This is a genomic window from Rhodococcus gordoniae (assembly GCF_001646655.1).
GTDB lineage: Bacteria > Actinomycetota > Actinomycetes > Mycobacteriales > Mycobacteriaceae > Rhodococcus > Rhodococcus gordoniae.
This window is the reverse complement of sequence record NZ_LPZN01000019.1, coordinates 55931-106386: the sequence shown is the minus strand read 5'-3', so window position 1 is coordinate 106386 and position 50456 is coordinate 55931. Positions and strand designations below refer to the sequence as shown.

Sequence of the window (50456 nt, the reverse complement as noted above, 5' to 3'; positions counted from 1 at the left end):
ACTGTCCGACGCCGCGGCCCGCGCGGTGCCGCAGGACGCCCTGCTGGCGTGGGTGAGCACCGTCGTCGACGGCGGTGTCGCGGTCACGGCACTTCTGGCCGCGTCGTTGTGGGCCGCGGGATGGGGGGCGGCACGGCTGGTCGCGGTGGTGCTGCCCACGAGTGGCACCGGTGCCCGGCTCGTGGCGGCGACGGTGGCGATCTGGAATCCGTACGTCGCCGAGCGGTTGTTGCAGGGGCACTGGAGTCTGCTCGCCGGGTATGCCGCGCTGCCGTGGACGATCTGTGCGGCCGTCGCGATCCGGCGGCGCCGACGCGGCGGGTGGGCATCGACGGCAGTCTGCCTGGCTTCCGCAGGCCTGACCCCGACCGGCGCGCTGCTGGCGATCGTGACGGCATGCGCTGTCCTCGCCGCCCCCGGTGGACGGACGCGGGTGCTGCCGCGGGTGGGCACCGCGCTCGCCCTGGGTGTCACGGTGTCGCTGCCGTGGCTGGTGGCGACGGCGCTCGCCGGGGGCGGCACCGAAGCAGATCCCGCCGGTGTGCGTGCGTTCGCCGCGCGGGCCGAACCCCTTCTCGGCACGATCGGTTCGGTGGCGGGGCTCGGTGGGATCTGGAACGCCGATGCCGTCCCCGCCTCGCGCACGACGGGATGGGCGCCGGTGGGCACCCTGCTGCTGCTCGCAGTGGTGGCGTGCGGTGTGCCGGCACTGTGGCGCCGGCGCGGCAATCCCGTGATCGTCGCGCTCGTCGCGCCGGCCGTCCTCGCGGTGCTCGTCGTCGCGCTCGCCGCGACCGGCCCGGGACTCGCCCTCGGCGAATGGGCGATGGTGCACGTTCCCGGCGCCGGACTGCTGCGCGACACCCAGAAGTGGGTCGCGTGGGCGATGCCCGCCTACGCGCTCGCCGCGGCCGCCGGCACGACGGCCCTCGCGCGGCGCTTCGCGGCGCCCGAACCGGTGTGGGCGGCGGCCGCGATCGTCACCGTGCTGGTCGCGCTCCCCGACCTGGTGTGGGGTGTCGGCGGGCAATTACGCCCCGTGCGGTATCCGGCGGGCTGGGAGCGGGTGTCGCAGCTCGTGACGGCCGGCGACGGCGATGTGGCCGTTCTGCCCGCGGGCATGTTCCGGGTCTTCGACTTCTCCGGCCCGGTGCCGGTTCTCGATCCGTCCCCGCGGATGCTGCGCGCCGACGTCCTGCAGACCGGAACTCTCGTCGTCGCCGACGGCAGCGTCGACGGTGAGGGTCGCCGCGCGGCGGACGTCGAGGCCCTGTTGTTGTCCGGTGCGGACCCGGGTGCGCTCGCTGCCCGCGGGGTGGGCTGGGTGCTCGTCGAGCACGGCACGCCGGGCGAACTCGGCGACGCGCAGAGCACGCTCGGAGCTCTCGGCGACGCGCAGAGCACGCTCGGAGCTCTCGGCACTGCCTACCGCGACGAGGATCTGAGCCTGTACCGGGTGGAAGGGGTCACCTCGCCGCCGTCACCCCACCGGGCGCCGGCGGTCGGGGCGCACGTGGTGTGGCTACTGGTACTGGCCGGCGGCGCTGGATGTGCGCTCGGGCAGCGGGTCGGTGAGAGACGACGGCTCGTCGGCGCGCGGGAACAATCCTGAGACGGTGTGCCCGAAGGTCGTGACGGACAGGACCTCGTGGACACCCTCACCCGTGGCCTCCCACGAGAATTCGCCGGCACGGATGCGGGCCTTGTTGCCGAGCTGACGACGACGGTCCGCGTCGGCGAGCAGATCGGCGACGGCGGCGGTCAGTTCGGCGGGCGAGTCGACGAGCAGACCGGTGACGCCGTCGATGATCGAGTCGGTGAGTCCTCTGGAGCTGCGGTAGCCGATGGTGGGCACGCCGTGCTGGGCGGCTTCGACCACCGCGAGTCCCCACCCTTCCTTACGCGAGGGCATCACGTGAACCCATGAGCGCGAGAGCAATTCGTGTTTCCGCTCTTCGTCGACGTGGCCGTGGAAGGTGACGGCGTCGCCGATACCGAGTTCGGCGGCCGCATCGCGGAGGTTCTGTTCCCACCAGCCGCCGCCGATGACGTCGAGGTGCAGGCCCGGAACGGTGCCGCGCAGCGCCGCGACCGCGGCGAGGGCATCCTCGATCTGCTTGTGCGGCACCAGCCGCGAGAGTACGCACATGCTGGGATGGGCCGTTCGCGTGTCGTCGCCACCCGCCGCGACACCGGCGGGGACGGCGTCGACGCCGTTGCGGACCACCGCGATCCGCTCCCGGTCGACACCGAGAGCGCGCAGCTCGTCGGCGGACGGGAGCGAGACGGTGAGGTACTGGTTGCGGCGGTGCACGCGCGGCGACAGCGACGACTCGATCCACCAGCCGAGCGTGGCCATCAGTCTGCCCGCGACCGGCCACTGCTCACGATGGCAGTGGTGCACGAGCACCGTGACCGGCGCGCCGGCGACGAGCCGCGCGAAGAAGGGGATGCCGTTCTGGGTGTCGATCACGGCGTCGGGGCGGACACCGGCGAGGGGACCGACACCGCACCTGCCTGCGAGGATCGCGGCGAGTGCGCGCGGATAGACGGTGAGCCGTCCTCCGCCGCGGCTGACGGTGATGCCGTCGATGCGGTCGCGCTTCGCGGCGCCGGGGTATGCGGCGGTTCGCAGGACGACCCGGACGCCGCGCGCCGCGAGCTGCGCTCCGACCTGTTCGAGATACCGCTCGCTGCCGCCCCCCTGCGGATGCCCGCTGTCGCGCCAGCAGAGCAGCAGAACCTCCCGCACGCGGCGACCCCCTGTAGTGACTCGACCAGCCTGCCGGTGTCGACTCGACCACCCGGCCGGGCAGATGTGACTCGGACGATGACAGGGACACAGTAGCGGGTGCCCGTCGGCGACAGGTGAGGGACGAGTACAAGCGCAGCACTAAGGTGACTGGACGTGCCTTCGACGACACCACCCCGCACCGACGTGACCCGGCTGTTCGCCCGCCGCGCCACACTGCGCCGTTCCGCGGGGTTGCTCGGCAGCTTCCGGTTCGAGCAGACGGCACCGGAGAAGTTCTACGGCGGTCTCGCCCGCGACACCGTCGATCTGATCGGCGACCTCTACACGGGTCTGACCGGCACGGATCTGACGGGAACCACGGTCGTCGACGTCGGTGGTGGTCCCGGATACTTCGCCGACGCATTCACCGAAGTGGGATCCCGGTACGTTCCGATCGAGCCCGACCCGTCGGAGATGCACGCCGCCGGTCTGCAGGTGGGCGGCGCGATCCGCGGCTCCGGGCTGGCGTTGCCGCTGCGGACCGGAGCGGTCGACGTGTGCTTCTCGTCGAACGTCGCCGAACACGTCGCGACGCCGTGGGCGATGGCCGACGAGATGCTGCGCGTCACGCGCCCCGGCGGGCTGATGGTGCTGTCGTACACCCTGTGGTGGGGTCCGTTCGGTGGGCACGAGACCGGTCCGTGGCACGCCTTCGGAGGCGAGTACGCGGCCAGGCGTTACGCCCGCAAGCACGGCCGGGAACCGAAGAACCGGTACGGGGTGTCGCTGTTCGACGTCGGCGCCGACGACGGCCTGCGCTGGGCACGCTCGACACCGGACGGCGAACTGCTCGCGGCGTTTCCCCGCTACCACCCGAGGTGGGCGTGGTGGCTCGTGCACGTGCCCGGCGTCCGGGAGTTCCTCGTCAGCAACCTGGTACTGGTCCTGCGGCGTCGCTGACCGGTCGCTTAATGTCGTGGCCATGACCGCATTGGCCCTGGACGTCGGCGGCACCAAGCTCGCCGCGGCCGTCGCCGCCGACGACGGCACCCCGCTCGAAGCCCGGTCCGTGCCGGTCCCCTCGAACGACGTGTGGGGCGCGTGCGCGGGACTGCTACGGCAGGTCGAAGAGATCGGCGCCGGGCCGGTGACCGCCGTGGGAATTGCCGCGGCAGGGCCGGTAGACACGACGACCGGCACGATCGGCCCGATCAACATCTCCGAGTGGAGTTCCGGCTTCGCACTCGTCGACGCCGTGCGCGGCCTGTTCCCCGGCGCCCGGGTGGACCTGGTGATGGACGGCGCCGCAGCGACCCTGGCCGAGCAGCGCTTCGGGGCCGGACGCGACGTCGCCGACCTGCTCGGCGTCGTGCTGGGCACCGGTATCGGTGGAGGTCTGGTACTCGGTGGCCGGATCGTGCGTGGCCGCACCGGCAATGCCGGCCATATCGGGCACGTGGTCTCGCCCTACGGTACGACGGTGTGCGCGTGCGGGGGCGTCGGCTGCATCGAGACGGTGGCGAGCGGCCCGTCGGCGGTGCGCTGGGCCCGTGCCCACGGCTGGCAAGGGCCCGACGGCGTTGCGCTCGCTGCGGACGCCGAGGCCGGAGTCGGCGTCGCCGCAGCGGCACTCGAACGAGCCGGGACGGCGCTGGGCCAGGCCATCGCGTCGGCGGCCGCACTGGTGGACGTGGGACGAGTGGTCGTCGGCGGGGGCTTCGCGCAGTCGGGCGGTCACCTGTGGCGGCCCATGCTCGCGTCGGCAGCCCGGCACGCCCGCTTGAGGTTCGTGCAGGACCTGCGGATCGTCCCCGCCGAACTCGGCGCCCTGGGCACTCTCACCGGCGCCGCGATCGTCGCTGCAGGTCACGACTGGATAACCTGACCGGGCACGCCGTGCTTTCCGGCCTACTCTGAGGACCACATCGGAGTCCCGGCGGAAACTGTGGCGGTCCGCCGGGATGCTCTGCGAGCGGATCGGCGGTACCGGATGCGGATTGCTGACATTTTGCGGAACAAGGGCTCGGCGGTGCACACGGTCGCGCCCGGCACCACGGTGTGCGAACTCATCGGCGATTTCGCGCGGTTCAACATCGGCGCGATGGTGGTGTGCGAGGGTAAGACCGTCGCCGGCATCGTCACCGAACGCGACGTCGTACGCGCCCTGCACGAACGCGGCCCGTCGATCCTTGCGGCACCGGCACACGAACTGATGTCCCGGACGGTGACGACCTGCCTGCCCAGCGATTCGGTCGACAGTCTCGCCGAGACCATGACCGAACAACGGATCCGGCACCTGCCGGTCGTGGTCGACGCTCGGCTGGTCGGGATCGTCAGTATCGGCGACGTGGTCAAGAGCCGCATCGACGAGCTACAGACCGAGCGCGACCAGCTCGCCTCGTACATCCACGACGGTGGGTGAACCTCCGGGTCAGTTCTCGCCGGTCGCGTCGTCGCCGGGAGCAGCGTCCTCGGTGGCACCGTCCTGGCCGGCCCCGTCCTCGGTGACGCTCGGGCGGTCGAGGATGCTCACGCTCATCCCGTAGGGCAGGAACCGCACCGAGCGTCGCGGATCGGTGTTGCCCTTGAGTGTGCGCAGCGCGTCCAGTTCGGTGCGATGAACCTGGTCGACGCGGGCGACGCCGTCGTCGTCGGTGGTGTAGACGACCCAGACCCCGTCGCCCTTCTCACCGGTGGTCTCGGGCCGTGGCTGCGTGCGCGTCGGCGCCGCAGGTGGCTCGAGGAACGAGAAGATGCGGTCCTTCAGCTCCCGCAGTTCCTCTCCGGCCTCCCGCACCACGCGGTCGAGATCTTCGGGGTCGAATCCGAACGGATTGTTCTCCGCCATGTCGTGTCTCCTGACCGTTGGGCACCCTCCAGTGTGGTGACGGTCGCCGATTCGCGCCACCCGGCTCCTTCCCCCCGCCGAACTCGGTGCCGCCGCCGGCTTCGCTCTACTGTGCAGCCGAGGGAGGAAGGAGACATCCATGGTGAACGACACGGATCTGCAGTATCTGCGGCGGTGCGTCGAGCTCGCGGAGGAGGCGGTCTCGACCGGTGACGAGCCGTTCGGGTCGGTGCTGGTCGACGCGGACGGCGAGGTCCTGGCCGAGGACCGCAACCGCGTCGCAGGCGGCGACAGCACCCGGCACCCCGAGTTCGAGCTCGCGCGGTGGGCGGCCGAACATCTCGAGCCCGACCGGCGCGCCATCGCCACCGTCTACACCTCCGGTGAGCACTGCCCGATGTGCGCGGCCGCGCACGGCTGGGTCGGCCTGGGGCGGATCGTCTACGCGGCGTCCTCCGAGCAACTCGTCCGGTGGCTCGACGAGATGGGCGTGGCTCCGGCCCCGGTCCGTCCGCTGCCGATCCGTGAGGTCGTGCCGGATGCCGTCGTCGACGGGCCCGCTCCCGAACTCGAACAGGAGATCCGCCTGCTGCACCGGCGCTGCCACCTCGGGGAGTGAGGCCGTCCGGTCCCATCGGATCTGGTGACCCCCTGGCCTCAGGCTGTAACGTGTTCTAGTGTTCGGGGTCACAGCACCGCGGCGCGCCCGACGGCCGCGAGATCCGAGACGTGAGCACACAGCAACGGATGAGGAAGACATGACCGACTACGACAAGTTGTTCATCGGCGGCGAATGGGTGGCACCGTCGACCGACGAGAGACTCGAGGTGTTCTCCCCCGCCACCGAGGAGCGGGTCGGCTCCGTGCCGGTCGCAGGACCGAAGGATGTCGACGCCGCGGTCGCCGCCGCCCGGCGCGCCTTCGACGACGGACCGTGGCCGCGCACGTCGCCGGCCGAACGCGCGCAGGTACTCGCCAAGGCCGTCGCGCTCATCGAGGAACGCAACGACGAGATCGCCGCCGTCCTCGGTTCCGAACTCGGCCAGCCGGGCCCCTCCGTCCAGATGGTGCAGATGACACCGGCCCTGGGGACGCTGAATTTCTATGCCGGACTGGCTGATTCGTTCAACTGGGTCGAGGAACGGGTCGGCTCGTTCGGCCGCACCCGCGTCACCCGCGAACCGGTCGGCGTCGTCGCCGCCGTCATCGCGTGGAACGTGCCGCTGTTCCTGTGCGCGAACAAGATCGCACCCGCACTGCTCGCCGGATGCTCCGTGGTGCTCAAGCCTGCCCCCGAGGCCCCGCTGGCCGTGAACCTCGTCGCCGAGATCTTCACCGAGGCCGGTCTTCCCGAGGGCGTGCTGTCGGTGGTTCCGGGCGGCGCGGACACCGGCGAGAGCCTCGTGTCCCATCCGGACATCGACAAGATCACCTTCACCGGGTCGACCGCGGTGGGCAAGCACATCGGCGAGATCGCGGCGCGCAATCTCAAGCGCTGCTCGCTCGAACTCGGCGGCAAGTCCGCGGCCATCGTCCTCGAGGACGCGGACCTCGACTCCACCGTCGCCATGCTGGTGATGTCGGGGCTGATCAACACCGGCCAGGCCTGTGTCGGCCAGACGCGGATCCTGGCTCCCCGTTCCCGCTACGACGAGGTCGTCGAGAAGGTCGCCGGCGCAACCGCGTTCTTCCCCGTCGGGCCTCCCGGCGACGAGGCCGCGCAGATCGGTCCGCTGATCTCCGCCAAGCAGCGCGACCGCGTCGAAGGCTACATCGCCAAGGGCACGGAGGAGGGTGCCCGCGTCGTGATCGGCGGCGGCCGTCCGGCGCACCTCGACAAGGGTTACTTCGTCGAGCCGACGATCTTCGCCGACGTCGACAACTCGATGACGATCGCCCGCGAGGAGATCTTCGGGCCCGTCATCTGCGTGATCCCCTACGACAGCGTCGACGAAGCGGTGAAGATCGCCAACGACTCCGATTACGGCCTCGCCGGTTCCGTGTACACCACCGACGTCGAGAAGGGCCTCGAGATCGCGTCGCGCGTGCGCACCGGCACCTACGGAATCAACTGGTACGCCTTCGATCCCGGTTCACCGTTCGGTGGATTCAAGAATTCCGGCATCGGACGCGAGAACGGCCCCGAAGGACTCGAGGCGTTCTGCGAGCTGAAGTCCGTGCTCTATCCGCCCGGCTACGAGGGCTGATCCCGTACGACGAGGGGGAGGGTATGTGCGAATTCTCCGACGAGAACGCACATACCCTCCCCCTCGGCAGGACACGACCTCAGATGTACATGGCGGGATCGATGTAGGTCGTCGGATCCACGAGCGGTTCGTGCTTCTTGCGGGAGCGGACGGTCGCGGGGATGCCCGTGGCGATCGAATCCGCCGGCACGTCGTGGGTGACCACGGCGTTGGCACCGATCGCGCTGTCGTCCCCGATCACCACCGGGCCGAGGACCTTCGCTCCCGCTCCGACGGTGACCCGGTTGCCCAGCGTCGGATGACGCTTCTCCTTCGCCAGCGACCGGCCACCGAGCGTCACGCCGTGGTAGAGCATCACGTCGTCGCCGATCTCGGCCGTCTCGCCGATGACCACGCCCATGCCGTGGTCGATGAAGAAACGACGCCCGATGGTCGCGCCGGGATGGATCTCGATGCCGGTGAGGAATCGGGTGAACTGCGCGAGGATCCGCGCAGGTCCCTTCAGCGCGGGCACCTGCCACATCCGGTGCGCGATGCGGTGCGACCAGATCGCGTGCAGCCCCGAGTAGACGACGGCGTTCTCCGCATCGCTGCGCGCGGCCGGATCGTGGCCGCGCGCAGACTGCAGATCCTCCCGCAGAGTGTGCAGGATACCCACGACGGCGATCAGTCCCGGATGTGTTCGAACAGCGGGGTGGAGATGTACCGCTCACCGAAGTCGCAGACGACGGCGACGATCAGCTTGCCGGCGTTCTCGGGACGCTTCGCCAGCTCGAGGGCCGCCCAGACGATCGCACCCGACGAGATGCCGCCGAGAATGCCTTCCTGGGTGCCCAGATCGCGCGCGATACGAATCGAATCCTCGAACGACACGTCGACGATCTCGTCGTAGACCTCGCGGTCGAGCACGTCGGGCACGAAGTTGGCGCCGATGCCCTGGATCTTGTGCGGTCCGGGCTCGCCACCGTTGAGGATCGGCGAGTCGACCGGCTCGACACCGACGACCTTCACGTCCGGCTTGTACTCCTTGAGCCTGCGGCCCGCGCCCGTGATGGTGCCGCCCGTACCGATGCCGGCCACGAAGATGTCGACCTCACCGGCGGTGTCCTTCCAGATCTCCTCACCGGTGGTGTTGTAGTGGATCTCCGGGTTCGCGGGGTTGCCGAACTGGCGGGCGAGGATCGCGTTCTCGGTGTTCGCGACGATCTCCTCGGCCTTCGCGACGGCACCCTTCATGCCCTCGGAGCCGGGGGTGAGGACGATCTCGGCGCCGTAGGCGCGGAGCATGACGCGACGCTCGGTGGACATCGTCTCGGGCATCGTGAGGATGACCTTGTAGCCGCGTGCAGCGCCGACCATCGCGAGCGCGATGCCGGTGTTGCCGGAGGTGCCCTCGACGATCGTGCCGCCGGGCTTCAGCTCACCGGACTTCTCGGCCGCGTCGATGATCGCGACGCCGATACGGTCCTTGACGCTGTTCGCCGGGTTGTAGAACTCGAGCTTCACGGCGACCGTCGCGCCGGACCCCTCGGTCAGACGGTTGAGCTTGACGATCGGGGTGCGCCCGACCAGCTCGGTGACATTGTTGTAGATACCGCTCATATGGGCCGATCCCTCCTAGCGGTCGTAGCGACGACCGGGTCGTTTCCGTCACACCATTGCATCATTCGCTGATACGTGCTGTGCAGCCGGGGAGCCGTGCACCCGCCCCGGTCACGCGCATGCGCGGGCACAGTGCGGCGACGGTGTGTCGGTCCGGCGTACACGGGTACTCAACATCAGCGGCCGCCTCGATCTTCCCGACGCCCACTGTGGCGTTCGTCCTCCGATCCGGCGACCGGCGGTCCCTGTCCGTCCGTACCGGTGAGGAGACGACGGTGGTCGATTTCGGCAGAGTCGTGCAGAACGCGAGCAAGGTCGCGGAGAACGCGAGCAGAGTCGTCGACAACGCGGGCAGGGCGGTGAACCATGCCGGTCACACGGTCGGCGGACTCGTCCGGCGCGCCGTGGACCGGCCCGTCGACGCGCGGAAACCGCAGACGGTGACCGTGACGGTTCCGCGGGCGCAGGTCATGCAGTTCTGGCGGGATCCCGAGAACCTGAGCAGAGTGTTCGGCGATCACGTGCGGGTCGAGACGGTCGAGGCGAACCGTCTGCGCTGGACCTGGGACGTCGCCGGCAGATCCACGATCTGGGACACCCGGGTCGATGTCACCTCGGAGGGCCTCGCATTCGTCGGAGAGGACGACGCGGACACGCCGGGCCCCCGAGTGGTCCTCGCGGTGTCCGACGCACCGCGCGGCACCGCGATGACGCTGCGCGCCCAGGTTCCCGCTCCCGACCTGGTCACCGGCGCGTGGACCTTCACCGCCCTCTACCGTGCGCGCGCCCTCATGCAGACCGGCGAGATCCCCACCCTGCAGGGCAGTCCGAGTGCCCGCGAATCGGAAGGAGACGCCTGATGCGAGCCCTGTGCTGGATGGGTGTGAACGAATTATCGGTCGAGACGGTCGACGATCCCGGCCTGGTCAATCCGCACGACGTGATCGTGAAGGTCCGCCTCACCACGACCTGCGGTTCCGATCTGCACTTTCTCGGCGGTTACCTACCGGGGATGCGCGAGGGCGACGTGATCGGCCACGAGTTCATGGGCGAGATCGTGGAGACCGGCCCGGAGGTGACCTCGGTACACGTCGGCGACCGGGTGGTCGTGCCGTCGTTCATCGGATGCGGGACATGCCCGTACTGCGCCGACGGACTGCACGCCGCGTGCGACACCACCAATCCGAACGCCGCCATGCAGCAGCCTCTGCTCGGCTATCCCACCGGCGGCATCTACGGGTACACCCATCCTTTCGGCGGGTATCAGGGTTCGCACGCCGAATACATCCGCGTGCCCTTCGGCGACGTCAACTGCTTCCGGATCCCCGAGGGTGTCGGTGACGAGCAGGCCCTGTTCCTGTCGGACGCGGTGCCGACGGGATATATGGGTGCCGATTTCTGCGACATCTCCCCGGGTGACACCGTGGCGGTCTGGGGTGCCGGCGCTGTCGGTCTCATGGCCGCGGCGAGCGCGAGGATCATGGGTGCCGAAAGGGTGATCGTGATCGACCGTTTCCGCGATCGCCTCGACCGCGCCGCGAAGAAGGTCGGCGCCGAGACGGTGGATTACACCGAGGTCGACAGCGTCTACGAGACGCTGCGCGAGAGCACCGGTGGGCGCGGGCCGGACGCGTGTATCGACGCGGTGGGCATGGAAGGCCACGGCACCGGCGTCATGCAGGCCTACGACAAGGTCAAGCAGGCACTGCGGATGGAGAGCGACCGCGCGACCTCCCTGCGGGAGGCGATCCTGTCCTGCGGCAAGGGCGGTGTGGTGTCGGTGCTGGGCATCTACGGTGTCACCGACAAGTTCCCGATGGCCGTCCTGACGAACAAGAGCCTCACATTGCGGACGGCACAGCAACACGGCCAGCGGTACATGCCCACCCTGTTCGAGCACGTCCTCGAGAACAGGCTGGACCCGAGTTGGCTCATGACGCACGACCTTCCGCTCACCGAGGCGGTACGCGGATACGAGATGTTCGAGAAGAAGGAGGACGACTGCCTGCGCGCGGTCTTCCGTCCGTGAGCCGGATCCTCACCGGTCGGGTTTCTTCAATACGAGCGCACGGTCGCCGTCCGACACTGACACCATGACGAATTCGGTGAATCCGGTCCCCGAGGGATACACCTCCCTCACCCCCTTCCTCGTCGTCCACGACGGAGGACGCGCGATCGACTTCTACAGCGAGGCGTTCGGAGCGACCGTCGTCGACCGGATGGACGGCCCCGACGGGAAGGTCGTGCATGCCGAACTCGACTTCGGCAACGGCCGAATGCAATTGAGCGATCCGCATCCCGAGATGGGTCTGCACACGCCCGGCGGAACGAACGAGGTCGACCATTCGTACGTGCTGTACTGCACGGACGTCGACGCCGTATTCGCGCGAGCCGTCACCCTCGGCTCCCGGGTGTTCGAGGAGCCGTCGACCTTCGTGACCGGCGACCGGTTCGCCTCGATCCTCGATCCCTTCGGTCACCGCTGGGCCGTGATGACGCGGGTCGAGAACGTTCCGGCCGAAGAGGCGAAGCGACGACTCGACGAGTGGGCGGCGCAGCAGAACGCGTGAAGGACGACGATGCCCGCTTCCGGAAGTACCGGAAGCGGGCATCGTCGTAACAGGATCGAATCAGCCCAGGCGCTGCTTCAGTGCCTCGAACTCGTCGCGGATGCCCGCGGGCACCTTCTCGCCGAGGAAGTCGAACCACTCGGCGATGCCGTCGATCTCGGCCTTCCACTCGTCGACATCGACCTTCAGGGCCTCGTCGACGTCGGCGGGCTCGACATCGAGACCGTCGAGCGTGAGGTCGGCGGCCGTGGGAACGTAGCCGATCGGCGTGGACTGCGCGCCGGCCTTGTTCTCGATACGGTCGACGATCCACTTGAGCACACGCGAGTTCTCGCCGAAGCCGGGCCACAGGAAGCGGCCGTCGTCGCCACGACGGAACCAGTTGACGTAGAAGATCTTCGGCAGCTTGTCCTCGTCGGCGTTCTTGCCGAGCGTGATCCAGTGGTTCAGGTAGTCGCCGGCGTTGTAGCCGAGGAACGGCAGCATCGCCATCGGGTCGCGACGGACGCTACCGACCTTGCCCTCGGCCGCGGCGGTCTGCTCGGACGACAGGGTCGCGCCGAGGAAGGTGCCGTGCTGCCAGTCGAAGGACTGGCTCACGAGGGGCACCGTCGTCTTGCGGCGTCCGCCGAACAGGATCGCCGAGATCGGCACACCCTGCGGGTCGTCCCACTCGGGAGCGAGGATCGGGCACTGCGACATCGGGGTGCAGTAGCGCGAGTTCGGGTGCGCGGCGTTGGTGCCGGACTCGGGGGTCCAGTCGTTGCCCAGCCAGTCGGTGAGGTGCGCCGGGGTCTCGCCGCCGATGCCCTCCCACCAGATGTCGCCGTCGTCGGTCTTCGCGACGTTGGTGTAGATGGTGTTGCCGGCCTCGATGGTGGCCATCGCGTTCGGGTTCGAATCCGCGCTGGTGCCCGGAGCGACGCCGAAGAAGCCGAACTCCGGGTTGACGGCGTAGAGACGGCCGTCCTTGCCGAAGCGCATCCACGCGATGTCGTCGCCGAGGGTCTCGGCGCGCCAGCCGGGGATGGTCGGCTGGATCATCGCGAGGTTGGTCTTGCCGCACGCCGACGGGAACGCCGCGGCGACGTAGTACGCCTTGTCCTCGGGGGAGATGAGCTTGAGGATCAGCATGTGCTCGGCGAGCCAGCCCTCGTCGTGGGCCATCGCCGACGCGATACGCAGCGAGTAGCACTTCTTGCCGAGCAGGGCGTTGCCGCCGTAACCGGAGCCGAAGCTCCAGATCTCACGGGTCTCGGGGAAGTGGGTGATGTACTTGGTGTCGTTGCACGGCCACGGGACATCCTGCTGACCGGCCTCGAGCGGCGCACCCACCGAGTGCAGCGCCTTGACGAACGGACGGTCGGTGCCGAGCTTCTCGAGAGCCGCGGTGCCCATGCGGGTCATGATGCGCATCGAGACGACGACGTACTCCGAGTCGGTGAGCTCGACGCCGAGCTTCGGGTCGTCGGCACCGAGCGGGCCCATGCAGAACGGAACGACGTACAGGGTGCGTCCGCGCATGCAGCCGCGGTACAGCTCGGTCATCGTGGCGCGCATCTCGTCGGGCGCCATCCAGTTGTTGGTGGGGCCGGCGTCGATCTCGTTCTCCGAGCAGATGAACGTGCGCGACTCGACACGGGCGACATCGGACGGATCCGAGTTCGCGAGGAAGGAGTTCGGCTTCTTCTCGTCGTTCAGACGCGTGAAGGTGCCGGCCTCCACCAGCAGAGAAGTCAGACGGTCCCATTCCTCATCGGAGCCGTCGGCCCATACGACGCGATCGGGCTGGGTGAGCTCGGCAATCTCCTGGACCCAGGCAAGCAACTCGGCATGCTGGGTCGGAAGCTTGTCGTCGGTACCGTTCAAACCGGGAATGGTCGCTGAGGTCATCAAAACTCTCCTGGGGTGTGCCCGGAACCGGATCCCGCCGCCGACCTGCACTTTGTCGGTGCAGACGATGGCAGATCCGGGCTTTCCCCTCTCGGCAGGGGTACCACCTACTTCGTCCGTGGCCGAACGGCGAAGCAGGCGCCGGATGTCCTTTTCATAGAGGTTAACGTCGGAAGACCGACCGGCGTCACTCGGGGCCGGTCGGAAATCTCACAGAAACGATTCAGAGCGTGCGCACAATACCGTCCCCTCCCCCTGCTACGCAGCCGGAGATGAATCACTTCGACCCTTCTCCGTGGTGTACGTCGTATTCCAGGCTACCTGTGTCGAGACGACTCCAGCGACCCGATCCGTCCAGCTCGCGACAGTATTCCCACACTCCGTAGCGTCCGTCGTCCGCGATCACCGACAGGCGGTCGCTGCCGCCGTCCAGATCGGTGTCGGTGGCGACCACGAGACCGTCGCCCCGGTCGCCGCCGTCTCCCCAGCGCTCACTGTCGGCGACCACCGTCTCGGCAACACCGTCGCCGTCGAGGTCGGTGGCCGGATCGAGGGCATCGGCCCAGGCAGCCACCTCGGAGGGGTCGAACACGGAAGGATCGAACGGATCGGTGAACGGATGGGGCGGTCCGCCCGATCCGTCGGCGAGTTCGGCCATCGTTTCCTTTCCGACCCGGCGGTCGCCGGATCGCTTCTATCCGGTTCGACGCACGCCGGCATCCCGCGGTTCCGGGTCGTGTCCGAGCGCCGCGAGGTCGCGTTCGCACGCCGCGATGCGGGCGCGCCGTTCCCCGCGGCGACAGGTGATCTCCGCGTCGATCGCCGCGATGCGCTCGCGCACGCGGGTCGCGTGCCGGTCGCGCGCGGCGATCGCGAGCGCAGTGGACTGCAGTTCCGTCTCGTGGATGCGGGTCCGGATCCAGTTGTCGAGCTCCGCGCGCACGGTGGCCAGCTCGTCGGCGATCCAGCGGCGCATCCGTTCCCGGTACGCGATACGCCTGCGGACCCGCATCAGCCAGCCCGCCGCCGGGACCGCGCACGCGATCGCGACCACCAGCGACATCCAGCCCGGCAGATTCCCGAACGGAGTGACGAGCAGCCTGCCGAGGCCCGCCCCTGCCGACGCGCCGAACACCACCGTCAGCGTGTCCTCCAGCGACCGCGCGGTCCCGGGCGGGCGGGACGTGCGGGTGGCTTCCGGGTCGGGTGTGCCCGGTGCGATCCGGGTCGTCTCCTCGGTGAGCCACGCGCACAGATCGTCGAGGTGGGCGTCGATCGTCGCGACCACCGCGTCCCCGTCTGCGGTCTCGAGCACCTCGACCGCATCGGTGGATGCCGCCCGTACCCGCACCGCGACCTCGTGCAGCAGCATCACCTGCAGTCGGCGCAGGTCGGGACCGGAGGTCGCGGGTGGTGCGGTGGTGGTGAGGCGGGAGCGTTCGGCGCGGAGGTCCGCTCCGTCGTCCTCCGTCCTCAGACGCTCCATCTCCTCCCCGATCATCGGGCGCGTGGCGGCGACGACCGCTGTGCGTACCCGTCGCGGGTCGTGCGACGACCGGACGGCGGCGGCCAGGACGTCCCGCAGCTCGACGATCCCCGAGCCGGCGAGCGCGGTCTGCCGAAAGGTCTCGCTCGCATCGTGCCCGCGGGCCCGCCGCGCGGCCTCGGCGGAGACGGGCAGCACGACGACGCGCGGCAGCCAGGGTGCGTGCCGGTGCAGGATCTCGACGTCGGCGTCGCGCACCGCACGGTGGTCGGGGTAGCGCTCGATGCCCGTCAGGGCACAGACCACCTCGATCGACTCGGCGGCTGCCGCGCGCACGAGTGCGAGTTCGGTCCGTCCGATCACGGCCGAGGGGTCGAACACCACGAGGGCGACCGCGGCCCGATCCGAGGGCCCCTGGGCAGCAGCCCTGCCGTCGTCCGCGATGTCCACGCCGCCGAGGTGCCGCAGTTCCGATGCCAGCGTGCCGGCGCCGGAACCGGGCACTCCGACGACCCGTACACCGGTCGCGGGTGGTTCGTGCAGCTGCATCCATCCGCGCGGGTTCCATCGGCGCAGGACGTCGTCGGCTGCGTTCACCGCGATCCCGCCGACACCAGATCCAGGGCGTGTTCGACGAGTTCCCGCACCTGCGGAGCCGCGGGGATTCCCGCAGCGACTCGGGCCAGCTCCTCGTCGCGGAGCCCGCGGGCGACGGCCGCACGCGCGGCGATCAGTTCTGCGAGCAGCCTCTCCTCGCGAACCGCGACCACCTGCCCTGGGGCCACGCCGGTCGCACGGGCGACGACGGCGCACTCCGCGGCATCCGCCCCACCAGAGACCACCAGGACGACGCGACGAGGATCGACGGTCGCGAGTGCGGCACGGTCGGCAGGGTGCGCGACAGCCGGGTCGAGGCGACGCGGCACCACGTGGACGACGAGGTCGGCGTCGAGCACCGGATCGGGACCGCCCGGTGTGTCCACTGCCACTCCGACGACGATCGTGCCCGCGGCCGCATCGTGCGGCAGCGACTCCCGGACCCGCGCCTCGGCCACCGCGCGGCCGGTCCCTGCGCGGCCCGCCACCTGCACCCGCAACGCGGCCGCGTGCCGGGCCAGCGCGCTGCGTAGGACCCGCCCGGCCTGCGCGTCGAGTTGCTCGACCTGCGCGGCGAGGTGATGCCACAACTCCCCCGTCATGATCCCCCGATCGTCGCCGGAGATTGTGGCAGAGAGACCGCCGGTGGGCAGCGGAACGAATGCTTCCCTGAGAAAACACTGTGGTCCCTCAGGTCACTCCCGCCACACACTCCCGAGATACGCGACAATGGACGGGTGAACGAAGCCGATCAGCACACCACCGAGACGCTCGACGAGCGCCCGACCCGCGGGAACCGCCTGTACCCCAGGGTGACGAGTTTCCGGTCCCGCCGTGGATCGCTGACCGACCCTCAACAGCAGTGCTGGGACCGTCGTTGGCCCGAACTCGGCAAGGAGGTCGGCGACGATCCGCTCGACGTCGAAGCGTGGTTCGGCCGTTCCGCACCGCTCGTCCTCGAGATCGGATCCGGAACGGGAACCGCTGCCCTCGCCATGGCCGGGGCCGAGCCCGAGGTGAACCTCATCGCCGTGGAGGTCTACAAGCCCGGCATCGCCCAGACGCTGCAGGGCATCGAGCGCAGCTACGACAGCGACGCGCCGATCGAGAATCTGCGGATCCTGCGTGGCGACGCCGTCGAGGTGCTCGAGAAGATGCTCACCACCGAGTCGCTCACCGGGGTGCGGGTCTTCTTCCCGGATCCGTGGCCCAAGGCCCGCCACCACAAGCGCCGGCTCCTGCAGGCCCCGACGTTCGCGCTGATCGCCGACCGGTTGAAGCCCGGCGGAGTGCTGCACGTGGCCACCGACCACGCCGACTACGCCGAAGCGATCGCCGAGGTGGGCGACGCCGAACCTCGACTCGCCCGGTTCTCCGGTACCGCCCCGATCGGCCTCGAGCGACCCGTCACGAAGTTCGAGGACAAGGCACACCAGGTGGGGAGCGCGATCAACGAGTTCGTCTGGGGGAAGATCGGAGCATGAGTGTCCATGAAGAGCTTCCCGGCGTGACCGATTCCTCCGCGATCGACGGCGTCGAGCCGGTCCGTAAGGTCCTGCTCGTCTGGGACGCACCCAACCTCGACATGGGCCTCGGCGCAATCCTCGGTGGACGGCCCACCGCCGCCTACCGCCCGCGCTTCGACGCTCTCGGCCGGTGGCTGCTCGGGCGCACCGCCGAACTGTCGCGTCAGCACTCCACCACCCTCGAGCCCGAGGCCACGGTGTTCACCAACATCGCACCGGGCAGCGCGGACGTCGTCCGCCCCTGGGTCGAGGCCCTGCGTAATGTGGGCTTCGCGGTGTTCGCCAAGCCGAAGATCGACGAGGACAGCGATGTCGACTCCGACATGCTGCACCACATCGAGCTGAGGCACCGGGAGGGTCTCGCCGGTGTGATGGTGGCCTCCGCCGACGGGCAGGCCTTCCGTGAACCCCTCGAGCTGCTCGCGCAGCAGGGCATCGCCACCACGGTGCTCGGTTTCCGCGAGCACGCCAGCTGGGCGGTGACCTCCGAGATCATCGAGTTCCTCGATCTCGAGGACATTCCCGGTGTGTTCCGCGAACCGCTGCCCCGCGTCAGCCTGGAATCGCTGCCCGACGAGGGTGCCTGGCTGCAGCCGTTCCGACCGCTTTCTGCTCTCCTGGTGGGGCGCAAGAGCGTCGCCGAATAGGAGACTCACGTGTTCGACCGTTGGGGAGAGCTCGTCTACCGCGCGCGCTTCACCGTCATCGCGGTGATGGTCGCGGGGTTGCTCGCGCTCGCCGGGTACGGGCTGAGCCTGAACGATCATCTCAGCCAGAGCGGCTGGGACGATCCCGGCTCGGAGTCCGTCGCCGCTGCCAAGCTCGCCGACGGCACCTTCGGCCGCGACACCGCGGGCGACGTTCTGGTGCTCTACACGGCGCCCGAGGGCAGGACGGTCGACGATCCCGAGTTCGCGGCGAAGGTCACGGACAGCCTGAACTCACTGGTCGCCGAGCACCCCGACGAAATTCTCAAGATCAACGGTGCGTACTGGCCGACCGACGACGCGCCGTCGCTGCCGTCGCTGGCCGATCCGTCGCGTCAGCACGCGATCGCGTCGGTCGCCATCGCCGGTGAGGACGACACGGAACTGACCGGCAACTTCCGCGAGGTCAAGGACGAGTTCGCCGTCGACGGTATCGACGTGCAGCTCGCCGGCCTGCAACCGATCTCCGGCGCGCTCAACGACACGATGGCCAACGACATCAAGCGCATGGAGATCCTCGCGATCCCCGCGGTCGGCATCCTGCTGTTCTTCGTCTTCGGCGGTGTCGTCGCAGCCGCGCTGCCGTTGATCACCGGCGGCCTGACGATCGTCGCGGCGAACGGCATCGTCCGGTTGATCACCAACTTCACCGAGGTCAACTCGTTCGTCGCGCCGGTCGTCTCGCTCATCGGCCTGGGCCTGGCGATCGACTACGGCCTGTTCATGGTGTCGAGATTCCGCGAAGAACTCGCCGAGGGCTACGACACGCGCGCAGCGGTGCGGCGCACCGTCGTGACCGCAGGTCGCACGGTGGTGTTCTCGGCGACCATGGTCGTCACGAGCCTCGGTGGTCTCGTGCTGTTCCCCCAGGGCTTCCTCAAGTCGGTCGCCTACGGCGCGATCTCGGCGGTGTCGCTGGCCGCCCTGCTGTCCATCACGATCCTGCCCGCCATCCTCAGCATCCTCGGCAAGCGCATCGACAAGTTCGGCATGAAGCGCTTCGGGCAGATCCAGTCGAACGAGCAGGTCGAGAACAGCTTCCTCGGCCGCCTGTGCCGCTGGGTGATGGTCAACCCGATGAAGGTGACCATCCCGACGGTCATCGGCCTGCTGCTGCTGATCATGCCGCTGACCGGCATCAAGTTCGGTGGCATCAACGAGACCTACCTGCCGCCCGAGCACCCCACGCGTGTGGCGCAGGAGACCTTCGACGAACTGTTCCCCGGCCAGCGCGCCGAACCGGTCAAGCTCGTCGTCCGCGGCGCCGAGGGCGGCGACCTCAACAAGATCATCACCACGGCCAGCGAGGCTCCCGGTCTCGTCGAGAAATTCACGATCACCGGCCCGGCGAAGGACGGCGTCCGCGTACTCAAGGCCGGCCTGACCGACCGCAACGAGTCCGCCGACACCATCGAGTATCTGCACGCGGCCGAATGGCCCGAGGGCGTCGAAGTGCTCGTCGGCGGCACACCGGCGATCGAACAGGACTCCATCGCTGCCCTGCTCGACACCCTGCCGTTGATGGTCGTGGTGGTCGTCCTGCTGACGACACTGCTCATGTTCCTGGCCTTCGGCTCGCTCGTGCTGCCGGTCAAGGCGGTGTTGATGAGCGCCCTGGGTCTCGGTTCGACCCTCGGCATCCTCACCTGGATCTTCATCGACGGCCACGGCGCCGGGCTGCTCAACTTCACGCCGGGACCGATCATGTCGCCGGTGCTCGTGCTGATCATCGCGATCGTGTACGGCCTGTCGACCGACTACGAGGTGTTCCTGCTCTCCAGAATGGTGGAGGCGAGGTCGATGGGGGCGAGCACCACCGAGTCCATCCGCATCGGTACCGCCCACACCGGCCGCATCATCACGGCGGCAGCCCTGATCCTCATCGTCGTCACCGGCGCCTTCGGATTCTCCGAACTGGTGATGATGAAGTACATCGCGTTCGGCATGATCGCCGCGCTGATCATCGACGCCACCGTCATCCGCATGTTCCTCGTGCCCGCCGTGATGAAGCTGCTCGGGGACGACTGCTGGTGGGCTCCGGCGTGGATGAAACGCATCCAGGAGAAGATCGGCCTGGGCGAACCCATCCTCGCCGACGAATTGATGCCCCAGGACGTTCCCGAGCTGATCACCGTCGGCATGTTCGGTCCGGCGACGGTCGCGGCCACGGGTGCGCATCGCTTCCCGGGCGCCTTCGAGGGTGGCTCCGACCTCACGCAGCCGCTGCCGAAGATCGCTCCGCCGCGTCCGGCTTCCGAACAACGCAAACTCCGAGATCTCACGCCGCCGCCGGTGCGCCGCCAAGCGCCCGGTCGTCCCCCTGTGCGTCCCGCAGCGCCCGCTGCGGGCCGCCCCCCCGCACCTCGGAACGGCGAGCGGGTGCCACCCGCGACCGGCCGTCCCACGCCGGCGAGCCGTCCGGCGCCGCCCGCTGCAGGTCCGGGACGTCCGTCGCGGCCGGTACCGGAACCGCGACGTCGCGCGGAGGATCGGACGCAGGTGGACGAGCGGAACGGCATGTCGCTGCCACAGCGCGGTGCGCTCGATCCCACGCAGCGCGGTGCGCTCGATCCCACGCAGCGCGGTGCGCTCGATCCCACACAGCGCGGTGCGTCCGAGACACCCGGAAGCCGGGCATCCGAACCGTCGCCGACGTCGGCCGTGCCGCCGCTCCCCCGCCGTCAGCGCGGGGAGGTTCCGCCGCCGCTGCCGCAGTCCTTCGTCCGGCCACCTGTTGTCCCGGGCGATTCGGAGCCTCTGCCCGGTGCCCCGGCGTCGCGTCCGAGGGAGTCCGGCACCGCCCGGGGACGGGATCCGCAGGCGATCGAGAACTGGTTGTCGCAGTTGCGCCGCACCTCGCCCGGCGGGGAGCCTTCCGCGCCGCGGCGGCGGCCCGCACAGGACGGACCGCGTCCGCCGGCACGCGAAGCGCAGCGTTCCCCGGCACCGGAACCCCAGCGACCTTCCGTCCCGGAGGCACAGCGTCCGCCGAGGTCTGAAGGACCGCGATTGCCGGCACCGGGACCGGCCCGGCCGCCCGTGCCGGGAACGCAGCAGCCGCCCACCCAGGGCATGCAGCCGCCCACGCAGAGCACCCCCCGTCCGCCTCTGCCCTCGCGGTCCCGGGGTCCTGAGCAACCGCCCCGCTCCGGGGGTGCCGAGCGACCGGAACAACGAGCGGACGACTCGCAGCAGGAACAGAACGACGCGGATTCACGCAGCCGCGGACGCCACGGTCCCGACGGTGGCCGCTCGATCAGCGTCAGCGAACTGATCGCCCGGCAGCGTCGCGACTGACGATCCGAAACGACTCGAGGCGACCCGCTCGCGGGCCGCCTCGGGTGTTGTCGGACTTCAGTTGCCGTTGAAGAACTTGCGCAGTCTCGTGGACAGCGGATGCGTCACGTTGAGGCTTCCACCGCGAACCTTGCCGGTCACCACGACGTGCAGCGGTCCGTACGGCGCCCCGCCACGCACCTTGGACGACACGCTCGACGCGACGTTCTCGACGCCGTTGACGTCTGCCGTGGCCTCGGCGGGCAGCACGATGCTGATCGAACTGAGATAGTCGCTCACATCGATCCGCACCACCTGCGTCTGCATCACCGCCTCGGTGAGATCGAGGGTCACCGAGGACGCGACGGTGTCCAGGGCGATGGCGGGCGGCACGTGCCAGTGGCCCTTCCGTTCGACGCTGGAGACACGCCCCTTGATCACCAGAGGTGCAGCCTGGCCGGGCACGGGGAACGCCGCTGCGGTCGGCGCGGGGTAGGACGCCTGCGATATCCCCGGAAGATTCTGTTCCTGGAACTCGGGACGGATCTGGATGCCCGGCAGGTCGACGAGCACCTGGTTCAGATCGCCTCGGGTCTTGGCGGCGAGGACGGTGTCCATCCGTTCGGTGAACTCGCCGAGCGAGAGCATTCCCTGCCCGACCGCCCGCTGGAGAAGTTCGCCGACGTGCTCGCGCTCGGCGTCCGACACCCGCAGATCCCTCGGTTCCATGCCCACGAGCTTAACGGGACACCTGGTATGCCTCAGCAGTCACTCGAGACCCTGCTCGATGACGTACCGGGTGAGTTCGACCCGATTGGCGAGTTGCAGTTTGCGCAGCGTCGCCTGGACATGGTTCTCCACCGTGCGGTGGCTGAGTGTCAGCCGCGCGGCGATCTGTTTCGCCGACATACCCTTCGCGACCAGCCGCAACACCTCCGTCTCGCGCCCGGTCAGGGTGGGCGGCGGGAGCCTGTCGCCGACGTCGTTCGACATGCGGCGGTACTCGCCGAGCACCAACCCGGCCAGCCCGGGGGTGAAGACGGCCCGGCCCCGCGCGGTTGCGAGGACCGCGTCGACGAGTTCGTGCACCGAGGCGCTCTTCACGAGATAGCCGGACGCCCCGGCTTTGACCGCACCGAGGACGTCGTCCCGTTCGGAGGACGCCGACAGGACGAGCACCCGACTGTCCGGGGAGACCTCGAGGACCGCGCGGGTCGCCTCGGTGCCGGTGCCGTCGGGCATCGCCATGTCCATGAGCACGACGTCGGGGCGGACGACCGCGGCGCGTCGCGCGGCGCTCGCGACACCGTCGGCCTCGGCGACCACGACGAACCCGGCCTCCTCGAGGTCACGTCCGACGGCGTTGCGCCAGATGGGATGGTCGTCGACCACCATCACGCTGACGGTACGACGTTCTTGTGCGGTGTTCTCGTGTGCTTCCGCGTTGATCTCCGCCATTCGTTTCCCCCTTCGGCACCCGGATCTCCCATTCGGTTCCTTCGCCTGCGGCGCTGTCGAGCAGTGCGACGCCGCCCAGCCATTCCGCGCGCCCGACGATCGACTTGGAAACCCCCATGCGTCCCTGGTCGCGAGCTTCGTCGAGTCGGCCCGGCCCGATCCCGACACCGTCGTCCCGGATGCTGAGGACGAGCTCGTCGCCGAGATCTTCGAGAAGGATGTACGTGGCGGCTCCGGCACCGGCGTGCAAGTGCGTGTTCGACAGGGCCGCGGTCGTGAGCGCCGCGAGTTCCTCGGCCCGGTCGCGGGGGATCATGATCGGATCGGCCGGCGCGGACACCGTCGCGGCGGTACCGGCGCGGGCCCGCACGAGGGCTGTGAGGTCGGCGTCCTCGCCACCGCGGTCGACATGCGTGTCCTGGTCGGAGATCAGCTGCCGCAGCGCGGCCTCCTGCTCCCGTGCCAGCTCCGCGAGTTCCGTCGCGCCCCCGCCCAGCTCGAGTCCGCGCCGTTGCACGAGGGCGAGCACCTGCAGCACTCCGTCGTGCACCTGACGGGCGAGCCGGTCCCGTTCCTCGGTGGCGGCTGCGACCCGCACGGCCTGCTCGAGCTGCCGGTGCGCGCTGCGCGCGGCGGTGGTCGCGAATCCCATCGCCACGCCGCACGCGACGAGCACGGGCGCCGTCGCGTCCCGCCACAGATCCAGAGTGATCTGGTCGCGCACGACCGCGCTGACGACGGACATCAGCAGCGCCGATCCGATGCCGGTGAGAGGACCGCCGAGAATCGCCGCCGACAGCACGGCGTTGGCGACCCACAACGTGGTCGGCATGGTCTGGTGGTTGCTGTACCAGTCGTGGTCGGCGACCAGCCTGGTGGCCGCCATCAGTGCGACGGCGAGGATCTGGTCCACCGCGGTGACCGTCCGGCGCAGACGTACCCGGTGGGAGAGCAGCATCGCCGAGACGATCGACCACGCCACGAGTACCCCGACGAAGAACCACGACAGACCCGGACGGGTGTAATTCACGACGGTCGAGAACTGCGATCCCACGGCGTACACGACGGTGACGAGCCGGAACACCTGGGCGGCCCGCCACAAGGGTGCATCCGCATCGGGACCGGTGGGAGACGATCTCATCTGTACGTTTCGCACCTTTCGTCTCGGTAGGTGGCGAGTGAATCCAACCACTCCGCACCCCCTACGGTGACCGCCCCACGCTGTGACCGTCCGCACAGTGGTTTGATTTGAAGTCGTGCTGAGGTCGTACCGAGCTGTCGCCGCCACTCTGCGGAGTCGTTGGCCGCTCTACATGGCCTCGATGGGCGCCTCGAATCTGTTCGGCGCGCTGCTCGTGTTCGCCTTCGTCCGCTACGGGATCCCGATCGGCGAGACCGAGGCGATCGTCGCCGATCGCGTCCGCAACTTCGCGGTCTTCGCGGTCTACCTGGTCTTCGCCGGCATCGTGAGCCTCGGCGCCGCAGCGATCACGTTGCGCTCTGTCGTGCGGTGGCAGCTCCGCGGCGGTCCGCCCACTCGGGCGGAACAGATGGCGGCCCTGCACGCCCCGTTGCGACAGGCGATCGTTCACCTCGGACTGTGGCTGCTCGGCGGCGTGCTGTTCGTCTTCCTCACCGCCGAGGAGATGCCGTCGCTCGCCGTGGCCGTCTCGGTCACCGTCGCGATGGCCGCGACCAGCACCTTCGGTTTCACCTACATGCTCGGCGAACGCATCCTGCGGCCGGTCGCCGCGCGGGCGCTGAGCGAGGGCAACTTCGACCGGACGATGGCTCCGGGCGTGGGCACGCGCCTGGCCATGACCTGGGGGCTGGGCACGCTCATGCCGGTCGCCGGGATCGTGCTGCTGTGTGTGACGCAGCTGAGCGCGAACACCGACTTCGACGCCGACGCCCTGGCCCTGTCCGTCCTCGCGCTCGCCGTGACGTCGATCGGCCTCGCCCTCGTGCTGTCGCTGCTCACGTCGGCGCAGATCTCCGACCCCATCAAGCAGTTGCGCTGGGCGATCGAACGCGTGCAGCGCGGCGCTTCGGGGGTGCGGGTCGAGGTGTTCGACGGCAGCGAGATCGGCCGCCTGCAGGTCGGCTTCAACCGGATGATGGCCGAGTCCGACGAGCGCCGGCGCCTGCGCGAGTTGTTCGGTCAGCACGTCGGTGAGGACGTCGCGCGCCGCGCCCTGCAGTACGGCACCGAACTCGGCGGCGAGACCCGATACGTGGCGGTGCTGTTCGTCGACATGGTGGGGTCGACGGCGACGGCCGCCGAGCGACCACCGAACGAGGTCGTCGAACTGCTCAACGAATTCTTCCGTGTCGTCGTGGAGGTGGTGGACAGGCACCACGGCTTCGTCAACAAGTTCATGGGCGACGCCGCTCTGGTGATCTTCGGCGCTCCCCTGGACCGGCCGGACGCCCCCACGGCGGCTCTCGCGGCCGCACGCGAACTTCGTTTCGCGCTCGACGAGATCACCGGACTCGACGTGGGAATCGGTGTGTCCGCGGGACTCGCCGTGGCCGGCAACATCGGCGCGTCCGAGCGCTTCGAGTACACGGTGATCGGCGATCCCGTCAACGAGGCCTCGCGCCTGACCGAGCTGGCGAAACTGCGTCCGAGCAGGGTTCTCGCGTCGTCGAGCGCGCTGTATTTCGCGGACGACGAGGAACGCAGCCATTGGGAACTCGGCGACGAGGTGCAGCTGCGCGGCAGGCGGCGGATGACCCATCTCGCGTGGCCGGTTCGCTATCCCGGTGTTCCCGGAGAAGCGAGTCGGACGGACGTATCGGACGGTTCGACGGACGAGTGACGGCCCGTTCCGCGGGACCTGCCGACGAAACGGAACGCCCCTGGCACCCTCTCCGCGACCCGATGGTCGGTTACGGTGAACAGCGTGGCGCAGCCGCACGACGATCCTCCATGCCCCGACGCCACGCCGCGCCGGGGCTCGTTCCGGTGGCTCAAGTGGGTGTCGGCAGTCGCGCTCGTCGCCCTGCTGACCGTCGAGGCGATCTACCTGTGGCCGACGATGAGCGACTCGTGGCGCGCTGTCACCGAGATGCACTGGGGCTGGTTCGCCGCGTGCGTGCTGGCCCAGATGATCTCCCTCAGCGGTTTCGCCGGGGTGCAGCAACGGTTGCTCCGGGCAGGCGGAGTACGCGTCGGGCACTGGCGCTCGGCGTCGGTGATCTACGGCAGCACCGCCATGGCGGTGACCCTGCCGGCAGGGCCGGTCTTCTCCACCGCGTTCACCTACAAGCAGACGCGCAAGTGGGGCGCGACGCCTGTGGTCGCGTCGTGGCAGCTCGCCGTCTCCGGCGTCATCGCGGCGGCGACGCTCGCGGCGGTGGGCATGATCGGTGCGTTCGCCGTCGGTAGCCGGATCAGCCCCGTCACCCTCGTGTTGTCGCTCGCCGGAGCGGTCGCGTTGATGTTCGGGCTGCGGTACGTCGCGAAGAATCCCACGTCGATCGAGTCGGCGGGTGCGTGGGTCCTCCACCGGGTCAATCGCGTCACGAGGAAGCCGAGGGGCACCGGCTTCGACGTCTTCGAACGCACCCTCGCGCAACTCGAGGCGGTCGAACTCGCACGTCGCGACGGCGTGGCCGCTGTGGCGTGGTCGGCAGTGCACCGCGCGGCCGATGTGGCGTGCCTCGGACTGGCGTGCTGGGCAGTGGGCGGCTCTCCGTCCGTGGCGGGCCTGTTCATCGCGTTCGCTGCGGCGAAGGCCGTGGGGAGCGTGCCCCTCGCACCCGGCGGCCTGGGATTCGTGGACGGCACCCTCATCGCGACGCTCACCGCTGCGGGGTTGAGCGCCTCGCAGTCGCTGGCCGCGGTCTTCGTGTACCGGATGGTGAGCTTCGCATTCGTCGCGCTGGCGGGCTGGAGTACGGTCGCCGCGATGTACCGGGGCACCGGCAGCGACGAGATCGACCCGATCGCCGAGCGCGCAGAACACGAGCGCAGCACCCTCGAACGGCGACGTCGTCCGGTCGAGAATCCGGAACCGGCGTGATTCGCATCACAATGTAGTTGCGCAAGCAACTACTTGGTGGCATGGTGGCACTCAAGAAGTTGAAAGTTGAATCATCGAGGAGGACCACCATGACGACCGCCACCACCACCTTCCCCGGCCTGACCAGCGGTATCTGGGCCATCGACCCCGTCCACTCCAACGTGGGCTTCACCGTCCGGCACCTCGTCGTCAGCAAGGTTCGCGGCACCTTCGAGAACTTCTCCGGCGCCATCACCGTCGCCGAGGACGGCACCGCATCGGTGAACGCCGAGATCGACGTGAAGTCGATCAACACCAAGAACGCCGACCGCGACGCGCACGTCCGCTCCGCCGACTTCTTCGACGCCGAGCAGTTCCCCGTCGCCACCTTCGCCTCCACCGGCATCCGCGCCGACGGCGAGGACTACATCGTCACGGGCGACTTCACCCTCCGCGGCGTCACCCGCCCGGTCGAGCTGAAGCTCGAGTTCAACGGCGTCAACCCCGGCATGGGCCAGGGCCCGGTCGCCGGCTTCGAGGCCACCACCGTCATCAACCGCAAGGATTTCGGTATCAGCATCGAGATGCCGCTCGAAGGTGGCGGAGCCGTCGTCGGCGACAAGATCACCATCACCCTCGAGATCGAGGCCGGCCTGCAGGCCTGAGCTCCCTCACACGCGGAACGCCCCTCCTCCGGGAGGGGCGTTCCGGGCTCTACCGGCACGGATCGTGCTCGAGAGCACGCGTCGGGCGTTCCTGCTCCTTCCACGTCGCCGCTACTCTGGAGCCGTGAAGAAGTACATCCCGGCGTTGGTGGCCGACGTCGTGCTCGTCGTCGTATTCGCCGTGCTCGGTCGTTCCAGTCACGACGAAGTGCTCGATCTCGTGGGGCTCGCAGGAACGGCGTGGCCGTTCCTCGGTGGCCTCACCGTCGGATGGTTCCTCACCGCATGGCTCTACCGCGACAAGTTCGACGCCTTCGCCGCCGTCCCCACCGGTCTGCTGGTGTGGGTGAGCACCCTCGTGGTCGGCATGCTGCTGCGCGCCGTCACCGGCCAGGGCACCGCGACCGCCTTCATCATCGTCGCCACGATCTTCCTCGGTCTCTTCCTGGTGGGCTGGCGTCTCGTCGTCGGACTCCTCCAGCGCCGCAAGGTCGACGCATAACGCCTCTCCGCGTCTCGGGTCTCACACTCGCGCCCGAAGTGTGAAATGCGACCGCGGGATATGCGAATATTTCGCGCTCGCGCCCTCCGCGGTGCAACAGTGGAGATCATGTCCACGCTGGAACCACCCACCCTGACCGGGTCCCGATCCGACCATCGGTTCTTCGGCCAGCCCCTGCCCCTGGCCAATCTGTTCGGTGTCGAGATGTGGGAGCGATTCTCCTTCTACGGCATGCAGGGCATCCTGATCTACTACCTGTACTACTCGGCATCCGAGGGTGGGTTGGGGATCAGCCAGGTGGCCGCGACCTCCATCGTCGGCGCCTACGGCGGCACGGTCTATCTGTCGACGATTCTCGGGGCATGGATCGCCGACCGGTTGCTCGGTTCCGAACGCACCCTGTTCTACAGTGCCGTGCTCATCATGTTCGGCCATATCGCGCTCGCCGTCCTGCCCGGTTTCGTCGGGGTCGGGGTAGGCCTGGTGCTGGTCGCCTTCGGTAGCGGTGGTCTCAAGGCCACGGCGACGTCGATCGTCGGCGATCTCTACGACGAGCAGGATCCTCGACGCGACGCCGGTTTCTCCATCTTCTACATGGGTGTGAACCTCGGCGCGCTCGTCGGCCCGTTGCTCACGGGCTTCCTGGCCGATCGCCACGGCTTCCATTGGGGCTTCGGTCTCGCCGCAGTCGGTATGTTCCTCGGTCTGCTGCAGTACACGATCTACCGCAAGCACCTCGGCGAGATCGGCAAGGTGCCGCCGCATCCCCTGCCGGCCGAGACACGCACCAAGGCGGCCGGGATCGGCCTGATCGCCGTGGTCCTCATCGCGGTCGCCGCGCTCACCGGCCTCGTCACGACGAGCAACATGTCCGACATCGTCGTCGTCCTGACGCTCGTCGCGACCGTCTCCTACTTCGTCGTCATGCTGACGAGCAAGCAGATCACGTCGATCGAGCGCAGCCGGGTGCTCTCGTTCATCCCGATGTTCATCGCGAGCGCCGTCTTCTGGTCGCTCTTCCAGCAGCAGTTCACGATGGTCGCCGTCTACGCCGACACGCGCCTGAACCGCGACCTGTTCGGGTGGGAGTTCCCCCCGTCCTGGGTGCAGTCGATCAACCCCGTCTTCATCATCCTGTTCGCGGGTGTCTTCGCCGCCGTGTGGACCAAGCTCGGACCGCGCCAGCCGTCGTCGCCCATCAAGTTCGCGGCCGGCACGATCATCATGGGCATCGCATTCCTGTGCTTCATCCCCATGGCCGGGGGCGGTGCCAACAGCGCTCCCCTGCTCGGGCTGGTCTTCATCCTGTTGCTGTTCACCTTCGCCGAGTTGTTCCTGTCCCCTGTCGGACTGTCACTGTCGACGAAACTCGCGCCGAAGAACTTCCACACGCAGATGGTCGCGTTGTTCTACCTGTCCGTCGCCTGCGGTACGGCCATGGCCGGTACTCTCGCCGGGTTCTACGACGAGACCGACGAGGTGCCGTACTACCTGTGGATCGGCGGAGCGTCGATCGCGGTGGGTGTCGTGCTCGCCCTGTTCTCGCCGCGCATCAAGAAGCTCATGCACGGCGTGCAGTAGACACCGACTCGGGCACCCGCCCTCGGCCACGCGGCCGGGGGCGGTCCCGATCGCCCTCGGTGTACCGAGCGCGGCGGATCAGTCTCCGACGAGCGGTTCGCCCAGCTTGCGCAGGAAGGTGTCGGCCATCTTGATCGCGCGGTCGCCACCGTCCGCATCGGCGACGAAGACCGCGAAGGCCAGGTCGCCACCGGTGTAACCGAAGAACCACCGGTCGTCGCCGCTCGCCGCGGCGATACCCGCGAGACCGGCGTGGCCGCGGAGGTAGGACGCGGGACCGTTCTGCACGTTGTCGATCATCATGCCGCGCAGAGCGTCGATCACAGAGCCGGGCAGCGCTTCGGGGGCGTCGTGGACGACGGTCTCCTGCCCCTGGACGATCGTGGGGACAGCGGCGCTGCCCCGAGCCACGGAGGCGGCCAGCACCGCGGCCCCGAGGGGGGTGATCAGGTTCTCGTCGGAGTCCGATCCGGCGAACTGGACCACTCCGGAGGGATTGTGCCCGATCTGCGCGGTCTCGAATTCGAAGCCCGGTACCTCGTAGTCGACGCCGAGCCCGAGGCTGCGGGCCGTCGTGGCGATGTCGTCCGAGCTCACGTCGTTCGGGTCGACTCCGCGCTCGAGGCCGGCTGCCAGCCGGAGCGGATCGAGGACACCTCCGGCGGGGTAGAGACCGTGGGTGAGCACCGGGCCGAGTTCCATGGCCCAGTTGTTGACGTCGGCGGCGAGGATGCCGCCGGTCGACGGCTGGATGGCGACCACCGCGGCCGGCGTACCCGCGGTCACGACCGCTTCCTTCGCGGCGAGCTGCACCTGGGAGTCGACGGTCGCCTGCAGATCCGGAGGCGGCGGGCCCTGGAAACCGGCCACCTGGATCGGGCCGCTCTCGGGATCCTCGAGCGTGACCGCCCAGCCTGCCGTCCGGTCGCGTTCGAGCTGCCAGGCCGAGCGCAGCGAATCGAGCAGGGGTGTGGAGATCCGGCGATCGGCGCTGATCAGGGTGGGGGTGGTGAGCACCTCGACACCCGGGATGGACACGATGTCGTCCTCGAGGAACTGGTAGTCCTGGTCGCGGAGCTTGACCGCGGTGACCCGGTTGCCGGGGTTCTCGTCCATCCGCTCCTGCATCAGCTGAGCGGTGACGACGGGTGCGACCGGCGCGAGAACCGCGGCCAGGCGGTTGGTGGTGCCGGCGGGATCGGGCATCGCCGTCGGATCGAGCACCACGGCGTTGATGGTCTGCTCCTCCATGAGGAGACGGCCGGTGCGGTCGAAGATCTTCGGCGGCGCGGCGTCGGTGCGCACGTGGTGGACGGTGCGCCCGGCCGACAGGTCGGGTACGACGACCTCCGGGTCCCAGGACACGCGCCAGCCGACGGCGAGCTTCCGTACCGCTCCGGTGACCTGGTACGACCAGTCCTTGCCTTCGCCGAAGTTCCATCCGCCGGAGAGGGTGAAGTATCCCGACTCGTCGTTGAGTTCGACGAGCTGGGTGACGTCGTAGTCGACGGTGCCGTCGGACAGGCCGTCGTACATCTGCGCGATCGTTTCCTCCGCCGCGTTCGGGTAGGAGGTCAGGGCAGCCGCTGCGGCTGCATCCCGATCGTCGAGGGCGGCGACGAAGTCGTCGACGAGGCGTTGCGCCTCGCTTCGAGAATCCGAGAACACAACTGTCGTCAGAGCGACGACAGCCACGACGAGGCATACGGCGAGCGCGACGATACGCCCTCGTTTCCCCCGCCACTCACGAAATCTCATATGTAACAACCTTCACTTCAGTCACACGAGATACCAGCACGCGTTGTGTACGAACCGATCACAATTGCGCCACGCGCCCTACCCCCTCAGCCATCGCCCCGCCGCTTCGACTGCGGGGGCCGAGCCGTCCGCCCCTGCCACGAACACCGCGAAGGCAAGATTATCCTGTGAGCCGATAAACCAGCCGTGCGCCCCGACGTTGTCACCGTACTCCGCCGTCCCCGTCTTCCCCGTCAGATCGGGAATGTCGCGCAACGTACCGGCTGTACCCTCGATCACAGTCTCGCGCATCATCTCTCGCAGTGCCGCGAGCACGTTCTCCGGCACCGGTTCGGCGTCCCGATCCGGCGTGGCCGGCTGCCCTTCGACGAGCATCGGAGCCGGTGTCCGGCCGTTCGCGACCGAGGCCGCGACCAGCGCCATCCCGAACGGCGACGCCGTCACCTCTCCCTGCCCGATCGCTGCTTCCACGCGGGCGGCATCGGTGTCGGCGACCGGCACATCACCCGTGACCGTGACGAGACCGGGCGTGACGTAATCGATGCCGAGACCGAGCCGTTCGGCCGTCGCGCGCAGCGCCTCGGGAGGCAGATCCAGGGCGAGCCGCCCCATGGTGGTATTGCACGAGAACGCGAACGCGGTGTGCAGCGGCACGGACCCGAGGTCGAAGTTCTCGTCGTTCGGAATCGTGCGCGAGCCGATCGAGGCGACCCCCGGGCAGGGCAGCACGGTGCCCGGTTCGGCGAGACCGGCACCGAGCGCTGCCGCCGTCGTCACCACCTTGAATGTCGAACCCGGCGGGTAGAGACCCGTCGCGGCCACCGGGCCCTCGGCGTCGGCCGCCTCGTTCTGGGCCATCGTGCGGATCGCGCCCGTCGCGGGCTCGATCCCGACGATCACCGCGGGAGTGTCGAAGGTCGCGAGGACCTCCTCGGCCCGTCGCTGCAGGCCGAGGTCGATCGTGCTGGTCAGGTCGGGGGCCTCCGGTCCCGACTCCCCTGCGACCCGAGTGGTGGCACCGTCCGCCGCGACCCGCCGGACCACCCAGCCCGCCGAGGCGTCCTGCCCTTCCTGCCAGAGTTCGGCGAGACCGGACCACACGGGCGAGGCGAGAGCACGTTCGGTGGTGAGCAGACGGGTCTGCGGCACGAGCGTCACGCCGGGCAGCGCGGCGAGGCGCTCCTCGATGAGTGCGAGGTCGTCCTCACGCAGGGTGATGACCCCCGCGGCACCGCCACCGGCCGCCGCGACCTGCTCGATGAGGCTCTCTGCCGTGATGGTCGGGACGACCGTGGCCAGCACGGGCGCGACCGCAGCCGGGTCGGCGGTGGCGTCGAGGTTCACGACGGTGACGACCTGCTCCCCCATGAGCGGCTGCCCGGCCCGGTCGAAGATCGTCGGCGGGGCACCGGCCGTGGTCAGGTACTGCAGCGACGCGCCGCCCGCCAGCTCCGGCGAGAGCACGGCGGGATCCCAGCGGACGCGCCACGCGTCGGCCCCCGGATCCTCCGTCGCGCTGCCGGTGGTCCGGTACGACCAGTCGCGGCCCTCACCGAAGGTCCACCTCACGTCGAGGTCGAAGGTGTCGCCGTCGCCCGTCCCCGCGACACTCACGGAGGGATCGTCGTTGCCGAGCCCCTCGAAGAGGGCGCCGATGGTGGTTTCCGCCGCCGCCGGGTCGGTGGTCAGCGCGGCCGCCCCCGCGACGTCGCCCGCATCGAGTGCGGCCGCGAATTCCTCCGCGATCGTCTCCGGCTGATCGGGGCCGGTCGCGCACGCAGGCAGCGACAGCACCGTCGCTGTCGCGACACCCAGGGTCAGCAGTCGGATCCGCACGGTCCCGATCATGCCTGCACTTTCGGTCCCGTGCCTGTTACCGCAGGTAGGCGCCGGGGTGAAATATTCGGTTGCATCCCGGACGGTGCAGGATCCACCATGGTGTCCGCATCCCGTACCCGTCGATCGGAGAAGTCCGTTGCTCCTGTGAGCGGTTCCGTCCCCGCGCATTCGCGCAGCCGACCCTCACCCTTCGGGAGCCACCTTGTCTTCATCCGGTATCACGCTGTCCGCACTCTCCTACGTCCATCCGGACGGCACCCCCGCCGTACAGGATCTCGATGCCGTCGTCCCGGCCGGGCGGATCGGCCTGGTGGGCCGTAACGGAAGCGGGAAGACCACTCTGCTCCGGTTGATCGCGGGCGAACTCCGTCCGACCTCGGGTTCGTCCACCGTACGGGGGCGGGTCGCCTACCTCCCTCAGGACGTCACGCTCGATCCGGCGGTGCCGGTCGATTCCGTCCTCGGCATCGGCGAAATCCGAAAGTCTTTGCGACGCATCGAATCCGGATCGATCGACGATCGGGACTTCGAGATCGTCGGCGACCGGTGGGACATCGAGGACCGCGCGCTCGCGCTCATGCATCGCGTGGGTCTCGACCGGATCCTTTCCGGTACCGACGATTTCGACCGCACCGTCGGTCAGCTCTCCGGCGGAGAGACCGTGCTGCTCGCCTTCACCGCACGTCTGCTCGACGAACCGGACGTGCTGCTGCTCGACGAGCCGACGAACAATCTCGACGCCGACGGCCGTGCGCGGCTGCAGGACGCGCTCGACCGGTTCCCCGGTACGGTGCTGGTCGCCGGGCACGACCGGGAACTGCTCGAGGGGACGGATTCGATCGCCGAACTGCACAACGGGTCGTTGCGCCTGTTCGGCGGTGGTTTCGGCGAGTACGAACGGATCGTCGCGGAGGAACAGGAGGCGGCGCGGGCCGCGGTGCGGGACGCCCGCAACGACGTGCGGCGCCAGGCACGCGAACTGGCGGCGGCGCACGTCACGATCGCCCGACGGCAACGCTACGGGCAGAAGATGTACGAGCAGAAGCGCGAACCCAAGATCGTCATGGGCGCGCGCAAGCGGCAGGCGCAGGAATCCGCCGGACGTTTCCGCCGCGAGCACGAGGAGGATCTCGGTACGGCGCGGGAGAACCTCGATCGGGCGCAGAGCGCGGTGCGCGACGATCCGGAGATCCGCATCGACCTGCCCGGAACGGCGGTCCCACCCGGCCGGCGGGTGGCGGACGCACCGCTCGAGATCGTCGGACCGGAGCGGATCGCACTGCGCGGCCCCAACGGGTCGGGCAAGACGACCCTGCTCCACCGCATCGTCGACGCGGGCCCGCTCGTTCCCTTCGCAATGCTCCCACAGCGCCTCGACATCTTCGACGACGACCGTTCGGTCGCGGAGAACGCCGAGGACCGCGCTCCGCACCTGACTCCGCAACAGGTGCGAGCACGGCTGGCGCGCTTCCTGTTCCGCGGCCGTCACGCCGAGGTGCCCGTAGGCGCGCTGTCGGGCGGCGAACGGTTGCGGGCGGCGCTCGCGATCGTGCTCGCGGCCGATCCCGCCCCGCAGTTGCTCCTGCTGGACGAGCCCACCAACAACCTCGACCTGGCCGGCCTCGCGCATCTGACCCAGGCCCTGCGCGCCTACAACGGTGCGCTCGTGGTGGTCTCGCACGACGAGCGATTCCTCGAAGAGGTGCAGGTGGATCGGTCGGTCGAACTCGGCGGGTGAGCCGTTCGGACATACTGCTGGAATGAGCCACGCGACGAACCCCGCCGACGGCACCCGGATCCGGTTCACCACGGCGGGCGCCGAGGATTCACCGGCGGTTCTGCTCGTCCACGGCAGTGCCCTGTCGTCGGCGGTATGGCGCGCATTCGGCTACGTGACGGCGCTCGGTAGGGATTTCCGGCTGATCATGCCCGATCTGCGTGGACACGGCCGCAGCGACACCCCTCACGACGAGGACGCCTACGCCATGGACGCGATCGTCGGGGATCTACTCGCCGTCCTGGACGCAGCAGGGGCCCACCGGGCGCACTACGTCGGCTATTCCTTCGGTGCTCGTGCGGGTCTCGCACTGGCCGTCGCAGCGCCGGAGCGGCTCGCGAGCCTGACCCTGCTCGGTGGGAGTGCCCGGCCCCAGGAGGGGTCGATGGACGCGATGTTCTTCCCCGGCACCGTCGCCGTGCTCGAACGCGACGGCATGGACGGTTTCGTCCGTGCCTGGGAGGAACGACGTCGCAGGCCTGTCGATCCTGCGACACGCTCGGCGTTCCTGAAGAACGACGCGCGTGCCCTCGCCGCCTACTTCCGCCGGTCGGATCGGGAATCGGGGATCGACGACGACACGCTCGCCGGCATCGACGTGCCCGTCCTCGCCGTCGTCGGGTCGGACGATCGCCTGCGGGTGGAGGACACCCGCGCGTTGTCGCGCACCGTGCCCGGTGCGCGACTCGCGATCCTGCGTGGGGTGGATCATGCCGAGACGGTCTCGGCCGCGCTACCTGCGGTCGAGGCCTTCCTCTCGGCACGCGCCCGCTGGAGCTGACCGGCGCGTTGCCCGTTCAGGCCGGGACGACGACCTGTTCGCGCGGCGCCATCGTCGCGGCAGTCCGGGACTGCGGAGCGATCCGGTGCACCGCCATCGCGGCCTTCTCCTGCGCAGCGCGGGCGACCGTCTGCTTCCGGGCGGCGCCGGAGGCCTCCATCAGCAGCGCCGACACCGCCCGTTTCATGACCTCGACGGCTTCCGGCACGGGCAGGCGCAGCACGTCCCGCAGCGAGACCCAGGTCGGCCACGTCGTGGACACGCCCAGCAGGTTCTCGATGTCGGCGCGGACGGCCTCGTCGACGCCCTCGAGCTGGTCGGCGAACAGCGCCCTGATCTCGTATCGCGCCCTGTCGAGATAGCGCATGCGGTTGCGTTGCAGCTCGCGCGAGAACGGGGCGCGAATCTCCGACGACCGCGCGAACGGCGCGATGTATTCGAGCAGTTCTGCCCGCTGCCTGCAGTAGGCATCGATCCGTTCGTCGAGCGGCAGCGACGGATCGATCGGCTCGTAGGCGTCGTCCTGGCGCCGCATCAGTTCGGCTCCGGTTGCGGCGAACAACGTCTCGAGATCGCCGAAGTGTCCCCACAACGATCGCAGGGACACCCCGGCCCGCGACGCGATCTGCGCCCCTGTGGGTTTGAGCTCTCCCGCTCGGATGAGCGCGATATGAGCCTCTATGACGGCCTGCCGGGTACGCTCTGCACGAGCGCTCCGGCCGTCCGTTGTCACCGGCGGCTTTTCGCCGCCCTTTCGTTCCGCGTACATCGCTCCCCCGATTTCCGCTCGGATTCCCCTCTGGAACCGGTCGCTCCCCTCGTCGGCGACCGGCATAACTTTGCTCATGGCGAACAATAGTCGACACATCGGGTGAATTGTCATCCCCCGCTCGAGATTTGTCCTTTTTGCGTATTTCGAGCGGTTGTATCCGTAGGTTACTGCGCCAGCAATCCCTTCGCGATATGTGTTACCTGAATTTCGTTACTACCGGCGTAGATCATCAGGGATTTCGCATCCCGGGCGAGTTGTTCGACACGATATTCGGCCATGTATCCGTTCCCGCCGAACAACTGCACGGCCTCCATCGCCACCTCGGTCGCCGCCCGCGACGAGTACAGCTTCATCGCGGAGGCCTCCGACAGACTCACCGGCTTTCCCGCCTGCGTGCGTTCGATGGCACTGAAGACCATGTTGCGGACGTTCACCCGCGCGATCTCCATCTCGGCGAGCTTGAGCTGGATCAACTGGAACTGCGCGATCTCCTTGCCCCACAGCTTCCGCGACTTCGCATACTCGGTACACAGCTTCAGGCACTGCTCGATGATGCCCAGGGCCAGATAGGCGATACCGATGCGCTCGGCGGCGAACGACTCCCGCGCGCTGTCCTTGCCGTCGCTGCGGCCACCCTCCTCGGTCTCCCCCAGCAAGCGGTCGCGGGTCAGGCGCACATTGTCGAAGAACAATTCGCCCGTCGGCGAGGAATTCATGCCCATCTTCTTGAACGGCGGGCTCTGGATGAGCCCCTCCATGCCCTTGTCCAGCACGAATGCGAGCACTTTGCGGTCGCGGCGATCGATCGAGGGATCCCCCTCGTCGAGTTTCGCGTACACGATGATCACATCGGCGTACGGACCGTTGGTGATGAAGGTCTTCTGCCCGTTGAGGATGTAATCCTCCCCGTCGCGGCGCACCGTCGTCTTCATCCCACCGAACGCATCGGAGCCCGAATCGGGTTCGGTGATAGCCCATGCGCCGACCTTCTCGAAGGTCACCAACTCCGGCAACCACCGCTTCTTCTGCGCGAGGGTTCCGCGGCTGCGGATCGTGCCCGCGGTCAGGCCGAGGCTGACGCCGAGCGAGGCGATGAGCCCGAGACTCACCCCGGCGATCTCGATGTTGAGCAACGCCGCCATCCCCGGCGACCCGCCGGTTCCACCGGACGATCCCGAAGACTTCTCTCCGCGTTCCTCTTTCGCGAGGGCATGGTCGAGCGACTCCCGGGCCATCTCGTCGATGCCGAAAGTCGCGTACAACTTCCGGATGATGTCGTACGGCGGCAGTTCTCCCGATTCGAGACTGTCGACGTGCGGGCGGATTTCCTTCTCGATGAAACCGCGAAGCGCATCGCGGAACATGAGGTCTGTGTCGGACCACTCGTACATGACGCAAATATAGAACGGGTTTCACTTTTTGCCCAGGCTCCCGTCCCGCCGAGCTCTCGAAAACGCTCCGCCTCCCCCGATGCCGGTACTAGCCTTCGCCGCAGAGCACTCCGTCGGTGGGAGGGACATCGGAGATGGTCGATACGAGTGGGTTCGCCGGCACGGACGTCCTCGCCCTGCACATGGGCGACGGCCTGATCGCCGGTCGCGCATCCGCGTGGTTCTTCGTCATCGCCGTGATCGGGATCAGCATCGCCGCCTGGTACGCGCGCAACGATCTGACCAAGCGGACGGTGCCGACGGCAGCGGCGGTCTGCGCCCTGCTGTTCGCCCTGCAGGTGGTCGACGTACCCGTCCTGCCCGCGGTCAGCGGGCATGTCGTGGGGGGCGCACTCGCGGCGATCCTGCTCGGCCCGTTCGTGGGCGCGGTCGCGCTGACGATCGTCCTGGTGGTGCAGGCCTTCGTCTTCGCCGACGGCGGCCTGTCGGCGTTGGGCGCCAATGTCACCAACATGGTGCTCGTCGCGGTCGCCGCCGGTTTTCTCACCGCCACGGCACTGCGCGCACTGTGTGAACACCGCGGCGTTCGGCCGGTCGTCACGCTCGGCCTGGTCTCGTTCGTCGGTGGGTTCGTCTCCGTCCTCGCCGCCGTGACGGGCTTCGTCGTCGAATACGCACTCGGTGGCACCTCCACGGTGCCGGTGTCGAACATCGGATTCCTGTATGCGACCCACGTTCCGGTCGGGGTTGTCGAAGGGCTGGTGACAGCCGCCGTCGTGCTCGCCGTCGCGCGGGTCTCCCCGGAATCGGTCCATCTGACGCGGCTGCCGGTCGATCCTCTCGACGCGAATGCCTCGCCGCCCCCACCGCCGCATCCGCGCGCTCGCGGGACGCTGTTCGTGGGGCTGGCGTTCACCACGCTCGTCGTGGCCGGGATCCTGGCGCCGCTCGCCGTCGACACTCCCGGCGCTCTCGAGGTGGCCACCACGCGCGGTTGCGAGATCGACGCGCTCGCCGAGGCCCTCTCGGGCGACTGCATGGCACGGGAGGTCGAGGAACACCGGCTCGCCGACAGTGCGCTCGCCGACTACACGATCGACGGCCGGCCCGGTTCGACGGGCATTGCCGCAGTGCTGGGAACGCTCGGCACCTTCGTCCTGGCGAGCGTGTGTTTCCGCGCTCTCGTCCCGCGGCCGGCAACCTCCGTCACCACGGAGCGGCGCACACAGCAGCGGAGCAACTCGGCAGGCTGAGTCCACGGGTCGACGCGGACCCCGGGTCAGCGGGGGAGGTGCGTCTCGATGATCGCTGCAGCCATGTCGCGGCCGAGCCGGATCGGTTCGACGGAGTGCTCGAACTTGCTGCCGGACAAAGCACCGTCGTAGATCAGTTGCACGCGCCCGGCCACCACCTCGGATTCGGTCACCCCGGCGAGATTCAGCAGGTCGACGAGCGTCGAATTCAGCCATTCCCGGTGTGCGAGTACGGGTTCGAGGCGTTCTTGCGGAAACTCCGTCGCGGCGTTGGCGTACTGGCATCCGCGGAAGTTCTTCTTCGGTGCCGACTGCATCGCGAGATCGAAGAAGGCGAGGATCTTCGTGATCGGATCGTCGAGCGGTTCGACGGCGGCGTGCCATCGCCGCCGGTCGCGCCGGTCGAGGTCGTCCAGATACGCCAGCACCAGTGCGTCCTTCGACCCGAACGACGAGTAGAGGCTCGCACGGGCGACGCCCGCCTCGGCGAGGATGCGGTCGATCCCCACCGCACGGATACCGTGCTCGGCGAAGAGCGCGCTCGCCGTGTCGAGCAGACGGGTGGCGGGCGAGGGCTTGGAGGGTGCTCGCTCGGCCGCCCCCTTCGGAGTGCCGGTCGCTCGATCCTCGGCAAACGTACGCACGAGCCCAGAGTAACGGACACGACGCGATAGACAGACCGTTCTATTCACAGTACGGTGGAGCACGTGACACACAGCCTTCTGACTCGACGCCTGCACGTGGATCTCGTGCGGGTGTCGACTGCTGCGTGTTGTCACTCCCCTTTCTGACCGGCCTCGCCCGCGTGTGCCGCATGCCGTAGTCGCCCCCTCGTCCGAAGACGGAACGGCGACCCGCCGTGCCCGGACCGGTCACAGTTCCGATTCCACTTCCCGGAAGGTGACCTCATGTCGCTGTATCTCTACGAACTCGTCCCCACCGAAGGCCGGGCCGAGGCCGCCATCAAGGCCTTCGGCGACGCTGTCGTCGCCGCCGGCGGCGAACTGATCGAATCGCAGGTCACCACCGGTGGCACGCGCGTGTTCGCGATCGCCGAGTTCGACGCGTGCCGCCCCGCCCAGCTCGAGTCCGCCTCCCTCGACGTCGCGGAGATCGTCGGGCCGAACGAGGTCCGTCTCGTCGGCGCCGAGCTCGATCAGATCAAGGCCACCCGACCCGAGGCCGGTTACCTCGTCGAATGGGACATCCCCGACACGATCGACATGGAGACCTACCTCGCCCGCAAGAAGGCGAACTCGCCGAAGTACGCCGACGTCCCCGAGGTGAGCTTCCTGCGCACCTACGTCCGCGAGGACATGGACAAGTGCCTGTGCTTCTACAACGCCCCCGACGAGGCCGCGGTCGTCCGCGCCCGCGAGGTCGTCAGCACCCCCATCGACCGTCTCCACTCCCTCGAAGGATAAGCACCCGATGACCGCGGCCATTGACCGAACGAGCGAGCACCAGCGCGCGGCGATCGCAGAATTCGTACGCGATCGCGCCGCCGCTCTCGATCGCGGAGAAACCGACGTCCGCACCGACATCGCCCGCACGGGCGAGCTGGGCCTGCTCCACAAGGGGCTGGATGGGGAGTGTCTCTCCGAGATGGTCGCGGTCATCGACGAGGTCGCCGCCGCATCGCTCACTGTCGGCTTCTCGCTGTGGGCACAACGCATGGCACTCGAATACATCGATCGCGCACCGCAGTTCCTGCGCGACCGGTATCGGGACGATCTCGCGTCCGGCCGCACGATCGGCGTCACCGCCATGGCCGCGGCCCTCAAGCACCTCGCCGGACTCGGCGAACTTCCCCTCGTCGCCGAGCGGACCGACGACGGGATCACCGTCACCGGACCGATCCATTGGGCGTCCAACGTCTTTCCCGATTCGGTGATCGTCTTCCCGGCCCGCACGGCGGACGGGGATCGCCTCGTCGCCGTGGTCCGCGCCGACACCGACGGCATCACCATCGCGGATTCACCCGAACTGCTCGCGCTGGGTGCCACGGCGTCGACCTCCCTGAAGTTCGACGGTGTGCGGATCCCGCAGTCGCACATCCTCACCGAGAACCTCGCCGGCTTCTGCGGCTCGATCCGGCCCACCTTCCTGATGCTGCAGACCTCGTTCTGCGTGGGCATCGCACGCGCGTCGCTCACCGAGGCCGCAAGCCGCCTGCACGGACTCGGCGAACAGTTCACCGGTGAGTACGAAGAACTCTCGGCCCGATACGACTCGCTGCGCGAACGGCTGTACCGTTTCGCCACCGACCCCGGCGCGATCGCTCCCGCAGAGTTCATCCGTCTGCGCCTCGACGGTTCGGTCGTCGCGGTCGCCGCGACCCGCCTCGAGGCGACGCTGCGCGGCGGTGCCGGATACGCGACGGCGAGCGCCACCAACCGCCGATTCCGCGAGGCGGCCTTCCTGCCCATTCAATCGCCGTCGGAAGGACAGCTGCGGTGGGAACTGTCGCAGTACGAATAACGAACGGGTACAAGAGCTTCGCCGGTCGCCGCGCCCCGGTCCTGCAGGGAGTGGATCTGGACATCGCGACCGGCGAGTTCCTCGTCGTGCTCGGCAGCAGCGGGAGCGGCAAGTCGACGCTGCTGCGGATCGTCGCGGGTCTCGATCACCTCGACCGCGGTTCCGTCGACTGGCCCGACACCGAGGGCGACAATCGTCCGCACACGGGAATGGTCTTCCAGCAGCCCTTCCTGATGCCGTGGCTGACCGTTCGCGAGAACATCGCCTTCGGCGGGCGGTTCGCCGCTCACCGCGAGCGGTTCGACACCACCTACGCCGATTCGCTCCTCGAACGCTTCGGTCTCTCCTCGCTCGCCGGCTACTACCCCGATCAGCTGTCCGGAGGTCAGGCCCAGCGCATCGCCGTCATCCGCGCCGTCGCGGTGCGTCCGCGGCTGCTGCTGCTCGACGAGCCGTTCAGTGCCCTCGACCCGGCCACCCGATCCGACCTGCGGTCGTGGCTCGGCGAACTCGCGCGCGATCTCGGTTTCACGACGGTCCTCGTCACCCACGACATCGACGAGGCGCTCGAACTCGCCGACCGCATCGCACTGTTCGGAAGTTCGGGTGTGGTGCACCAGGAATGGACGCTCGGCGACATGTCGGCACTCGACCGCGATGCTCTGCGCCCGGCGATCCTCGCGCACTACCGCGATTCGTCGCTGTCCACGACATGACCGATCCGGGTCTGTTCAGCCGTCGCACCCTGATACGCGGTGCGCTCGGGCTTGCGGCTGCCGGTGGTGTCGCCGGTGTCGTCGACCTCACGCGCACCGCGACCGCCGACCGCACCAACCGCACGGGACGGCTGCGCATCGGCTACCTCCCGATCACCGACGCCGCACCGCTGCTCGTCGCGCACGGGTCGAGTCTGTATCCCGCCGGCGTGGTCGATGCGGCGAAGCCGGTGCTCTTCCGCAGCTGGGCGTCGCTCGCCGAGGCGTTCGTCAGCCGCCGCGTCGACGTCGTGCACCTGCTCATGCCCATGGCGGTCCAGTTGCGGTACAGCCTGGGCAGTTCCGTGCGGATCCTCGGCTGGAACCACACCAACGGCTCGGCGCTGACGGTCGCGCCGCACATCACCGACCTCAGCGATCTCGCCGGGCAGCAGGTGGCGATCCCCTTCTGGTGGTCGATCCACAACATCGCCCTGCAACAGCTGCTGCGGGCGCACGGATTGACACCGGTCGTGCGGGAGGCTCCGTCGAAGTCCGCCCGCACCGTCGGACTCGTCGTCATGGGACCATCCGACATGATCCCGGCCCTGGCGAACGGGTCCATCGCCGCGTTCACCGTCGCCGATCCGTTCAACGCCGCCGCCGAGGTCCGCGGGGTGGGGCGGATCCATCGCTTCCTCGGCGACGTCTGGCGCGACCATGCGTGCTGCGCTCTGCTCGTGCACGAGGATCTGATCGAACGTGACCCGGTCGCCGTCCAGGCCCTCACCGACTCGGTGGTCTCCGCCCAGGTGCAGATCGGTGCCGACCGTCGGGCCGCCGCCGCGATGCTGTCCTCCGGTTATCTGCCGCAGCCGCTGCCCGCGATCACCGAGGCGCTCACCTATCCCGACCGCGAGGCCGGCACTGTGCACCCGCAGTGGCAGCCGCAGCGTATCGGGTACCAACCGTTCCCGTTCCCGAGTTTCACCGCGGCGCTGATCGAGGCGATGCACGACACCGTCGTCGACGGCGACACGCGTTTCCTGTCGCGTCTCGATCCTGCGACCGTGCACGGCGATCTCGTCGACGACCGGTTCGTCCGCACGTCCCTCACCCGCGTCGACGGCACCGATGCCTTCGGCCTTCCCACCGATCTCACCCGCACCGAGGAGGTCGATCCTTCGTGAGCGCCCCGACCCGCACGGCGCCGGAGGCCGCCCGCACCGCCCGGCGGTTGCCGTTCGTCCCCCAGGCCGTCGCCATCGCCATCGCCGTCGCTCTGTGGTGGTTCGTCACGACGGTGCTCGTCGCACCGGATTCGCTCGTCCGGGAGTTCGCCCCGCAGTACGTCTTCCCGGCGATCGTGGATCTGCTCGCGCGCGGTGTCCTGCTGCCCGACGCTCTCGCGAGCCTGTGGCGCCTGCTGGTGGGTCTGCTGATCGCCGCCACGCTCGGCATTCCGCTCGGGCTGTTGATCGGACTCAACCCGCTGGTCGAGCGCGCAACGATGCCCATCATGCAGTTCCTGCGGATGATCTCGCCGCTGTCCTGGGCGCCGATCGCGGTAGCGCTGTTCGGTATCGGGCACCAGCCGGTCTTCTTCCTCATCGCCGCCGCAGCGATCTGGCCGATCGTCATCAACACGGCGGCCGGCGTGCACGGCATCGACCAGGGTTATCCGATGGTCGCCCGGTCGTTCGGCGCGACGCGTCTCGAACTGCTCACCACCGTCGTGCTGCCCGCCATCCGCGCACAAGTGCAGACCGGTCTGCGGGTCGGTCTCGGCATCGCCTGGGTCGTGCTCGTCCCCGCCGAGATGCTCGGTGTGCGTTCCGGTCTGGGCTATCAGATCCTCAACGCCCGCGACCAGCTCGCCTACGACCAGGTCATGGCCGTGATCGTCGTGATCGGTTTCCTCGGTTTCTGGCTCGACTGGGCGGCGCGGCACCTGTTGCGCGAACGACGCAGACCGGTGAGCGTGGAGGAAGCCGACCGCCCCTTCTGATCCCTGATCAGGATCCGAACGGCGTCAGAACGAACACGGGGAGCACCCGGTCGGTGCGCTTCGCGTACAGCGCGTAGTTCGGCCACGTCCGCAGCAGCACCTGCCACAGCCGCTCGCGTTCCTCACCTTCCGCGACCCGCACCGACACCGCATGTTCGTGCCCGTCGTACAGCACCTCGGCCCGGTCGGCCGCGCGCAGGTTGACCGCCCAGGCCGGTGCTTTCGGGTGCCCCCAGTTCGACCCCACCACGAGCCATTTCCCCTCGTGCGGCACACACAGCAGGGGTGTGGACCGCGGTTCGCCGGTCTTCCGGCCCTTCACGGTGAGGACGAGAGACGGCAGCCCCGCGATCGCGAGCAGGGTCACCCTGCCGCGTGTGACGCGCTGGATGGTCTTGTCCACCACGATGATCGGCCGTGAATACCGTGGCAGCCACGGCAACGCTCCGATACGGACAGCGACCGGTCGGAGCAGATTCATGCGGTTATCTCCCCCAGGCTCCCAGCAGCGTGCGTGCTGCAGCGACGACAGCGAGCGGTTGATCGATCATCGGATGGTGTCCCGAGGCCGGAAGATCGATCAGAAGTGCATCCGGGCCCAGATTGTCGACGATCCGCCCGTAGAGCGCATCGTCGATGATGCCGCGTTCGCAACGGAAGTAGGCGACAGCACATCCCGGGTTCATCACCTCGAGGCTACGGCGTCCCTCGCGGCCCATCCGGAGATTGTCGAATTTCCACGACCAGCCCCCGTCCACCTGCTTCAGCGCCCCGCGGGCGATGTGCTCGAGCACGTAGGGTTCGGCGTCGTCCTGCGGCGGCACGAGACGGAACCTCGAGACGGCGTCCTCCACCGCGGCGTACACCTTCGGCGACCTCGCGCTCGCGACGGCCTTCGCACGCATCTCGAGTTCCTCGGGCGTCATGTCGCGGATCGGCGAGTCGATGATCACCACACCTGTGAGCCTGTCGCCGTGCAGGTGCGAGGCCGCGAACGACACGATCCCACCCATGCTGTGGCCGATCAGGACCGGCGGGCCGCTGATCCCGCCGGCTTCGGCCGCCGCGAGGACCTCCTCGGTCCACGCTTCCAGGGTGTAGTGCTCGCGGTGGTCGCTGTCGCCGTGACCGCTCAGGTCGAGCGCGACGACGCGCCGACCGGCCGCGAGCTGCGGGCCGATATGGTCCCACCATCCCGAATGCGCCATACCGCCGTGCACCAGCACGACGCCTTCCCGGCCGGATTCGCCCCACGCCCGGTAGGCGATGGCCGCACCGGCTACCTCGACCTTCCCCGTCTCGACGGGCGCAGCGAGGGCGTCGACGAACCACCGAGGAGCAGATCCATTAGTGCTCATCATCCGAACCTATGTCAGATGTGACGAGCGTCAACATTCGGGCCATCAGGTCGATCCGTCGCTCCTCGAGTTCCGGCTGCGGATGCACCGTCGACGCGAGTGCCTCGCCGTCGAACATGTGGACGAGCGAGAGCAGGAGGGTGTCGAAGACGTCGGACGGGAACCGTGCCGCGACCGGCAGCGACCTGCCGAAATCCACGATCTGGGCGTGGTATCGCTCCGCCATCGGTGCCAGGTGGTCGCGCAGCGCCGCATCGGTGCGTGCGGCACCGAGCAGTTCGTACCAGGCGGCGTTCATCGGTGCCCGGCACGCGGTGCGCAGCAGTTCGAGGCACACCCGCACCGATTCGACGGCGTCCGCCCGCTCGTCACCGAGTGCCTCGAGTCCCGCCTGGAAGTTCGCGAATTGTCGTTCCCGGACGGCGTCGGCCGCCGCGATCATCAGGTCCAGCCGGGTCGGGAAATGCCGGAACACCCCACCGGACGACACCCCCGAGCGCCGGCACACCTCGCCGATCGTGGTCGCGGTGTAGCCGAGCTCGGCGAGAGAGGCGATGGTCGCGTCGAGGATGCGACCGATCGTCTGCTCCCTGCGCTCCTGCTGGGTACGGCGTACGGCGGGTGCACTCACGCGACGGGCTCGCCCGCCGGGGTGCGGATCGGCGCGGGTCCCCGCTCTTCCACCCCTGCGCGCAGGAACCGGCCGGTGCCGACGGTGCGTCCGTATCCGGGCACGAACCTGCCGTCGCGGAAGACCACCCGCCCGGCGACCGCCGTCGCCGCCACCGCGCGATCGTTCCGGTTGACCATGCGGCGGATGCCACCGAACTCCGCGAGCGGAGCCTCGTGATAGGCATCGACGTCGCCGTTCAGCCCGGCAGGATCGACGACGACGAAGTCGGCACGATCCCCCACCCGCAGGTAACCGGCGTCGATCCCGTAGAAGTCGCCCAGTTCGCCGGTGAGCTTGTGGACAGCCTCGGGCAGCGTCAGGAACGGCCTGCCCGCCTTCCCGGCGTCGTGGACGCCCTTCTTCTCCGCGTCGTGGACGCGGCGGAGCAGGCAGATCGCGAAGTTGTAGAAGGCCATGTTCCGCAGGTGGGCGCCGGCATCCGAGAATCCCACGGTGACACCGGGCGTACGGATGAGCCGGTCCGCAACTTTCGCGCGGTCGTTGGCGATCACGGTGTGCCACCGGAACTTCCGTCCGTACTCGACGACGAGGTCGAGGAAGGTGTCGACCGGGTGCAGTCTCCTCTCGCGCGCGACGTCGCCGATCGACCGGCCGACGAGCGAGGCGTCGGGGCATTCGACGATCCGGGTGTCGTCGAAGTCGCGGTGCCACACCCGGGGTGAGAACTTCTTCTCGAAGTCCTGCCGGAACCAGCGACGGTAGGCCTCGTCGCTCAGCAGGTCGTTGCGGGCGAGTTCGTCCTGCAGATGCAGTGCGGCACGGCCCGATCCGAACTCCTCGAAGACGACGAGGTCGATGCCGTCGGAGTACACCTCGAAGGTCGTGGGCAGGTGCTGCCAGCGGAAGGCACCCTTGCCGATCCGGTTGGCCGCGAACGCGATCGGACCGAAGATGCGGTTGACCCACCGTTCGGCCTTGGTATCGGCCGCTGCGAGCACCGACGTTTTCATCGGCTTGCGTCCGATGCCGGTGCTGGCGAGCGCGAAGAAGGCGACGTCGTACTTGGTGTTCAGGTTCGGCACGGCCTGCAGGGTGCGACCGCGCCGACGCAGAATCTTGTGCAGGCGGCGGAATTCCGACCACGACGCATGGGTCGACGGCAGGGTGCGCGAACGGTAGCGGTCGCCGTCCATCTTGTCCCACGGGTTCGTCATCGTGGACACGCCGAGGAAGCCCGCGTCGAGGGCGTCCTCGACCCGCGCGTCGATGTCGGCGAGTTCGGCGCGGGTCGGCCGGTTCGCCGCCTCCGTGGAGCGCCCGAGTCCCATCACCGACGCCCGGATATCCGAATGCCCGACGAAGGCGGTCACGTTCGGCCCGAGCGGCAACGTGTTCAGCGCCTCGATGTACTCGCGGGGCGTCCTCCAGGTCCGGGACTTCTCGAGTGCCGAGAGGACGTGCTCGCGCGGGAGCGCTTCGACGCGGCTGAACAGGTCGGCGGCGTCGACCGGCGGCACGAACACCGTCGAGATCGAGCAGTTGCCCATGAGCACGGTCGTGACACCGTGCCGCACCGATTCGGGCAGGCCCGGACCCACGAGCACTTCGGCGTCGTAGTGGGTGTGGGTGTCGACGAAGCCGGGCATCACCCAGCGTCCGTGCGCGTCGATCACCTCGGTGTCCGGTCCGGCCGGCAGGTCGTCGGGAGTCGCGGTGACGACGACACCGTCGCGGATGCCGAGGTTACGGATGACGCCCGGCGCACCCGTCCCGTCGAACCAGAGACCACCCCGGACGATGACGTCGAAATCCCCAGAATTGTGACCCGCACCACTCATGGGGGGAGGGTAACACGAAAAAGAGGTCGTGCACTCTCCAAATGTCCGGTCCCGAACGTCTACGGTTCGGCCATGGATCTCGACACCACTCCGACACTGCTCGTCGACCGCGACATCCTCGATCGCAACCTCGCGCGCATGGCGGAATCCGCCCGCGCCAGAGGCCTGTCGCTGCGACCGCATGCGAAGACGCACAAGTGCGTCGAGATCGCGCGTCGCCAACTCGATGCCGGAGCCCGCGGCCTGACCGTCGCGACCGTCTCCGAGGCCGAAGTCTTCGCAGATGCGGGTTTCGACGATCTGTTCGTCGCGTATCCGCTGTGGGTCGACGCGGCTCGCGGTGCCCGCTTGCGCGCGCTGGCCGGTCGGGTGCGGCTCACCGTCGGGATCGACTCCGAGACCGGCGCCCGGCAGCTCGTAGAACATGCCGGCACGACGATCGGGGTAGTGATCGAGATCGACAGCGGTCACCACCGCACGGGCGTGATGCCCGAGCAGACCGGAACCGTGGCACAGGCGGCTCATGAGGCGGGTCTCGACGTGCGCGGTGTCTTCACCTTCCCCGGCCACTCGTACGCACCCGACGCGCCGGGCAGCGCCGCCCGGGAGGAGGCCGGCGCACTGGCAACCGCCGCCGCGTCGCTCCGCGCTGCCGGAATCGAGCCGTCCGTGATCAGCGGTGGCTCCTCCCCTACGGCGCTGCTCGAGGTACCCACGGTCGCAACCGAATTGCGCCCCGGCGTGTACGTCTTCGGTGATGCGCAGCAACTCGAACTCGGGGCGGTGAGCGAAACGGACATCGCGCTGACCGTCCTTGCCACCGTCGTCTCGGCTCGCGACGAGATCGTCGTCCTCGATGCGGGTTCGAAGGTGCTCGGCGCCGATCGGGCCGCCTGGGCCACCGGGTACGGACGCATCCTCGGCGAGCCCGAGGCCCGCATCACCGCGTTGTCGGAGCATCACGCGACGGTGCAGTGGCCGAACCCGTCCACCCGCCCTGATCTCGGGCAGAGGCTGCAGGTGATTCCCAATCACGTGTGCAATGCCGTCAATCTCGCGGACGAGTTGATCACGGTCTCCGGTGGCACGGTGGTCGAGCGATGGAAGGTCGCGGCACGAGGGTGCAACACGTGATTCCGGGGCGGTCCCCACGCGATCACCTCGTGTAGGTCACGAACACGACACCGATCCGCCTCGCACGCCGTTAGGCTGCGTTGATGCCGCTGAACGCCGACCTCGCCGGACGCATTTTTCCGCCGACGTCCTATCTCGTCGGCCGGGAGAAGATCCGGGAATTCGCCCGCGCCGTCCGATCGACGCATCCGATTCATCTCGACCCGGAGGCAGCCCGAGCCGCCGGCTTCACCGATGTCGTGGCTCCCACGACCTTCACCACCGTCGTCCAGAGCCCTTCGGTGACGCAGCTTCTGGAGTCGCCGGGTACCGGTCTCGAGCTGCACCGGGTGGTGCACGGATCGGAGAAGGTCGAGCACCGGCGCCCGATCGTGGCCGGCGACGATCTCACCACGACGCTCACCATCACGGAGGTCACCGAACGCGCCGGCAGCCACATCCTGTCCACGGTCTGCGAGATCCGGGACCACACGGGCGATCTGGTCGCGGTGGTCACGTCGACATTGCTTCACCGAGGAGACGACGCATGACACTCGGCACCGCACGACGATTCGACGAGCTCGAGGCCGGTGCGATCATCGCGAAGACCGAACTGACGGTGACCCGCAACGACCTGGTTCGCTACGCCGGAGCCTCGGGCGACTTCAACCCGATCCACTACGACGACGCCGTCGCTGCCGGTGAGGGGCTCCCCGGAGTGCTCTGTCAGGGAATGCTCACCGCAGCCCTCGCCCTGCAGACCGTCACGGAGTGGCTCGGGGATCCCACCGCGGTCGTCTCCTACGAGACACGGTTCACGCGCCCCGTGGTGGTCGACCCGATGCACGGTGCCGTCCTGTCGGTGTCTGCGAAGGTCGGCCACCTCGACGAGGCGGAGCGCACCGCACGCATCGATATCACGGTATCCGTCGACGACAGGCGGGTGCTCGGCCGGACCCAGGTCCGGCTCGCGTTCTCGTCCTGACGTCGAGCACCGGGAATTCGCCGGCGGAACGGACCTCGGCAAGAGAGGATCGACCCATGCCACGGACATTTCTCGCGAGCTTGGTCGCCGCAGCAACAGCCGTGCATCTCGGGG

Annotated in this window: 50 protein-coding genes (1 of these 50 cut by a window edge); 30 read left to right on the top strand and 20 right to left on the bottom strand. The window is 68.7% G+C overall.

Annotation, left to right across the window (positions count from 1 at the left end; all coding sequences use genetic code 11):
- On the top strand, positions 1-1612 hold a 1612-nt coding region (locus A8G18_RS11470), incomplete at its 5' end, for an MmpA family trehalose lipid delivery protein (RefSeq protein WP_064063969.1).
- Here A8G18_RS11470 and A8G18_RS11465 read toward each other — a convergent pair.
- Positions 1523-2752 carry a glycosyltransferase family 4 protein gene (locus A8G18_RS11465; protein WP_064063968.1) on the bottom strand — a complete coding sequence of 410 codons (1230 nt, stop codon included), beginning with the start codon at positions 2750-2752 and terminating at the stop codon, positions 1523-1525. The two genes, A8G18_RS11470 and A8G18_RS11465, sit on opposite strands and share 90 nt — an antisense overlap.
- A 186-nt stretch (positions 2753-2938) precedes the next feature.
- On the opposite strand from A8G18_RS11465, the gene A8G18_RS11460 reads away from it, so the two are divergent.
- The 3 genes from A8G18_RS11460 (at position 2939) to A8G18_RS11450 (ending at position 5156) form a co-directional block, all read left to right on the top strand.
- Entirely contained in the window at positions 2939-3694 is a 756-nt protein-coding gene (locus A8G18_RS11460; protein ID WP_064063967.1) for a class I SAM-dependent methyltransferase, read from the top strand.
- A gap of 22 nt (positions 3695-3716) precedes the next feature.
- Positions 3717-4619, top strand: coding sequence for an ROK family protein (locus tag A8G18_RS11455; protein WP_064063966.1), 903 nt, complete (start codon positions 3717-3719; stop codon positions 4617-4619).
- 105 nt (positions 4620-4724) lie between these two features.
- Positions 4725-5156 (top strand): CBS domain-containing protein, encoded by a 432-nt coding sequence (locus A8G18_RS11450; protein ID WP_026002933.1) that lies wholly within the window; start codon positions 4725-4727, stop codon positions 5154-5156.
- Between the two features lie 9 nt (positions 5157-5165).
- On the opposite strand, the gene A8G18_RS11445 is transcribed toward A8G18_RS11450, so the two are convergent.
- Positions 5166-5582: a hypothetical protein gene (locus tag A8G18_RS11445; RefSeq protein WP_064063965.1), complete on the bottom strand. Its 417-nt coding sequence runs from the start codon at positions 5580-5582 to the stop codon at positions 5166-5168.
- 139 nt (positions 5583-5721) lie between these two features.
- Between A8G18_RS11445 and A8G18_RS11440 the strand changes: the two genes are divergently transcribed.
- Positions 5722-6201: a nucleoside deaminase gene (locus A8G18_RS11440; protein ID WP_064063964.1), complete on the top strand. Its 480-nt coding sequence runs from the start codon at positions 5722-5724 to the stop codon at positions 6199-6201.
- A 139-nt stretch (positions 6202-6340) separates the two neighbouring features.
- The gene (locus A8G18_RS11435) at positions 6341-7789 is read left to right on the top strand and encodes an aldehyde dehydrogenase (protein ID WP_016932541.1); all 1449 of its coding nucleotides are present in this window, start codon (positions 6341-6343) and stop codon (positions 7787-7789) included.
- 79 nt (positions 7790-7868) lie between these two features.
- Here the strand turns inward: A8G18_RS11435 and epsC are convergent, their stop codons facing one another.
- Positions 7869-8447 (bottom strand): serine O-acetyltransferase EpsC, encoded by a 579-nt coding sequence (gene epsC / locus A8G18_RS11430; RefSeq protein ID WP_016932540.1) that lies wholly within the window; start codon positions 8445-8447, stop codon positions 7869-7871.
- Positions 8448-8455: 8 nt separating this feature from the next.
- On the bottom strand, positions 8456-9391 hold the full coding sequence (cysK, locus tag A8G18_RS11425) for a cysteine synthase A (protein ID WP_016932539.1): 936 nt from the start codon (positions 9389-9391) through the stop codon (positions 8456-8458).
- 275 nt (positions 9392-9666) lie between these two features.
- Here cysK and A8G18_RS11420 point away from each other — a divergent pair, with 275 nt between their 5' ends.
- From A8G18_RS11420 to A8G18_RS11410, 3 genes are all read left to right on the top strand, one after another.
- A complete protein-coding gene (locus A8G18_RS11420) occupies positions 9667-10251 on the top strand; it encodes a hypothetical protein (RefSeq protein WP_037222260.1) in 585 nt (194 codons plus the stop codon).
- Positions 10251-11420, top strand: a complete 1170-nt coding sequence (locus A8G18_RS11415) for a zinc-dependent alcohol dehydrogenase (protein WP_064063963.1) — start codon at positions 10251-10253, stop codon at positions 11418-11420. The genes A8G18_RS11420 and A8G18_RS11415 overlap by 1 nt, the downstream gene beginning before the upstream one ends.
- A gap of 64 nt (positions 11421-11484) precedes the next feature.
- A complete protein-coding gene (locus A8G18_RS11410; protein WP_016932536.1) occupies positions 11485-11961 on the top strand; it encodes a VOC family protein in 477 nt (158 codons plus the stop codon).
- 60 nt (positions 11962-12021) lie between these two features.
- Here the strand turns inward: A8G18_RS11410 and A8G18_RS11405 are convergent, their stop codons facing one another.
- The 4 genes from A8G18_RS11405 to A8G18_RS11390 all read right to left on the bottom strand — a co-directional run bounded on the left by A8G18_RS11405 (position 12022) and on the right by A8G18_RS11390 (position 16539).
- Complete coding sequence (locus tag A8G18_RS11405) at positions 12022-13854, bottom strand: phosphoenolpyruvate carboxykinase (GTP) (RefSeq protein ID WP_064063962.1); 1833 nt, start codon at positions 13852-13854, stop codon at positions 12022-12024.
- A gap of 277 nt (positions 13855-14131) precedes the next feature.
- Positions 14132-14512, bottom strand: a complete 381-nt coding sequence (locus A8G18_RS11400; RefSeq protein ID WP_064063961.1) for a DUF6802 family protein — start codon at positions 14510-14512, stop codon at positions 14132-14134.
- Between the two features lie 36 nt (positions 14513-14548).
- On the bottom strand, positions 14549-15937 hold the full coding sequence (locus tag A8G18_RS11395; RefSeq protein WP_245207844.1) for a hypothetical protein: 1389 nt from the start codon (positions 15935-15937) through the stop codon (positions 14549-14551).
- A complete protein-coding gene (locus A8G18_RS11390; protein ID WP_064063975.1) occupies positions 15934-16539 on the bottom strand; it encodes a hypothetical protein in 606 nt (201 codons plus the stop codon). Before A8G18_RS11390 ends, A8G18_RS11395 begins: the two co-directional genes overlap by 4 nt.
- Positions 16540-16674: 135 nt before the next feature.
- On the opposite strand from A8G18_RS11390, the gene trmB reads away from it, so the two are divergent.
- Genes trmB through A8G18_RS11375 form a run of 3 tightly spaced genes read left to right on the top strand, consistent with a single transcriptional unit; the run spans position 16675 to position 21467 of the window.
- Complete coding sequence (gene trmB, locus A8G18_RS11385) at positions 16675-17421, top strand: tRNA (guanosine(46)-N7)-methyltransferase TrmB (RefSeq protein WP_084421719.1); 747 nt, start codon at positions 16675-16677, stop codon at positions 17419-17421.
- Positions 17418-18110: an NYN domain-containing protein gene (locus A8G18_RS11380; RefSeq protein ID WP_026003512.1), complete on the top strand. Its 693-nt coding sequence runs from the start codon at positions 17418-17420 to the stop codon at positions 18108-18110. Before trmB ends, A8G18_RS11380 begins: the two co-directional genes overlap by 4 nt.
- Positions 18111-18119: 9 nt before the next feature.
- Entirely contained in the window at positions 18120-21467 is a 3348-nt protein-coding gene (locus A8G18_RS11375; protein WP_064063960.1) for an MMPL family transporter, read from the top strand.
- 57 nt (positions 21468-21524) lie between these two features.
- Here the strand turns inward: A8G18_RS11375 and A8G18_RS11370 are convergent, their stop codons facing one another.
- The 3 genes from A8G18_RS11370 to macS are packed head-to-tail and all read right to left on the bottom strand — an operon-like array spanning position 21525 to position 24045.
- Positions 21525-22175 (bottom strand): DUF1707 SHOCT-like domain-containing protein, encoded by a 651-nt coding sequence (locus tag A8G18_RS11370; protein ID WP_064063959.1) that lies wholly within the window; start codon positions 22173-22175, stop codon positions 21525-21527.
- 39 nt (positions 22176-22214) lie between these two features.
- Positions 22215-22841 (bottom strand): response regulator, encoded by a 627-nt coding sequence (locus tag A8G18_RS11365; protein ID WP_016933221.1) that lies wholly within the window; start codon positions 22839-22841, stop codon positions 22215-22217.
- Complete coding sequence (gene macS / locus A8G18_RS11360; protein ID WP_115311507.1) at positions 22795-24045, bottom strand: MacS family sensor histidine kinase; 1251 nt, start codon at positions 24043-24045, stop codon at positions 22795-22797. The genes A8G18_RS11365 and macS overlap by 47 nt, the downstream gene beginning before the upstream one ends.
- 172 nt (positions 24046-24217) lie before the next feature.
- Between macS and A8G18_RS11355 the strand changes: the two genes are divergently transcribed.
- The 5 genes from A8G18_RS11355 to A8G18_RS11335 all read left to right on the top strand — a co-directional run bounded on the left by A8G18_RS11355 (position 24218) and on the right by A8G18_RS11335 (position 29659).
- Positions 24218-25726, top strand: a complete 1509-nt coding sequence (locus tag A8G18_RS11355) for an adenylate/guanylate cyclase domain-containing protein (protein WP_064063958.1) — start codon at positions 24218-24220, stop codon at positions 25724-25726.
- An 84-nt stretch (positions 25727-25810) separates the two neighbouring features.
- Positions 25811-26932 (top strand): lysylphosphatidylglycerol synthase transmembrane domain-containing protein, encoded by a 1122-nt coding sequence (locus tag A8G18_RS11350; RefSeq protein ID WP_245207843.1) that lies wholly within the window; start codon positions 25811-25813, stop codon positions 26930-26932.
- Positions 26933-27021: 89 nt separating this feature from the next.
- Complete coding sequence (locus tag A8G18_RS11345; protein ID WP_064063956.1) at positions 27022-27576, top strand: YceI family protein; 555 nt, start codon at positions 27022-27024, stop codon at positions 27574-27576.
- A 124-nt stretch (positions 27577-27700) separates the two neighbouring features.
- On the top strand, positions 27701-28078 hold the full coding sequence (locus tag A8G18_RS11340) for a DUF3054 domain-containing protein (protein WP_016933226.1): 378 nt from the start codon (positions 27701-27703) through the stop codon (positions 28076-28078).
- 108 nt (positions 28079-28186) lie between these two features.
- Positions 28187-29659 carry a peptide MFS transporter gene (locus A8G18_RS11335; RefSeq protein ID WP_064063973.1) on the top strand — a complete coding sequence of 491 codons (1473 nt, stop codon included), beginning with the start codon at positions 28187-28189 and terminating at the stop codon, positions 29657-29659.
- 78 nt (positions 29660-29737) lie between these two features.
- Here the strand turns inward: A8G18_RS11335 and A8G18_RS11330 are convergent, their stop codons facing one another.
- Both A8G18_RS11330 and A8G18_RS11325 read right to left on the bottom strand, forming a co-directional pair.
- Positions 29738-31417, bottom strand: coding sequence for an NTF2-like N-terminal transpeptidase domain-containing protein (locus tag A8G18_RS11330; protein WP_064063955.1), 1680 nt, complete (start codon positions 31415-31417; stop codon positions 29738-29740).
- 78 nt (positions 31418-31495) lie between these two features.
- Positions 31496-33265: a penicillin-binding transpeptidase domain-containing protein gene (locus A8G18_RS11325; protein ID WP_064063954.1), complete on the bottom strand. Its 1770-nt coding sequence runs from the start codon at positions 33263-33265 to the stop codon at positions 31496-31498.
- A 193-nt stretch (positions 33266-33458) separates the two neighbouring features.
- Between A8G18_RS11325 and A8G18_RS11320 the strand changes: the two genes are divergently transcribed.
- Complete coding sequence (locus A8G18_RS11320) at positions 33459-34994, top strand: ABC-F family ATP-binding cassette domain-containing protein (protein WP_064063953.1); 1536 nt, start codon at positions 33459-33461, stop codon at positions 34992-34994.
- Positions 34995-35016: 22 nt separating this feature from the next.
- Positions 35017-35814, top strand: coding sequence for an alpha/beta fold hydrolase (locus A8G18_RS11315; RefSeq protein WP_064063952.1), 798 nt, complete (start codon positions 35017-35019; stop codon positions 35812-35814).
- 16 nt (positions 35815-35830) lie between these two features.
- On the opposite strand, the gene A8G18_RS11310 is transcribed toward A8G18_RS11315, so the two are convergent.
- The gene (locus A8G18_RS11310) at positions 35831-36583 is read right to left on the bottom strand and encodes a TetR/AcrR family transcriptional regulator (RefSeq protein WP_245207842.1); all 753 of its coding nucleotides are present in this window, start codon (positions 36581-36583) and stop codon (positions 35831-35833) included.
- Positions 36584-36750: 167 nt separating this feature from the next.
- Entirely contained in the window at positions 36751-37977 is a 1227-nt protein-coding gene (locus A8G18_RS11305; RefSeq protein ID WP_064063950.1) for an acyl-CoA dehydrogenase family protein, read from the bottom strand.
- A 134-nt stretch (positions 37978-38111) separates the two neighbouring features.
- Here A8G18_RS11305 and A8G18_RS11300 point away from each other — a divergent pair, with 134 nt between their 5' ends.
- The gene (locus A8G18_RS11300) at positions 38112-39230 is read left to right on the top strand and encodes an energy-coupling factor ABC transporter permease (protein ID WP_064063949.1); all 1119 of its coding nucleotides are present in this window, start codon (positions 38112-38114) and stop codon (positions 39228-39230) included.
- Positions 39231-39256: 26 nt separating this feature from the next.
- On the opposite strand, the gene A8G18_RS11295 is transcribed toward A8G18_RS11300, so the two are convergent.
- Positions 39257-39874: a TetR/AcrR family transcriptional regulator gene (locus A8G18_RS11295; RefSeq protein ID WP_064063948.1), complete on the bottom strand. Its 618-nt coding sequence runs from the start codon at positions 39872-39874 to the stop codon at positions 39257-39259.
- 54 nt (positions 39875-39928) lie between these two features.
- On the opposite strand from A8G18_RS11295, the gene A8G18_RS23665 reads away from it, so the two are divergent.
- From A8G18_RS23665 to A8G18_RS11270, 6 genes are all read left to right on the top strand, one after another.
- On the top strand, positions 39929-40021 hold the full coding sequence (locus A8G18_RS23665; protein WP_371053807.1) for a putative leader peptide: 93 nt from the start codon (positions 39929-39931) through the stop codon (positions 40019-40021).
- Between the two features lie 117 nt (positions 40022-40138).
- Positions 40139-40654 (top strand): DUF4242 domain-containing protein, encoded by a 516-nt coding sequence (locus tag A8G18_RS11290; RefSeq protein ID WP_064063947.1) that lies wholly within the window; start codon positions 40139-40141, stop codon positions 40652-40654.
- Positions 40655-40661: 7 nt separating this feature from the next.
- Positions 40662-41711, top strand: a complete 1050-nt coding sequence (locus A8G18_RS11285; protein WP_064063946.1) for an acyl-CoA dehydrogenase family protein — start codon at positions 40662-40664, stop codon at positions 41709-41711.
- Positions 41687-42427: an ABC transporter ATP-binding protein gene (locus tag A8G18_RS11280; protein WP_026002746.1), complete on the top strand. Its 741-nt coding sequence runs from the start codon at positions 41687-41689 to the stop codon at positions 42425-42427. Before A8G18_RS11285 ends, A8G18_RS11280 begins: the two co-directional genes overlap by 25 nt.
- On the top strand, positions 42424-43596 hold the full coding sequence (locus A8G18_RS11275; RefSeq protein WP_064063945.1) for an ABC transporter substrate-binding protein: 1173 nt from the start codon (positions 42424-42426) through the stop codon (positions 43594-43596). Before A8G18_RS11280 ends, A8G18_RS11275 begins: the two co-directional genes overlap by 4 nt.
- A 47-nt stretch (positions 43597-43643) precedes the next feature.
- On the top strand, positions 43644-44414 hold the full coding sequence (locus A8G18_RS11270) for an ABC transporter permease (RefSeq protein ID WP_425337698.1): 771 nt from the start codon (positions 43644-43646) through the stop codon (positions 44412-44414).
- A 7-nt stretch (positions 44415-44421) separates the two neighbouring features.
- Here A8G18_RS11270 and A8G18_RS11265 read toward each other — a convergent pair whose 3' ends face one another.
- From A8G18_RS11265 to A8G18_RS11250, 4 genes are read right to left on the bottom strand one after another with little or no spacing between them, the layout of a single operon-like run.
- Complete coding sequence (locus A8G18_RS11265; RefSeq protein WP_064063943.1) at positions 44422-44895, bottom strand: nitroreductase family deazaflavin-dependent oxidoreductase; 474 nt, start codon at positions 44893-44895, stop codon at positions 44422-44424.
- Positions 44896-44899: 4 nt separating this feature from the next.
- On the bottom strand, positions 44900-45775 hold the full coding sequence (locus A8G18_RS11260; RefSeq protein WP_064063942.1) for an alpha/beta fold hydrolase: 876 nt from the start codon (positions 45773-45775) through the stop codon (positions 44900-44902).
- Positions 45762-46403, bottom strand: coding sequence for a TetR/AcrR family transcriptional regulator (locus A8G18_RS11255; protein ID WP_064063941.1), 642 nt, complete (start codon positions 46401-46403; stop codon positions 45762-45764). The genes A8G18_RS11260 and A8G18_RS11255 overlap by 14 nt, the downstream gene beginning before the upstream one ends.
- Positions 46400-48244: an N-acyl-D-amino-acid deacylase family protein gene (locus A8G18_RS11250; RefSeq protein WP_064063940.1), complete on the bottom strand. Its 1845-nt coding sequence runs from the start codon at positions 48242-48244 to the stop codon at positions 46400-46402. The genes A8G18_RS11255 and A8G18_RS11250 overlap by 4 nt, the downstream gene beginning before the upstream one ends.
- Positions 48245-48316: 72 nt before the next feature.
- Between A8G18_RS11250 and A8G18_RS11245 the strand changes: the two genes are divergently transcribed.
- The 4 genes from A8G18_RS11245 to A8G18_RS11230 form a co-directional block, all read left to right on the top strand.
- Positions 48317-49378, top strand: coding sequence for a D-TA family PLP-dependent enzyme (locus tag A8G18_RS11245; protein ID WP_064063939.1), 1062 nt, complete (start codon positions 48317-48319; stop codon positions 49376-49378).
- 83 nt (positions 49379-49461) lie between these two features.
- The gene (locus A8G18_RS11240) at positions 49462-49908 is read left to right on the top strand and encodes an FAS1-like dehydratase domain-containing protein (RefSeq protein WP_016931606.1); all 447 of its coding nucleotides are present in this window, start codon (positions 49462-49464) and stop codon (positions 49906-49908) included.
- On the top strand, positions 49905-50342 hold the full coding sequence (locus tag A8G18_RS11235; protein WP_016931607.1) for a MaoC/PaaZ C-terminal domain-containing protein: 438 nt from the start codon (positions 49905-49907) through the stop codon (positions 50340-50342). The genes A8G18_RS11240 and A8G18_RS11235 overlap by 4 nt, the downstream gene beginning before the upstream one ends.
- Positions 50343-50398: 56 nt before the next feature.
- Positions 50399-50456 carry the start of a PQQ-dependent sugar dehydrogenase gene (locus A8G18_RS11230; RefSeq protein ID WP_064063938.1) on the top strand. Its footprint extends 1052 nt past the window's final position, so only the first 58 of its 1110 coding nucleotides appear in the window; its start codon is at positions 50399-50401; the stop codon falls past the right edge of the window.

What these genes read in the sequence shown, in the direction of transcription:
- A8G18_RS11455 (WP_064063966.1), top strand. Translation starts at nt 3,717, where the DNA reads ATGACCGCATTGGCCCTGGACGTCGGCGGCACCAAGCTCGCCGCGGCC.
- A8G18_RS11450 (WP_026002933.1), top strand. Translation starts at nt 4,725, where the DNA reads ATGCGGATTGCTGACATTTTGCGGAACAAGGGCTCGGCGGTGCACACG.
- A8G18_RS11445 (WP_064063965.1), bottom strand. Translation starts at nt 5,582, where the DNA reads ATGGCGGAGAACAATCCGTTCGGATTCGACCCCGAAGATCTCGACCGC.
- A8G18_RS11440 (WP_064063964.1), top strand. Translation starts at nt 5,722, where the DNA reads ATGGTGAACGACACGGATCTGCAGTATCTGCGGCGGTGCGTCGAGCTC.
- A8G18_RS11435 (WP_016932541.1), top strand. Translation starts at nt 6,341, where the DNA reads ATGACCGACTACGACAAGTTGTTCATCGGCGGCGAATGGGTGGCACCG.
- cysK (WP_016932539.1), bottom strand. Translation starts at nt 9,391, where the DNA reads ATGAGCGGTATCTACAACAATGTCACCGAGCTGGTCGGGCGCACCCCG.
- A8G18_RS11415 (WP_064063963.1), top strand. Translation starts at nt 10,251, where the DNA reads ATGCGAGCCCTGTGCTGGATGGGTGTGAACGAATTATCGGTCGAGACG.
- A8G18_RS11410 (WP_016932536.1), top strand. Translation starts at nt 11,485, where the DNA reads ATGACGAATTCGGTGAATCCGGTCCCCGAGGGATACACCTCCCTCACC.
- A8G18_RS11405 (WP_064063962.1), bottom strand. Translation starts at nt 13,854, where the DNA reads ATGACCTCAGCGACCATTCCCGGTTTGAACGGTACCGACGACAAGCTT.
- A8G18_RS11400 (WP_064063961.1), bottom strand. Translation starts at nt 14,512, where the DNA reads ATGGCCGAACTCGCCGACGGATCGGGCGGACCGCCCCATCCGTTCACC.
- A8G18_RS11390 (WP_064063975.1), bottom strand. Translation starts at nt 16,539, where the DNA reads ATGACGGGGGAGTTGTGGCATCACCTCGCCGCGCAGGTCGAGCAACTC.
- A8G18_RS11380 (WP_026003512.1), top strand. Translation starts at nt 17,418, where the DNA reads ATGAGTGTCCATGAAGAGCTTCCCGGCGTGACCGATTCCTCCGCGATC.
- A8G18_RS11370 (WP_064063959.1), bottom strand. Translation starts at nt 22,175, where the DNA reads ATGGAACCGAGGGATCTGCGGGTGTCGGACGCCGAGCGCGAGCACGTC.
- A8G18_RS11365 (WP_016933221.1), bottom strand. Translation starts at nt 22,841, where the DNA reads ATGGTGGTCGACGACCATCCCATCTGGCGCAACGCCGTCGGACGTGAC.
- macS (WP_115311507.1), bottom strand. Translation starts at nt 24,045, where the DNA reads ATGAGATCGTCTCCCACCGGTCCCGATGCGGATGCACCCTTGTGGCGG.
- A8G18_RS11355 (WP_064063958.1), top strand. Translation starts at nt 24,218, where the DNA reads ATGGCCTCGATGGGCGCCTCGAATCTGTTCGGCGCGCTGCTCGTGTTC.
- A8G18_RS11345 (WP_064063956.1), top strand. Translation starts at nt 27,022, where the DNA reads ATGACGACCGCCACCACCACCTTCCCCGGCCTGACCAGCGGTATCTGG.
- A8G18_RS11335 (WP_064063973.1), top strand. Translation starts at nt 28,187, where the DNA reads ATGTCCACGCTGGAACCACCCACCCTGACCGGGTCCCGATCCGACCAT.
- A8G18_RS11330 (WP_064063955.1), bottom strand. Translation starts at nt 31,417, where the DNA reads ATGAGATTTCGTGAGTGGCGGGGGAAACGAGGGCGTATCGTCGCGCTC.
- A8G18_RS11325 (WP_064063954.1), bottom strand. Translation starts at nt 33,265, where the DNA reads ATGATCGGGACCGTGCGGATCCGACTGCTGACCCTGGGTGTCGCGACA.
- A8G18_RS11315 (WP_064063952.1), top strand. Translation starts at nt 35,017, where the DNA reads ATGAGCCACGCGACGAACCCCGCCGACGGCACCCGGATCCGGTTCACC.
- A8G18_RS11310 (WP_245207842.1), bottom strand. Translation starts at nt 36,583, where the DNA reads ATGTACGCGGAACGAAAGGGCGGCGAAAAGCCGCCGGTGACAACGGAC.
- A8G18_RS11305 (WP_064063950.1), bottom strand. Translation starts at nt 37,977, where the DNA reads ATGTACGAGTGGTCCGACACAGACCTCATGTTCCGCGATGCGCTTCGC.
- A8G18_RS11300 (WP_064063949.1), top strand. Translation starts at nt 38,112, where the DNA reads ATGGTCGATACGAGTGGGTTCGCCGGCACGGACGTCCTCGCCCTGCAC.
- A8G18_RS11290 (WP_064063947.1), top strand. Translation starts at nt 40,139, where the DNA reads ATGTCGCTGTATCTCTACGAACTCGTCCCCACCGAAGGCCGGGCCGAG.
- A8G18_RS11285 (WP_064063946.1), top strand. Translation starts at nt 40,662, where the DNA reads ATGACCGCGGCCATTGACCGAACGAGCGAGCACCAGCGCGCGGCGATC.
- A8G18_RS11275 (WP_064063945.1), top strand. Translation starts at nt 42,424, where the DNA reads ATGACCGATCCGGGTCTGTTCAGCCGTCGCACCCTGATACGCGGTGCG.
- A8G18_RS11265 (WP_064063943.1), bottom strand. Translation starts at nt 44,895, where the DNA reads ATGAATCTGCTCCGACCGGTCGCTGTCCGTATCGGAGCGTTGCCGTGG.
- A8G18_RS11260 (WP_064063942.1), bottom strand. Translation starts at nt 45,775, where the DNA reads ATGATGAGCACTAATGGATCTGCTCCTCGGTGGTTCGTCGACGCCCTC.
- A8G18_RS11250 (WP_064063940.1), bottom strand. Translation starts at nt 48,244, where the DNA reads ATGAGTGGTGCGGGTCACAATTCTGGGGATTTCGACGTCATCGTCCGG.
- A8G18_RS11245 (WP_064063939.1), top strand. Translation starts at nt 48,317, where the DNA reads ATGGATCTCGACACCACTCCGACACTGCTCGTCGACCGCGACATCCTC.
- A8G18_RS11240 (WP_016931606.1), top strand. Translation starts at nt 49,462, where the DNA reads ATGCCGCTGAACGCCGACCTCGCCGGACGCATTTTTCCGCCGACGTCC.
- A8G18_RS11235 (WP_016931607.1), top strand. Translation starts at nt 49,905, where the DNA reads ATGACACTCGGCACCGCACGACGATTCGACGAGCTCGAGGCCGGTGCG.